Origin of the sequence: Alkalibacillus aidingensis (assembly GCF_014595945.1) — a bacterium.
Classification (GTDB): domain Bacteria; phylum Bacillota; class Bacilli; order Bacillales; family Alkalibacillaceae; genus Alkalibacillus; species Alkalibacillus aidingensis.
Genome location: NZ_JABXWU010000014.1, coordinates 1 through 53,424, shown reverse-complemented (window position 1 = coordinate 53,424; position 53,424 = coordinate 1). Strand labels below are relative to the sequence as shown.

At 39.0% G+C, this 53,424-nt stretch carries 53 protein-coding genes; 34 read left to right on the top strand and 19 right to left on the bottom strand.

All coding sequences use genetic code 11. The annotated features are described in order from the left end of the window. Positions 1-105: 105 nt before the first annotated feature. From HWQ49_RS14040 to HWQ49_RS14025, 4 genes are all read right to left on the bottom strand, one after another. Positions 106-999: a glycine betaine ABC transporter substrate-binding protein gene (locus tag HWQ49_RS14040; protein ID WP_188208267.1), complete on the bottom strand. Its 894-nt coding sequence runs from the start codon at positions 997-999 to the stop codon at positions 106-108. Between the two features lie 306 nt (positions 1,000-1,305). Beyond that, positions 1,306-2,220 carry a hypothetical protein gene (locus tag HWQ49_RS14035; protein ID WP_188208266.1) on the bottom strand — a complete coding sequence of 305 codons (915 nt, stop codon included), beginning with the start codon at positions 2,218-2,220 and terminating at the stop codon, positions 1,306-1,308. Then, complete coding sequence (locus HWQ49_RS14030) at positions 2,213-2,725, bottom strand: RNA polymerase sigma factor (RefSeq protein WP_188208265.1); 513 nt, start codon at positions 2,723-2,725, stop codon at positions 2,213-2,215. The genes HWQ49_RS14035 and HWQ49_RS14030 overlap by 8 nt, the downstream gene beginning before the upstream one ends. Positions 2,726-2,969: 244 nt before the next feature. Next, on the bottom strand, positions 2,970-3,500 hold the full coding sequence (locus HWQ49_RS14025) for a SurA N-terminal domain-containing protein (protein WP_188208264.1): 531 nt from the start codon (positions 3,498-3,500) through the stop codon (positions 2,970-2,972). A gap of 58 nt (positions 3,501-3,558) precedes the next feature. Between HWQ49_RS14025 and HWQ49_RS14020 the strand changes: the two genes are divergently transcribed. The 5 genes from HWQ49_RS14020 (at position 3,559) to HWQ49_RS14000 (ending at position 8,162) form a co-directional block, all read left to right on the top strand. Next, positions 3,559-3,852, top strand: coding sequence for a hypothetical protein (locus HWQ49_RS14020; RefSeq protein ID WP_188208263.1), 294 nt, complete (start codon positions 3,559-3,561; stop codon positions 3,850-3,852). A gap of 85 nt (positions 3,853-3,937) precedes the next feature. Further along, positions 3,938-4,930 carry an NERD domain-containing protein gene (locus HWQ49_RS14015; RefSeq protein WP_188208262.1) on the top strand — a complete coding sequence of 331 codons (993 nt, stop codon included), beginning with the start codon at positions 3,938-3,940 and terminating at the stop codon, positions 4,928-4,930. Positions 4,931-5,141: 211 nt separating this feature from the next. Further along, entirely contained in the window at positions 5,142-5,825 is a 684-nt protein-coding gene (locus tag HWQ49_RS14010) for an RluA family pseudouridine synthase (protein ID WP_223155202.1), read from the top strand. 444 nt (positions 5,826-6,269) lie between these two features. After that, complete coding sequence (locus HWQ49_RS14005; protein ID WP_188208260.1) at positions 6,270-7,724, top strand: SulP family inorganic anion transporter; 1,455 nt, start codon at positions 6,270-6,272, stop codon at positions 7,722-7,724. Between the two features lie 21 nt (positions 7,725-7,745). After that, positions 7,746-8,162 carry a universal stress protein gene (locus tag HWQ49_RS14000; protein ID WP_188208259.1) on the top strand — a complete coding sequence of 139 codons (417 nt, stop codon included), beginning with the start codon at positions 7,746-7,748 and terminating at the stop codon, positions 8,160-8,162. A gap of 300 nt (positions 8,163-8,462) precedes the next feature. Here the strand turns inward: HWQ49_RS14000 and HWQ49_RS14920 are convergent, their stop codons facing one another. Next, on the bottom strand, positions 8,463-8,741 hold the full coding sequence (locus HWQ49_RS14920) for a Mov34/MPN/PAD-1 family protein (protein WP_188208258.1): 279 nt from the start codon (positions 8,739-8,741) through the stop codon (positions 8,463-8,465). 9 nt (positions 8,742-8,750) lie between these two features. After that, positions 8,751-9,584, bottom strand: a complete 834-nt coding sequence (locus tag HWQ49_RS13990) for a hypothetical protein (RefSeq protein WP_188208257.1) — start codon at positions 9,582-9,584, stop codon at positions 8,751-8,753. A 151-nt stretch (positions 9,585-9,735) separates the two neighbouring features. On the opposite strand from HWQ49_RS13990, the gene HWQ49_RS13985 reads away from it, so the two are divergent. The 4 genes from HWQ49_RS13985 (at position 9,736) to HWQ49_RS13970 (ending at position 12,063) form a co-directional block, all read left to right on the top strand. Continuing rightward, entirely contained in the window at positions 9,736-10,275 is a 540-nt protein-coding gene (locus HWQ49_RS13985; protein WP_188208256.1) for a hypothetical protein, read from the top strand. A gap of 16 nt (positions 10,276-10,291) precedes the next feature. Next, entirely contained in the window at positions 10,292-10,528 is a 237-nt protein-coding gene (locus tag HWQ49_RS13980; RefSeq protein ID WP_188208255.1) for a hypothetical protein, read from the top strand. A 42-nt stretch (positions 10,529-10,570) separates the two neighbouring features. Then, positions 10,571-11,017 (top strand): VanZ family protein, encoded by a 447-nt coding sequence (locus tag HWQ49_RS13975; RefSeq protein ID WP_188208254.1) that lies wholly within the window; start codon positions 10,571-10,573, stop codon positions 11,015-11,017. Positions 11,018-11,199: 182 nt separating this feature from the next. Then, entirely contained in the window at positions 11,200-12,063 is an 864-nt protein-coding gene (locus tag HWQ49_RS13970) for an alpha/beta fold hydrolase (protein ID WP_188208253.1), read from the top strand. Positions 12,064-12,348: 285 nt separating this feature from the next. On the opposite strand, the gene HWQ49_RS13965 is transcribed toward HWQ49_RS13970, so the two are convergent. Beyond that, entirely contained in the window at positions 12,349-13,071 is a 723-nt protein-coding gene (locus HWQ49_RS13965; protein WP_188208252.1) for a 3-ketoacyl-ACP reductase, read from the bottom strand. Between the two features lie 171 nt (positions 13,072-13,242). Here HWQ49_RS13965 and HWQ49_RS13960 point away from each other — a divergent pair, with 171 nt between their 5' ends. Further along, positions 13,243-14,226: a ring-cleaving dioxygenase gene (locus HWQ49_RS13960; RefSeq protein ID WP_188208251.1), complete on the top strand. Its 984-nt coding sequence runs from the start codon at positions 13,243-13,245 to the stop codon at positions 14,224-14,226. A gap of 123 nt (positions 14,227-14,349) precedes the next feature. Here the strand turns inward: HWQ49_RS13960 and HWQ49_RS13955 are convergent, their stop codons facing one another. Next, positions 14,350-14,934: a hypothetical protein gene (locus HWQ49_RS13955; protein WP_188208250.1), complete on the bottom strand. Its 585-nt coding sequence runs from the start codon at positions 14,932-14,934 to the stop codon at positions 14,350-14,352. Positions 14,935-15,412: 478 nt separating this feature from the next. On the opposite strand from HWQ49_RS13955, the gene HWQ49_RS13950 reads away from it, so the two are divergent. The 6 genes from HWQ49_RS13950 to HWQ49_RS13925 all read left to right on the top strand — a co-directional run bounded on the left by HWQ49_RS13950 (position 15,413) and on the right by HWQ49_RS13925 (position 22,897). Continuing rightward, positions 15,413-16,087, top strand: a complete 675-nt coding sequence (locus HWQ49_RS13950; RefSeq protein ID WP_188208249.1) for a hypothetical protein — start codon at positions 15,413-15,415, stop codon at positions 16,085-16,087. A 122-nt stretch (positions 16,088-16,209) separates the two neighbouring features. Then, positions 16,210-17,760: a flotillin family protein gene (locus HWQ49_RS13945; protein WP_188208248.1), complete on the top strand. Its 1,551-nt coding sequence runs from the start codon at positions 16,210-16,212 to the stop codon at positions 17,758-17,760. A gap of 191 nt (positions 17,761-17,951) precedes the next feature. Next, positions 17,952-18,914: a peptidoglycan recognition protein family protein gene (locus tag HWQ49_RS13940; RefSeq protein WP_188208247.1), complete on the top strand. Its 963-nt coding sequence runs from the start codon at positions 17,952-17,954 to the stop codon at positions 18,912-18,914. 411 nt (positions 18,915-19,325) lie between these two features. Continuing rightward, on the top strand, positions 19,326-19,916 hold the full coding sequence (locus HWQ49_RS13935; protein WP_188208246.1) for a WxL domain-containing protein: 591 nt from the start codon (positions 19,326-19,328) through the stop codon (positions 19,914-19,916). Positions 19,917-19,991: 75 nt separating this feature from the next. Next, complete coding sequence (locus tag HWQ49_RS13930) at positions 19,992-21,008, top strand: DUF916 domain-containing protein (protein ID WP_188208245.1); 1,017 nt, start codon at positions 19,992-19,994, stop codon at positions 21,006-21,008. Between the two features lie 29 nt (positions 21,009-21,037). Next, positions 21,038-22,897: an S-layer homology domain-containing protein gene (locus HWQ49_RS13925; RefSeq protein ID WP_188208244.1), complete on the top strand. Its 1,860-nt coding sequence runs from the start codon at positions 21,038-21,040 to the stop codon at positions 22,895-22,897. A gap of 117 nt (positions 22,898-23,014) precedes the next feature. Here HWQ49_RS13925 and HWQ49_RS13920 read toward each other — a convergent pair whose 3' ends face one another. Genes HWQ49_RS13920 through HWQ49_RS13905 form a run of 4 tightly spaced genes read right to left on the bottom strand, consistent with a single transcriptional unit; the run spans position 23,015 to position 28,911 of the window. After that, positions 23,015-24,853: a S8 family peptidase gene (locus tag HWQ49_RS13920; RefSeq protein WP_188208243.1), complete on the bottom strand. Its 1,839-nt coding sequence runs from the start codon at positions 24,851-24,853 to the stop codon at positions 23,015-23,017. Then, positions 24,840-26,489: a glycosyl hydrolase family 18 protein gene (locus HWQ49_RS13915; protein WP_188208242.1), complete on the bottom strand. Its 1,650-nt coding sequence runs from the start codon at positions 26,487-26,489 to the stop codon at positions 24,840-24,842. Before HWQ49_RS13915 ends, HWQ49_RS13920 begins: the two co-directional genes overlap by 14 nt. Before the next feature lie 33 nt (positions 26,490-26,522). After that, positions 26,523-27,302: a hypothetical protein gene (locus tag HWQ49_RS13910; protein ID WP_188208241.1), complete on the bottom strand. Its 780-nt coding sequence runs from the start codon at positions 27,300-27,302 to the stop codon at positions 26,523-26,525. Between the two features lie 19 nt (positions 27,303-27,321). Further along, the gene (locus HWQ49_RS13905) at positions 27,322-28,911 is read right to left on the bottom strand and encodes a C40 family peptidase (RefSeq protein ID WP_188208240.1); all 1,590 of its coding nucleotides are present in this window, start codon (positions 28,909-28,911) and stop codon (positions 27,322-27,324) included. A gap of 327 nt (positions 28,912-29,238) precedes the next feature. Here HWQ49_RS13905 and HWQ49_RS13900 point away from each other — a divergent pair, with 327 nt between their 5' ends. From HWQ49_RS13900 to HWQ49_RS13890, 3 genes are all read left to right on the top strand, one after another. Further along, positions 29,239-30,408 (top strand): hypothetical protein, encoded by a 1,170-nt coding sequence (locus HWQ49_RS13900; protein WP_188208239.1) that lies wholly within the window; start codon positions 29,239-29,241, stop codon positions 30,406-30,408. Between the two features lie 320 nt (positions 30,409-30,728). Continuing rightward, on the top strand, positions 30,729-31,970 hold the full coding sequence (locus HWQ49_RS13895; RefSeq protein WP_188208238.1) for a metal-dependent hydrolase family protein: 1,242 nt from the start codon (positions 30,729-30,731) through the stop codon (positions 31,968-31,970). Positions 31,971-32,232: 262 nt separating this feature from the next. Beyond that, positions 32,233-33,342, top strand: coding sequence for an NAD(P)/FAD-dependent oxidoreductase (locus HWQ49_RS13890; protein WP_188208237.1), 1,110 nt, complete (start codon positions 32,233-32,235; stop codon positions 33,340-33,342). Positions 33,343-33,532: 190 nt separating this feature from the next. On the opposite strand, the gene HWQ49_RS13885 is transcribed toward HWQ49_RS13890, so the two are convergent. The 3 genes from HWQ49_RS13885 to HWQ49_RS13875 form a co-directional block, all read right to left on the bottom strand. After that, a complete protein-coding gene (locus HWQ49_RS13885) occupies positions 33,533-33,961 on the bottom strand; it encodes a PhoU family transcriptional regulator (RefSeq protein WP_188208236.1) in 429 nt (142 codons plus the stop codon). An 89-nt stretch (positions 33,962-34,050) separates the two neighbouring features. Then, positions 34,051-34,890, bottom strand: coding sequence for a hypothetical protein (locus HWQ49_RS13880; RefSeq protein WP_188208235.1), 840 nt, complete (start codon positions 34,888-34,890; stop codon positions 34,051-34,053). 176 nt (positions 34,891-35,066) lie between these two features. Then, the gene (locus HWQ49_RS13875) at positions 35,067-35,534 is read right to left on the bottom strand and encodes an NUDIX hydrolase (protein WP_188208234.1); all 468 of its coding nucleotides are present in this window, start codon (positions 35,532-35,534) and stop codon (positions 35,067-35,069) included. Between the two features lie 366 nt (positions 35,535-35,900). Here HWQ49_RS13875 and HWQ49_RS14790 point away from each other — a divergent pair, with 366 nt between their 5' ends. From HWQ49_RS14790 to HWQ49_RS13855, 4 genes are all read left to right on the top strand, one after another. Continuing rightward, positions 35,901-36,032, top strand: coding sequence for a hypothetical protein (locus HWQ49_RS14790; protein WP_262926664.1), 132 nt, complete (start codon positions 35,901-35,903; stop codon positions 36,030-36,032). 55 nt (positions 36,033-36,087) lie between these two features. Then, positions 36,088-36,282, top strand: coding sequence for a hypothetical protein (locus HWQ49_RS13870; protein WP_188208233.1), 195 nt, complete (start codon positions 36,088-36,090; stop codon positions 36,280-36,282). Positions 36,283-36,347: 65 nt separating this feature from the next. After that, a complete protein-coding gene (locus HWQ49_RS13865) occupies positions 36,348-36,563 on the top strand; it encodes a 5'-nucleotidase C-terminal domain-containing protein (RefSeq protein ID WP_188208232.1) in 216 nt (71 codons plus the stop codon). Between the two features lie 151 nt (positions 36,564-36,714). Then, on the top strand, positions 36,715-37,161 hold the full coding sequence (locus HWQ49_RS13855) for an S-layer homology domain-containing protein (RefSeq protein ID WP_188208231.1): 447 nt from the start codon (positions 36,715-36,717) through the stop codon (positions 37,159-37,161). Positions 37,162-37,523: 362 nt separating this feature from the next. On the opposite strand, the gene HWQ49_RS13850 is transcribed toward HWQ49_RS13855, so the two are convergent. Together HWQ49_RS13850 and HWQ49_RS13845 are read right to left on the bottom strand one after the other, a co-directional pair. Further along, the gene (locus HWQ49_RS13850; protein ID WP_188208230.1) at positions 37,524-38,567 is read right to left on the bottom strand and encodes an LLM class flavin-dependent oxidoreductase; all 1,044 of its coding nucleotides are present in this window, start codon (positions 38,565-38,567) and stop codon (positions 37,524-37,526) included. Positions 38,568-38,595: 28 nt separating this feature from the next. Next, positions 38,596-39,531 (bottom strand): ATP-grasp domain-containing protein, encoded by a 936-nt coding sequence (locus HWQ49_RS13845; RefSeq protein ID WP_188208229.1) that lies wholly within the window; start codon positions 39,529-39,531, stop codon positions 38,596-38,598. A gap of 268 nt (positions 39,532-39,799) precedes the next feature. Between HWQ49_RS13845 and HWQ49_RS13840 the strand changes: the two genes are divergently transcribed. From HWQ49_RS13840 to pseI, 10 genes are all read left to right on the top strand, one after another. Further along, a complete protein-coding gene (locus HWQ49_RS13840; RefSeq protein ID WP_188208228.1) occupies positions 39,800-41,080 on the top strand; it encodes a surface carbohydrate biosynthesis protein in 1,281 nt (426 codons plus the stop codon). A gap of 9 nt (positions 41,081-41,089) precedes the next feature. Beyond that, entirely contained in the window at positions 41,090-42,451 is a 1,362-nt protein-coding gene (locus HWQ49_RS13835; protein WP_188208227.1) for a glycosyltransferase family protein, read from the top strand. 153 nt (positions 42,452-42,604) lie between these two features. After that, positions 42,605-43,609 (top strand): SDR family NAD(P)-dependent oxidoreductase, encoded by a 1,005-nt coding sequence (locus HWQ49_RS13830; RefSeq protein ID WP_188208226.1) that lies wholly within the window; start codon positions 42,605-42,607, stop codon positions 43,607-43,609. Between the two features lie 15 nt (positions 43,610-43,624). After that, the gene (locus HWQ49_RS13825) at positions 43,625-45,055 is read left to right on the top strand and encodes a CDP-glycerol glycerophosphotransferase family protein (protein WP_188208225.1); all 1,431 of its coding nucleotides are present in this window, start codon (positions 43,625-43,627) and stop codon (positions 45,053-45,055) included. A 20-nt stretch (positions 45,056-45,075) separates the two neighbouring features. Next, complete coding sequence (locus HWQ49_RS13820) at positions 45,076-46,044, top strand: dTDP-glucose 4,6-dehydratase (RefSeq protein ID WP_188208224.1); 969 nt, start codon at positions 45,076-45,078, stop codon at positions 46,042-46,044. Then, positions 46,028-47,227 (top strand): UDP-4-amino-4,6-dideoxy-N-acetyl-beta-L-altrosamine transaminase, encoded by a 1,200-nt coding sequence (pseC, locus tag HWQ49_RS13815; protein ID WP_188208223.1) that lies wholly within the window; start codon positions 46,028-46,030, stop codon positions 47,225-47,227. The genes HWQ49_RS13820 and pseC overlap by 17 nt, the downstream gene beginning before the upstream one ends. A gap of 13 nt (positions 47,228-47,240) precedes the next feature. Then, positions 47,241-47,966 (top strand): cytidylyltransferase domain-containing protein, encoded by a 726-nt coding sequence (locus HWQ49_RS13810; RefSeq protein ID WP_188208268.1) that lies wholly within the window; start codon positions 47,241-47,243, stop codon positions 47,964-47,966. A gap of 14 nt (positions 47,967-47,980) precedes the next feature. Beyond that, entirely contained in the window at positions 47,981-49,039 is a 1,059-nt protein-coding gene (pseG, locus tag HWQ49_RS13805; protein ID WP_188208222.1) for a UDP-2,4-diacetamido-2,4,6-trideoxy-beta-L-altropyranose hydrolase, read from the top strand. Continuing rightward, positions 49,036-49,569 (top strand): UDP-4-amino-4,6-dideoxy-N-acetyl-beta-L-altrosamine N-acetyltransferase, encoded by a 534-nt coding sequence (gene pseH, locus HWQ49_RS13800; RefSeq protein WP_188208221.1) that lies wholly within the window; start codon positions 49,036-49,038, stop codon positions 49,567-49,569. The genes pseG and pseH overlap by 4 nt, the downstream gene beginning before the upstream one ends. A gap of 16 nt (positions 49,570-49,585) precedes the next feature. Continuing rightward, positions 49,586-50,626 carry a pseudaminic acid synthase gene (gene pseI / locus HWQ49_RS13795; protein ID WP_188208220.1) on the top strand — a complete coding sequence of 347 codons (1,041 nt, stop codon included), beginning with the start codon at positions 49,586-49,588 and terminating at the stop codon, positions 50,624-50,626. On the opposite strand, the gene sat is transcribed toward pseI, so the two are convergent. Next, on the bottom strand, positions 50,623-51,765 hold the full coding sequence (gene sat, locus HWQ49_RS13790) for a sulfate adenylyltransferase (RefSeq protein WP_188208219.1): 1,143 nt from the start codon (positions 51,763-51,765) through the stop codon (positions 50,623-50,625). The genes pseI and sat overlap by 4 nt on opposite strands. Positions 51,766-51,780: 15 nt before the next feature. Beyond that, positions 51,781-52,365 carry an adenylyl-sulfate kinase gene (gene cysC, locus HWQ49_RS13785; protein WP_188208218.1) on the bottom strand — a complete coding sequence of 195 codons (585 nt, stop codon included), beginning with the start codon at positions 52,363-52,365 and terminating at the stop codon, positions 51,781-51,783. Positions 52,366-52,594: 229 nt separating this feature from the next. On the opposite strand from cysC, the gene HWQ49_RS13780 reads away from it, so the two are divergent. Continuing rightward, positions 52,595-53,263 carry a sulfotransferase family 2 domain-containing protein gene (locus tag HWQ49_RS13780; RefSeq protein WP_188208217.1) on the top strand — a complete coding sequence of 223 codons (669 nt, stop codon included), beginning with the start codon at positions 52,595-52,597 and terminating at the stop codon, positions 53,261-53,263. Positions 53,264-53,424 lie beyond the last annotated feature (161 nt).

Sequence of the window (53,424 nt, the reverse complement as noted above, 5' to 3'; positions counted from 1 at the left end):
GAATCAGTATCGGGATCACCTTTTAGCTGCGTAGTTTTTTTAATACTGTCCACTTTTTGGGGTGCAGTTCATTGATAGGAGAGCATTTTTATTAGTATGATAAGTCTATTCTTTAGGTTCAAAATCATCAAGTGAATCAACATCCATATAAGTCGGTACAGCTAACCCAATTCTAGCGCCTTCATAGCTTGGTCCTAAATCTTCAAATTCACCTTCGTGGTTTTCGTATAAAGCACCATGAGTTGAAGGCATCCAAGGAGAAAGAGAAGCATCTACATCTCCACTTGAAATGGATTCAAACACAACAGCTGGATCAAGCGGAGTAAGTGTTGCATTGTAGCCGTGTTGGTCTAATACAATCTCTGCTATGTGGGCTGTAAACAGCTCTGTATCCCAAGGTGTTGAAGCTAGTTCGATTGATTGACCATCTGCCGGTTCAATTCCTTCAGTCCATTCTGCAACTGTTTCCTGATTTTCATCTACCCATAGCTGAGCTAACTCATCCATCTCTAAATCTTCTTCTTCAGCTTTTAGCATCGCTGCTTCGATGTCAGGAACCTCCCAATAGAAACGCTCAAGGATCGTATAAGCGTTAGGTAAGTCTTCTTTCAGACCGTTTCTGACAATGGTTGCCGCATGTTCTTCGCCTCCAAAGATACCTTTAGGATCCTCTAGGTATTTTAAATCCCATTTGGCAAACTTATAATGTGGCGACCAAGCTGTAATGATAATTGGTTCTTCGTTATTAATGGCTTGATCTAAAGCTGATAACATAGCTCCGGTTGATGAGGTATCTTGCTCCCAGCCATCAAGGTTCTCATAATCCTCTATCACTTGTTCATTTAGTTCCGTTTGGCCAGCACCCGGTTCAAGCCCGGTTATGGTATAATTCATTTCTTCGCTAAGACTTTGGCTTTGTTCCCCGTCCTGCCCGCAAGCAGCTATGATGAGGGATAAAGATAAACTAGCGATTACCCCCAACTTCTTCCAATTAAACATTAGTTATCTACTCCCTTTTGATTGCTACTATTTTTCTGTATGTAGCAATTTTATTAGTTAAGCTTGTAAAATAAACAACTGTTTAAAATGTTACGCTTTCTTTATGGATTACTCAAACCACAAATATGTGTATTACTTACAAATAGTAATTAAAGCTTATGATTAAATAACCTTTAGATGTTAAATCCTTATGAATTCTAGATCTACCTCCGTATAAGTTTAAAATAATCAAGATATTATGATTTTTTAAAAGAGTTTACGTAAAAAAACTTGCTGACTAACCATAGTCAGCAAGTTTTTTGGGAATTAAATCGTCCAACGATCTGTCACAATCGCGACGAGTTTCCATTCTTCTTGTTCGTTTTGTTCAAAAACGAGGTTGACGGAACTATAATCCATGGCAGCCTCTTCTTGATCATCTTCACCAGCATGGAAGTATTCAACCGTGTGAGCATCCGGGAAAAATTCATCGATATTGTTGATCATATTCCCACGGGCTTGATATTCATCAAATAACACTTCATCTGGAAAACGATAATCATTTAGGTAAATGTGTTCGTCATGATATTCAAGAGGTGTCAATTCGATAGGGTGACCACTACCGTCTTGTACGCCCCATTCATAAACGGTATCATCAGTGTTGAAGTTCGCAACTTCTTCTTTATCAAAAACTAAGTCATCCTCACTGACATTAACATATGGTGAAAAGAGGAGACCTTGGTCCTCATGAACAAACTCTGCAATTTCGTCGTAATTTTCCTCAGCTAGTTGCTCTATAATTACTTCTGACTTTTCGGTAACCACTCTGTCTGGATCTTGGTCAGACTCTGGAACCTCTTCAGCCTCTTCTTCGGCTTCATCATGATCTTCCGTCATCTCATCCTCACGTTCTTCACCTGCTTGTTCATCATCATCCGCAGCATTCGGTTGAGCATTATTATCTGCTCCTTCCTCCTGTTCAATTGGTCCATCTCCAGCCTCATCAGCTATATCATTACCTGTATAACTTAATGCAATAAACGCTACAATTACTACGGCAGCTACAGTTGTCACTCCAACAGCTATGCGTCGCATGAACATCCTCCTTTTGTCCTTCTGATCATATTTTTCAGCAGTCTTCATCAGTTCAGCATGCATGCTTTCAATGGTATCTTCATCCATTTTATATTTAGGAAAAGATTTCAATTCTTTCTCCAGCTTTTTATCATTAAAATCACTCATTTTGAAATCCTCCTTGGACTTTCCCAAGTGCTTTTAGGGCCCTAGAATAAGTAGTTCTTACTTTTTGGTTTGACCAATCTAATACTGACGCAGTCTCATTTATGGACAATTCCTTAATTGCACGCAAAATGAGCACTTCCCGATAGTTATTCTTAAGTGAGTTGATGGAATCGTAAAGTTCTCGCTTGGATTCATCATTACTTATGATTGATTCCGGAGTGTTGTGGTGTCCAAGCCCAATCGCATCTTCTAAAGCAACATTTTGGTCATGACCACGGCGTTTATTTTTGCGTATTTCGTCAATGGCCACATTGCGCGCAATGCTAAAGAGCCAGGTTTTTGGACTAGATCGACCATCGAATTTATCGAGCCCTTTAATGGCCTTAATAAAAACTTCTTGTACTAAATCTTCGACGTCTGTCCTACCGGTATAATAAATGAGAAAGTTGTATACGTCTTGGTTGTATTGGTAAAACCAGTCGGAAACGATTTCTTTTCTAGACATGTCTGATTGCCTCCGATTACTAAATTCACTACATTAGACGACAAGGTCACAGCTTTGTGTCAGTAGAATGATAATTTTTTATGTGAATCTCTTTTAGGATGTAGCGTGTTAATTTTATTGTATAAAAAAAGGAATTGGCTATAAAAGCAATTCCTAAATGGACTTAATGTTGTTGAGTGGCAATAATTTGGCTTGCATTAGTGTTTACCAATGGATTTAGGTTATACCTAGTTATAAGTGGTGGTTATAAGTAAACCTCAATATCATCAGCATGGACTTCCTTTAAATTTTGGATATGGTTACTTAATCGATCTTGGAATTCAAGAGAAGTGGTATCCTCTTCCTGAAAAGTTTCTTCAATATAATACAAAGCATGTTCACTTACGATATGGTTAATTTCCTGGCGTTGATATAAAATCTCTTCAATTTCCATCCCTAAACGCTCAGATTGATGCTCCCAAAATTCAGCATCTTCCTGCATCATATGTTCAACCATTCCACTATCTTGAAAATGCTCGAGTTGTTGGTCGACCTCATCTTGACTATAATCAAACCCCATTTCCTTTGCCTCATGGAGGAGTAACTCCCCGGTGATATGACGATCAAGCGCCTCTTCAAGTGAATCCTCTTCACCAAAATAATGACTAATCAAGACATCTTCAACAGTGATATCTTCGCCATAGACCTGAGCGATAACATCGTCAGTTTCATAATCTAAGTCCGATCCACAAGCCGACAATAGTACGAGTAGGGTGAAAATAGATAATTTTTTCATGAGTGAACTCCAAGTAAAAAATCTAGTTTAAGTGTAGCAATTGAATAGGGGAGAAGCAATGCTTGGTTTGATGTTGGGTGTTGGGAGTATGAGTTCTGCTCGACGCCGGATTGGGATTGGTGACGGACGGATGGGGTGTGCTGACAGTCGGATGAGAGGCGCTGACGGACGGATGAGGTGTGCTGACGGACGGATGAGAGGCGCTGACGGACGGATGGGGTGTGCTGACAGTCGGATGAGAGGCGCTGACGGACGGATGGGGTGTGCTGACAGTCGGATGAGAGGCGTTGACGGTGGGACAGAGGGTGCTGACGGACGGATTAAACGAACTGAGAGTCGAACACCTACCTGACAACACTTGAAAAGAACCGAACATATATTCCTGTTTATGGTATAATAGAGTTTATTCTGTATAATAAATTCTAGGAGTTGATTCAATGATTGTGAAAAATCATGAAATTCCCTTGAAACTACTTAAAGCTTCTGCAGCTCATCAAAGACTTTTTCAAAATCATCGAGAATTTCGAAGGATTGAAAATGACCTATACCGTGAGCGCTCAGGTTATGTTGGTGAGCTTAGAGTTGACTACCCATTGAGTAGACTTAATTTTACCCCTTTCATCTTACACGATTTACGTCTTCGCCTATTTCAAAATCACTTCCAAATGGATACTACATTAATTACCGATCGATTCATTCTAATTATCGAAGTGAAAAATTCAGCGGGCATCCTATCATTTAATTCATCATTCAACCAAATGATTCAAACATTGAATGGCCAAGTTAAAAATTATGATGATCCCCTAATTCAAGTTGAAGAACAGAAGCACCAACTTCGTCAAAGAATTGATTTTTTCAACGGTCCAAACCTTCCAATCGAAACCGTCGTCGTCATGGCAAACCCGAAAGCTATCCTTGATATTTCTGCAAATGACCAACCCCACCTTCAGAGAGTCATTCCAATTTCCCTTCTTACTAATAAAGTCCGAGAAATTTCCGATCAATTTAGCCAAAGGATTATTTCCCAACAAGAAACTTCTGAATTAGCTCATTATTTTAAAGATCACCATGAGTATGCAGGTTTTAAAATGGAAGACCACTATAATATTGATGTTGGTGATTTTCGAAAAGGGGTTTTCTGTCCGTACTGTGGTGCGCTCGGCATGAATAGGACTAAGCGACGTTGGGAATGCAGGAGATGTCATGGTCGTAATAAGGATGCTCACCTCAATGCATTCAAAGATCACTTCCTACTAATAAGCCCCGAAATTACCAACCGAGGATTACGAGATTTTCTTCAGATTAGTTCGCCGAGCACCTCTAAAATTCTACTCAATCAATCGAGCTTTGAAAAAATAGGTAAAACAAATACTCGTAAATATTTAATGAATTTCGATTATCAAAGTGATTTTGGTTATTTATTGAAGTGAACAAAGTATCTAACAATACTGCAGTGAGAGTTGGACAAGGGTGGTTGACAGTCGGACAAACGCCACCCACGGTCGGACGAGGGGACACATCTGAAGCTCCTTCAAAAATAGTTTGTGGAGATTGGGCATTATAATGTTGTTTTTTTTTGTAGTGAGTCACTATGTTATCATAGCCCCAAATGTGTTTTATTTAAATGAAGGGGAGTTAAAGTTGAGTGAGTTCAATATTATATATGAAGATAATCACTTATTAGTGGTGGATAAGCCGGTAAATGTGCCGGTGCAGGCGGATCGATCGAAGGATGAGGATCTTTTAGAGAAGTTGAAGAGGTTTATCAAGGTTCGTGATGAGAAGCCGGGGAATGTTTATTTAGGGTTGGTTCATAGGTTGGACCGGCCGGTTGGTGGTGTAATGGTGTTTGCGAAGACATCGAAGGCAGCAACACGACTATCAGATCAGGTACGGAGGAATGTGGTTCAAAAAGAGTATCTGGCAGTGACGCGTGGAATGCCTGATGAGCAGCAGGCCAGACTGAAAAACTACCTATATAAAGATAGGAAGAGAAATCAAGTGTTTGTAACTCGGAAAAATCAGAAGCAGGCGAAGAAGGCAGTTCTTGACTATGTAGTGTTAGGCCATGATCAAGGACTCACGCTAGTGAAAGTGAAACTACATACGGGGCGTTCCCACCAAATTCGCGTGCAACTAGCGAATATCGGGTGTCCACTTTATGGTGATCAGAAGTACGGGGCGAAGGTAAATAAGCCAGGTCAGCAGATCGCACTTTGGTCGCACAAGCTTGGAATTGAACATCCGACTTTAAAAGATGAACGGAACTTCACCTCAACGCCACCAAATGAACACCCGTGGTCAAGATGGGTGGATCTATTTTAAACTGAAAGTGAACACCCGTGGTCAAGATGGGTGGATCTATTTTAAACTGAAAGTGAACACCCGTGGTCACGATGGGTTGACCTATTTTAAACTGAAAATGAACACCCGTGTCCACGAAAAACCTATTTTAACTATATAAGAACACCTGTGGTCACTTCGCTAAGTGAGGGTTATATTAGAGTGAATGACGTGTTCGGTATGTGGTTAGGATTAGTCTTTATAATCTGAATAATTACACTTTTAATTATGGCGAAAAAATGTCTTTTATTTGAAATGTGGTTGAAAATAAAAGCATTATTGAGTAATTCAAAGCATTTGTCCAATGTACACGCTTCCATCAGATTAGGTGGTTGAAAAGCACTGTGATATCATTATTGTGTTTTGTGTGAAAAGCGATGTCTTCCACACACAACAAGTTAAACGATCATAGAAAGGAAGCCAAAAATGATATCAAGAATTAGACAAGAATGGTTTGGAAATGTGAGAGGTGATGTGCTTGCAGGAATTGTGGTTGCGTTAGCGTTAATTCCTGAAGCGATTGCGTTCTCCATTATTGCTGGTATTGACCCGATGGTTGGGCTTTATGCATCATTTTGTATTGCGGTGGTTATTGCTTTTATCGGTGGACGTCCTGGTATGATATCGGGTGCTACTGGTGCAATGGCTTTACTGATGATTACGCTTGTTGCAGATTACGGTTTACAGTATTTATTAGCAGCGACGATTTTAACTGGTATTTTACAAATATTATTCGGTGTTTTTAAATTAGCTGCGATTATGAAGTTTGTCCCACGTTCGGTGATGGTGGGATTTGTTAATGCGTTAGCAATTCTTATCTTAACGTCACAGTTTGAACATTTTCACGGTGAAAACTGGGTGATGTATGCATTAGTTGGTTTAACGTTAGCAATTATTTATATTCTTCCACGATTTGTAAAATCAGTTCCATCTCCATTGGTGGCAATTATCGTGATTACATCTGTGGTGATCTTTATGGGAATCGATGTACGTACAGTTGGGGATTTAGGTAATTTAACGCAACAGTTACCAATATTCTTAATTCCAGATATTCCACTTAACTTTGAGACATTACAAATTATTTTCCCATATGCATTAGCACTTTCTATTGTAGGTTTACTAGAGTCATTATTAACGGCTAATATTGTCGATGATATGACCGATACAGAAAGTGATAAGAATAAGGAAAGCAGAGGTCAAGGTTATGCCAACGTGACGGCTGGATTTTTCGGTGGTATGGCTGGTTGTGCGATGATCGGTCAGTCAGTTATTAATGTCAAATCTGGTGGTAATGGGCGTTTGTCATCACTGGTTGCCGGTGTCTTCTTAATGTTCTTAATCATTGCGCTCGGTGGTATCGTGGTTCAAATTCCAATGGCTGCACTAGCAGGGGTGATGATTATGGTTTCGATTGGGACGTTTGATTGGTCATCCGCCCGAAATCTTCATAAACTGCCGAAAACGGACGCTGCAGTGATGTTAACGACCGTGGGTACTGTTGTTTACACGCACGACCTATCTAAAGGCGTTCTAGCTGGAGTATTATTAAGTGCGATTTTCTTCGCTGCAAAGATTTCTAAAGTGAAAGTCACAGAGCAGATTGCTAACAACGAAATGAAAATGATTTACAAGGTTGAAGGTCAACTGTTCTTCGCTTCAGTTACGGATTTCCTTGATCAGATTGATTTTGAGCAAGGTCATTGGGAAGAAGTAGAAATTGATCTAACGCATGCGCACTTGTGGGATGACTCGGCTATAGGTGCATTAGATAAACTTGAAGGAAAATTCGAGCAAAATGGAACGGTAGTAAGTTATACTGGATTAAACGGTGAGAGTAAAGCTCTAAAACAAAAGATTGGTGGCTTGTCTTCAGGCCATTAATCATAGCTGAGGTGATTGATGATGTATAAAAGCATTTTACTTGCAAGTGATGGGTCCGATCACTCGTTGAGATCTGCTAATCACGCCATCCAACTAGCAAAATGTTCAGGTGGAAAAATCGATCTCGTTTACGTCGTTGATGGTGACACGTCTAAACAGGATGTCTTACATTATTCGAATAAATATGAGATTGCTAAGGCGAGACGAGCGAAAGTGAGTAGTGTTGAAGAACTATTAACAGAAGAAAACGTTGAATATGAGGTTCATATTCTTCATGGTGAGCCTGGCCCTACGATTGTAGAGTTTGCCAACAATCATGACTTTGATTGCGCGGTGGTAGGAAGTCGTGGGTTAAATAATCTACAGACGATGATTTTAGGTAGTGTAAGTCACAAAGTGGCCAAGCGTGTTGAATGCCCGGTGTTAATCGTTAAATAAGTTCAAAGTTAAAAAGAGGCAGTTCCTAAAGCCCTTTTTGAAATGAGTAAAACCAGTTGTGAATGATGATATTCACGACTGGTTTTATTTAGTAAGTATTCTGATTCATGCTCTTAGTTTGTTAAAAGTTTATTTTGTTAGCTCAACCCACTATTTGACTTACAACCTTTTAAGTTTCTTCGACCTTGAGTGGATATTCCCGGAAATGGTGTTTATTTAATAACTCAAACCCCTTTAAAACCGGCTGATCTTGGTTTAATGACAAGATTAACATGATCAGTTGACGATTAGGGTGGGTTACTAAATCGGTCTCTGAAGGAGTGCAGTCCGTATGTGGGTGAGAATGAAATTAGCTAATAGTTGTTCTTTCTGGTGCTTAATTTGGTCGATGACGTTAAGAAGATCATCAGGTTTAACTAGAAACCTTTTGCTAGATTTAAGTTGGTTATGTAGAATCCAGAAGTGCTCCGCTCGTTCAAATTTCCCTGATAATAGTCCACAGCATTCGTATGGGTAATGGACCTTAGCATGGTTGAGCAGGTCCTGGTAACACTTTTTAGAAATGAACAAAGTATTCATTTGGACAAATCATTTCCTTTTGAAAAATGGTGATTTAAAAAAGTTCTCAAATTTGGTTGATTGAGGTGTTTCAGGCTCCGTCTTTTGCTCGTTTAATGTGGATTGGCTGTTGTTGAGTGGAGCACGTGGATGCTGCTTTTGTCTATTAGTATATTTTTGTGCCTTGAATGCGCGATTGGTGTTATGCTTCATCGGTCGTTTTTCAACCTGTTTAGCTTTGTGCTTCATCTGCCGTGTGGTCTTAGGTTTTGGGTACTGTTTTTTCTGTGGTTTTATTGATTGAACCTCATTAGATTGATTAATAAGTTGTTGCAGTTGATGAAAGTCAGATGCTTGCTTGAGTTGGTTAGCAGGTTTATTTACCTTAGGTTCTGTGTTGGTACTAATCGAAGTGCTATCGTTATTGACTTGGTTTAAGTCTTGTATTGCTGATTGGGTGAAGGATTCTATGGACTGGCTATCTCCTGAGTCTGATTCTTTTACTTGGTTTGTTTGGATTTGATTTTTGACACCAGTCAGCTCCTTTTTGACATCTGCTAACATCTTAAGAATGTCATTGATCTCGCTTGAATAGTTCTTTGGTGCCTGTTGCTTAGGGGGTGAATCCTCTTTAGGTTGTCGCCCTTCTTGGTTAGGCTGTTTTTCCTGATGTTCTTGCAATACGTTCAAACCCCTTTCTAATCGTTCCATTTTATTTTTCAACTCATGGACTTCGCTTTTGAGAAAGAAGTAGTCTTGAAATCCGTCACGATCGTTCAATTCATGGAAAATTGACTCGTACATATCAATTCGCTCTTTTAATTCTTCTACGTCCTTCGTATTAAATAGTCGATATTTATGCAATGGTAGACCACCTCTTAAGTCCAAAGTTTCCTCATATAGGGATTAGACATGTCGTCACTCATAAACTTGATTATTTTTTCATAAATTGATCAGAGGAAAGATTTAGTTATGTGCTACTTATGGTTCATTTTATGAAAGGGTGGTTGGTCATATGAGCACTGAAGAGGGTAATCGACTATTTAGTCAAATGGATGAGTGGCGTAGAGAAAAAGAGACCTATATGGCTGATATAAAAAAACTGATTAATCAGCAGTTTCGCCAGTCAGATGGTGTGGTAAGTTATTTTTCTTATTCATTGAATTTAGCCGATGTCGGTGAACATATCATGATTGGATCCTATCACGTCTTAAATGTAGGCTCGTCAGCCATAACCAATCCATATATTTGTTTGAAGTTTTCTGAAGATCATCCTTTTCAGTTTTCTGGTAAGTATGTGACCCCGAACACGAGTAATCAGTTGAGGACAGCTGGTTCATGGGAACGAATTCATCAATCAGACGAAGAAATTTGGCTTAAGCCGTTAGGAGAGGCAACCATTAAACCGACTGAACAACTTTCATTTTCTAATTTTCAACTGAAGTGGAAGCAGGATCTGCCTATTCAAGCGAGTTTGCGTGGCTACACCTATTCGGATCAACAGAAAGAAGGAACACCTGCAGTCAATCAGTTTAATGTTTCTAAAGTCAATTAGGAAAAGGGGTAGAGCGATGTCTGATCAACAACAGGATCATTTATTAAAACGTTTGGTTGAACAACATTTAAGAGAACCAAGTGATGACCGTTCTTTAGACGCCTTGTTATTATATTTACTGAAACTAGAAGCGGGGAACCCTGGAAGTGCCGAACTTCAACATGCAGATGAATCGATTGTTGAGCGTTTGATTGCTGAAGAACGTGAAGATTTGGAGAAAATTTTAGCATGGTTAAAGGGAGAACAGGAATAATCAGCTGAATTTGGACATACCTCTTAGTATGGGGGGCATTATATGGATAAAGTTAAAATTAGGACAAACCATTTAGTCATATTTGCATTCATTTCATTTTCGGTCGTATTACTAAATGCAAGTTTTATTTCTATAAATGAAGGGTTAAATATGACTTATACGGGGGCGTCACACAACTTAATTCCTTTTGAAACGATCGTAACTTACCTATTAAATATAGATCATTATCCTTTTGCGGTCTGGTCGAGTTATATATTTGGAGACATTTTATTGTTTATGCCGTTAGGGATGTTGTTACCACTTTTGTTATCACAAGTAAAGCAGTTGAGGCAAGTGATCATGATCGCAGCCAGTCTAAGCTTACCTATAGAGATTATTCAAGTATTAATGGGAATCGGATTATTTAGTGTTGATCAAATTATTTTACACATAATTGGTGCAATGGTTGGCTTTCTATCGATTAGAATTGTTAAAAGAATAATGGAGTAAGTAAGCGCCTGTGTCGGAAAAGTGTTCATTCGATACGGGTGTTTTTGTCTTTGCTGGGAAATGTTTAATGATTATAATCGTATTAGGGAGACTAATTCAAGAGTAATGAATCAAGCTATGAGGGTGTGATTCATTTTAAGACGGCTTTCCATACTAAAGAAATAAAAGGGATGAGATGTTTTATGAAGCGTCGCGTGGAAAGGTTTACTTTTGAGGGTAAAACATTAGAATACTCGGTGATTGATGGTCCGGGGCCAGAGATTTTAGTGATGCACGGCGGCCATTCAAATTGTTATGAGGAGTTTGGTTATCAAGCTTTGGTTGATGCCGGGTATACCATTATCACGCCTTCTCGCGCCGGTTACGGAGGGACGGCAAAAGAGATTGGTGTAAGTTTATCTGAAGCATGCCGTTACTATGTGGAATTACTAAATAATCTGGGACTAGATAAAGTTCATCTAATCGCGATTTCAGCTGGGGGACCGAGTGGGATTTATTTGGCTTCTCACTACCCGGACCGTTTTAAATCATTGTCGTTACAAGCAGCAGTCTCCAAGCACTGGTTATCTTCAAGTGACCTCTTATATCGTGTCTCACAGGTGTTGTTTAGACCCTCAACGGGAGATGCAACATGGAAAACGGTCAACTACTTGAGTGAACGCTTTCCAGATAAAATTTTCAAGCGTGCCTTACCAATCTTAAGTACGCTTTCCTATGAACAGGTAATGGAAGAAGTATCTGATGATGGATTGGATCAGTTACGGGATGTGATTAAACATTTTAATGCCGGCCACGGATTTATGATTGATATTGAATTGGCTGAAACCTTAAAAGTATCGGATTTAGAGAAGGTGTCTTGTCCAACTTTAATTCTCCACAGCATATATGATAACGCCGTTTCTTTCGCCCATGCTGAACACTCACAACAGCATATTGAAAATTCCAAGTTGGTAACGTTGGACTGTTGGGGTCACGGTATTTGGATTGGGAAAAAAGGCGTAGAAGTCGACCAAGAGCAGGTGGCGTTTTTAAAGGAGTTTGAATGATGCGAAGTGGGTAAATAAGTGGTTCTTTATGGAGTCGGGGGGGTTATTAATGGCTGGAAAGGTTTATTGATGAATAGCGAGATTTATTGATGAATCGTGGATTTTATTGATAAATAGCGAGGTTAATTAATGAATTCAGCCTGATTAATGCTGAATCACGGTTCTTAAATAATGAATCCCAACGAATTAGTCATGAATACGAACGTATTATTGCTGAATAGCACCATTTATTGTGGAATAAAAAAACGCCATGCTAGGTTTGATCGAGCATGGCGATTTCTAAGTTTAAAATGGGTTGGTTGCCCATTGAAGTGATTGTTTAATAAAGATCCTTGGGTGGAGTTTAAGCTGGGCGACGATATACTCGGCGAGGTCTTCTGGCTGCATGAATTTATCTTCATTTCTCTCTTCCAATTGATCACCAAACACGAGTTCAGTCGCAACTAAGCTTGGATTCATCGTGAAGACGCGAATGTTGTGTGGACGTACCTCTTGCATGAGTGATTCTGTCATTCCTTGTAAAGCAAATTTTGACGCGCAGTAAGCGGATGATTCTGGTGTTCCTTTTAATCCACTACTCGATGAAATGTTGATGATATCCCCTTGATTTTTATCAATCAAATCGGGTAAGACCTCGCGTGTCACGTGGTAAGTTCCAAAGACATTGACCTCAAATGGCCGTTTCCATTCTTCAGGATCAGTCTCATGAAATTTCCCTTTTGAACCGACCCCTGCGTTATTAATTAAAATATCGGCTCTCCCCAGTTTGGATCGCAACTGATCAATCGATTGATTGACCCCATCTAAATCGGCAATATCAACTGGGGCAATTTCAGCTTTGACCCCGAGAGCTTTAACTTCTTCTGCAACTTTTTCAAGTTTACTTTCCGTACGAGCTAGCAGGCCAAGGTGTACGCCTTCTTTAGCTAGTTCTAATGCTGTTGCGCGACCAATCCCAGAACCGGCACCTGTTATGTAAGCAATTTTCCCCTTAATATCCTGTCCCATTCTCAACATCCTTTCAAATTGGGTTACCTTTAAGTTTAATTGTTTTCGAATGGGATAATCAAAGATCGTGCTTGAAATCTTGTGAATGTTGAACAAGCATAACTGACGTGAACGAGGGGAAATTTTGTTATACTTGAGTTGATTCAAAATCTATTGCTTGGAGGTTCGGACATGAAGCTTTTAAAAGGATTGCACCACATCACCGCCATCACAAGTAGCGCAGAGAAGAATTATGAGTTTTTCACATACACATTAGGCATGCGTCTAGTAAAAAAGACTGTTAACCAAGACGATATTCAGACGTATCATTTATTTTTCGCCGATGACAAAGGGAATGCTGGAACTGACATGACGTTTTTTGACTTTCCAGGTATCCCTAAAGGTCAGCACGGAACGAATGAAATCTATCGCTCTGGCTTTCGCGTACCTAGTGATGCAGCGTTAGATTATTGGGTGAAACGCTTTGATCGCTTAGAAGTCAAACATCAGGGTATTCAAGAGCAATTTGGAAAAAAAGTATTGCCGTTTGCTGATTTTGACGACCAACAGTATATGCTTGTATCGGATGAACATGACAAAGGAGTGGCACCAGGAATACCATGGCAGGACGGACCTATTCCGTTAGAATATGCGATCACTGGCTTAGGGCCACTACACATTCGCATTTCGGATTTAGATCATATGAAAAAGATTTTAGAGAAGGTTTACTCGTTTAGAGAAGTTGGCTCTGAAGGGTCTATGTATTTATATGAAGTGGGTGAAGGTGGAAACGGAGCTCAAGTGATTGTTGAACATAATAAGCTTTTACCACAAGCGCGTCAAGGGTATGGAACCGTGCATCATGCTGCTTTTCGCGTAGAAGACGAAGCAGAACTTAAAGAATGGCATGACTGGTATAGCCAAATCAATCTACCTAATTCAGGATTAGTTGATCGCTTCTATTTCCAATCCTTATACGCACGAGTTGCCCCACAAATCCTGTTTGAATTAGCAACAGATGGACCAGGCTTTATGGGTGATGAGCCTTATGAGACACTCGGTGAAAAGTTAGCATTGCCACCGTTTTTAGAAAATCAACGTGAACAAATCGAGCAGAAAGTACGCCACATTGATACAGTGAGAAGTACGAAAACATTTGAAAAAGAGTATGAATAATGAAAAGGTGCTAAGAGCTTAGACGGCTTTTAGCACCTTAAGACAATAAAGCAATCCGAAAATAAAGCGATTGATGGAATCGATCTACTTTTAGACTTATTGTTCTGAAATAAGCTAATTTTACTAGAACCAATCATTTAAGAGTTGATAGTAAAGATCATCCATGAATGGATCGTGGACTAACTCTTTTGTCATTTGATTAAATTTATCCACACTAATATCATTTCGTAAATGGCCTTCATTAGATTCTAACTGATTAATTAGTGGTTGTAAGAGTTGTTCTTCAACATCATTTAGGAAGCCATCTTCATTTTCGTCTATTACTCCATCCTCTAAGAATGCATCAACTTCCTCTTCTGAGTCTCCGTAGCGTATTAGAGCATTAATGGCCTTAAATTCATTCTGGGTATGGTCAATGTCGCTCAAGTAAGATGGAGTACTTTCGAGTAAATGTTCAATAATAACAAGGTGGCTACTAACAGCCATCATATATTTTTGTAGCTCATAGTCAACAGGTTCCTCTTCAAGAATATATTGGAGATTGTTTTGAACGTTATTTAATTCACTATAAAAATCAGCGAGATAATTATTGAAATATGTTTCTTCAGTTTGTAGCTTCTGATAATAGTTATAATTAACAATCAAACTTATTCCCAGACATACAATAAGCCCCCAGATTAACCCTTTTTTAATATGTTCTGACTTCAAAACGGTCACCCTCTCGTTTTATAACTTTATCTCTATCATCAATTAAAAATAATTTGAGTGGCAAACCCCTATGTAACCCTGAGAAGTTAGAGTTTTTTCGGAGTAAACTTTTCTATCATACATTTTCTGTTTGATCATGCCAAAGAAATTCTCCATTTCTAAATGATTGATTTGCAGGTCTTTTCACACATCTTCTGTTGATTGAAGTATAGTGGGTATTGCCAATTTTTCCCTTGATCTCATTTTAAATGATCTCTTTATTATTTTCTATAAGTAACCAAAAAGTTTGATTAAATTAACCCCTTTTTCCGTCTTTGTTCCGATTATAGAAATGAATGTAGGATTTAAAGGAGGAGTGTGTCATGTCTGGTTGGATTAAAAATCGTCAGTAATGGAAGTTTGATTTCATCTTAATCATTCTGGGCATATTACAGTGTAGGAATTTGCAAGACCAATCAAAGTAAAAAGGGCGTTTTTTATGGATACGATATTTTTCTTTTTAATGACGATTTTTTATCTTTGTTTGTTGTTATTTAGTTTGGGATTGGCTTATCGTCATGGTTGGTTAGTCACTTCGAATGTACTGTTGTTAGTCATTTTGGCGTTGGTATATGATAACGGGATTCAGGCTTTTGGTAAGTATATTGGAGAAGGTGACCTTTTAGAGACGTTAAATGAAATGAGATATTGGCTGCATGCGTTTATCACGCCTTTGTTAGTGTTGTTTGCTTGGGATACAGTTGAAAGAGTAGGGGTGCTCTGGGCTAAGAAGCCGGGTTATCAATTAGCTATTGTTTTTCTGACGATGGCCTTAATTATCGTAGAGCTTATGACTGAAGTTTGGGTGTTATCGTTAGAGCCGAATTGGCATATGGGAGTGTTGACTTATGACAGAGTCCAGGAGTCTGGTGAGATGCCTGTGATGATCATGGTGGTGACGGTTAGTTTGTTAATTGCTTCGATTATTGTTGGCCGTCTACAAACTTGGTTTTGGTATTTTATCGGTGTTTTTATAATGACGATTGGGATGTTGGTTGATCGCCCAGTGGAAACAGGTGCTTATGAAAATTTTCTTGAACTAATATTAATGACATCATTAGTCGCAACAAAAGCTTTTCAAGACTACCACTTAAGCCAAAAGGAAAACCATTAACCTTCGTAAAAAACATATTTTCTTCCAATAATAAATAGTCTTTATAAGGTGAATCTTTTAATGGGTAATATTATCAATTAAGGTTACCTTTTCTATATGACTTTAGTTTGGGGGGATATGTTATGAAGGTATTAGGTTTTTTGGCGATTCTCATTCCACTCTTAGTTGTGGCGATTATATTTGCGATCATTTGGTGGGTGTGGATGAAGTTTCGCTATAAAACAGCGAAATCTAATGAAGCATTAATTATTGCCGGTCCTCGTCTAGGTAATCCAGCGAAAGAGACGAATATTTTTACTGATGAAGAGGGGCGGTCAATGAAGATTATTCGCGGGGGTGGTCATCTTCTTAGAATGCACCAGACGGCGACACCTGTAGATTTGACGGCCTTCCAGTTAAAAATTACGACCCCAAGAGTATACACCAATGGGGGCGTACCGATTATTGCTGATGCAGTAGCGATGGTTAAGGTAGCTGATACGCTTAGAGGGATCGCGATCTATGCAGAACAATTTTTAGGGAAAAAACCTAAAGAAATTCAAGATGAGATTTCTGAGGTGCTGAATGCGAATTTACGAGCGATCCTATCGAAGATGACGGTTGAAGGCATTAACGAGGATCGAGAGGAGTTTAACCGTCAAGTAACCAAAGTCGCGCAACAACAGTTAGATGAGATGGGTTTTAAAATCACCTCATTAGGGCTGCAAGATTTGCGTGATGCAGATCCTGAGAATGGTTATTTAGAAAACTTAGGGAAGCCTCGAATTGCTCAGATTCGTAAAAAAGCTGAGTTAGCGGAATCAGATGCTGATAAAGAAACACGGATTCACCGAGCGACTAATGATCAAGAGGCGAAGGAAGAAGAGTTTGAACGCCAGTCCGACATTGCTGAAGCGAAGAAACAAAAAGATTTAAAAGACGCTGCGATTAAAGAAGAAACAGAGCGAGCCCGTGCGAAGTCTGAACAGTCTTATCAGTTAGAGAAGGCCCGTTTAGATAAGGAAGTGCAGGAACAAGAGCTGAAATTACATGCTCAGAAGAAAGAAGAACAGCTTCGATTACAGCATTTAGAACGAGAGCGTTTAGTTAAATTAGAAGAAGAGGAAGCGAAAGTACGTCGGGCAAAAGCTGACGCTGAATATTACGAGGTAACGAAGCAGGCTGAAGCTGAGGCGCGCCGTTCACAAATTGACGGAGAAACAAAAGCGCGTATTAAGCGTGAAGAAGGGCTAGCTGATGCGGAAGTGATACGTAAAAAAGGTGAGGCAGAAGCAGAGGCAAAACGTTTGTTAGCTGAAGCGATTTCCAAGCATGGTGAGGTCGTTATTGTTGAGAAATTAATTGACATGTTACCTGAGTATGCGAAGGAGATTTCGAAGCCGTTATCTAACATTGAGTCGGTTAAGGTGATTGATACAGGAGGAGGAAATGGTGTTTCGTCTTATGGTCAATCAATTACTAATACGATGACCCAGATTCAAGAACCATTAAAAGAATTAACGGGGCTTGATGTCAATCAGTTACTAACGGATTTGGTTAATCGAGGAAATACACATACAGTCGTGAAATCCGAACAGCAAAAGTCGAGTGATGAGTCTAAAGAAGTGGAGTTAGAAGGGTCTGCCGGAAAAAGTGAAGATGATAGTTCCTCAGAATCTTTTAATCATGATTAAGGCAGAATTACGTCAAGATTGGCTGTTACTAATGAATCAAAATCTTGTAATTTAGGTCGTTAGTATGGCACTTATTTTAAATAAATGAATTTTATATATATGAATTCTCCTTTTACCTTGGTGTTTAATGTTTAGATCACCATGGTAAAGTTTTTTTTGTGTCCATGTTTGAACCGACAGGAGGGATATAAGTGCCTGAAATAGAGGATTTAAGAGGTCAAACAATGGGTGGAGACCGTAAGCGTTCTGAGATTCACCACATTGCAAGACACCATAGTGCATCAAATGGTGGAGATGTTTGGACATTTGAGGAGTATTGGCGTGAGCAACGTGGCTGGGAAACAGGTGGTTATCATGAGATTATTTTACGTGATGGGACTGTTCAGCTGTGCTATGACCATGATGTGATTACGAATGGAGTGGCCAATCATAATAGCACGACGTATCATATTTGTGTAGTAGGTAATGGAGATTTTACCGAGGAACAAGAGCATGTGTTTGATGAGCGTGCTGAGTATAATTTAGATCGATTTGGCCTAAGCACAAGTGATTTACTAGGGCATAACGAGTTTAGTGGAACAAGTACAGGGTGCCCTGGAACTGATATGGATCAAGTGCGCAGCCGTCTAGATGGTGAATCAGAAGAATCAGATTCAGAAGGTTCCAGTGATTCCGATGAGTCAGGTAGCTCAGATGATTCAGGAGACGATTTGTTAAGAAGAGGTGATTCAGGTCCAGAAGTAGAAGAGTTGCAGAATGATTTAATGGAGGTTGGCGAGAGCCTACCAAGCTATGGAGCTGATGGAATCTTTGGTCAAGAGACGGAAGAAGCTGTGAGAAACTTTCAAAACCGTGCCGATATCCAAGTCGATGGAATCGTTGGACCTGAAACACGTGCAGCATTAGAAGAAGAGATGTCCGGCCAATCTGGATTACCAAGGGGAACTTACCGACAAGGTAGTCGAGGAGAAGCCGTTAGAAAAATTCAGCAAGCATTGGAGGACGTTAATTTCTCGCCAGGTCCAATTGACGGAATTTATGGACCACAAACAGAAGATGCAGTCAGACGATTTCAAGAAGTGCATGTCCCCCATGAAGTTGATGGCATTTACGGACCGAATACACGTGCGGCATTAGAAGACGAACTATCATAAAATCGAGTGGTCACTTACTCAAACGAGTAGGTGGCCATTTTTTCACGGATTGGGCGTGCATTCATACGGATTGGAGCAGCGTTTTCACGGATTGAGCGCACATTCATACGGATTGAATTGGTTGATTATATTACGCGTCTAATAGAAATGGAAAGAAACTACTAAATTGGTAAAATTTTTACATAGATTTAGAGTGGAAAATAGAGTATTATAAATCTTGCAGGCGGGAGACGCGCTTGCTAAAGCGAGCTAAAAGAGAAAATACCCTAGATAGATAATCAACTTCTCTCCAAATTCGTTATAGGTTTTATACTAGCCATTTCGTTTTGATCCGGGGGGATTTTTTATGGCTAAATATAGAAATCATAATTTTATAAATATTACAAATAACCGTATAGGGGGAAATATATAATGAAAAATATGTTTAAAAAGTCAGCAATGATTATTGCTGCAACAAGTATCGTATTTACAGGCTCAGTTACAGCTTTGGCGGCTGATACTAAGACTTCTGATATTAGCACAGAATTCCAAGGTGGAAGCTTAGAACTTTCAGGTGCACCGATCGTTGGTGGATTTGGTGATATTCAGCTTGATGGTACTAAGTTAGATAAGTTAAGTTCTTTAGAAGGTTTTACAATTACAGATGCTACAGGTACTGGTAGTGGCTGGACTGTTGAATTATCGGCAAGTCAATTTGAAAATGAGTTAGAGGGAAGACAGTTAACAAGTACTCTTAACTTACAAGGTGGAGTTCATTTAGAAGCAGGAGAAGGATCTTCTGATTTAGACACGATTTCGAAACCAGATGGTGTTGAAGCAATGAACTTCTTTGACGGTATTATTTTAAGTGCTGGAGTTAACGGTGGTATGGGTCAATATACAGTCTCATTTGACGAGGACGCCCTTAACCTAAAAGTAGATCCAAAAGATGCTTTTGCTGGAACATATAAATCAACAATTACTGTTGAGTTAACTTCTGGTCCACAGTCACAAGTTGAATAATTAATTAATGTTTATGCCATGTCTTAAGGACATGGCTTTTTTTATTTTGGGTAGGATAATTCATGAGGTGAAATTATGAAGTTTAGAGTTGTTATCGTTTTATTTTTTATTATACATTTAATACCCTACTCTGTTTTCTCAGATCCTGCTGAACAAACTCCCATTTCGTTAGAGGTTACCTATCCAGAGAATCAGGTCAAGGGTACAACTGGTTATTTTGATCTAATGGTTGACCCGGGTGATGAGCAAGTCCTTGAATTAGAAGTAACTAATAATTTAGAAAATGAAATAACCATTATGATGGAGAGTGCAAATGCTTATACGCACCCAAGTGGTGGTATAACTTATGGACAAGACATTCAAAGTCCCAACATGACACTTCTAGATGATGGGATTCGATTATCTGATTTTATGACTGTACCTCAGGAAGTACAACTGGATCCGTTATCAACAGAAACGGTTTCCTTTGAAATTAGTGTTCCTGAATTAGATGGCGGAACATTGTTAGGGGCGATCCGTGTGATTATACCTAGTCAAGAGGATGATGATTTTGAAGAGCTTGGTGAGGATGAGGCTCAATTTATTATTGATACTGAAACAGTTTATACGATCGCAACACAACTTAATTTGCCAGAAGAAGTAGATTCGAATTTAACTATAGGTGAAACTGATTTTACAACAGATACAGGAAACGTATATGTTGAATTAATTAATGATGCCCATAAACTGCAAGATGGTGTTCACGGTGAGTACTTTGTTTCTAATGAAAACGGTGAGGAGTTATTTGATGGTGAATTTGGCAGGCTTCTCATGGCACCAAAGTCGCAGGTGAGGCATGTTTTTCCGTGGGATTATGAAGCTATAGAAGAAGGTACTTATACGGTGGATATTCAGGCAACAGCAGATAACCAAGAGGAGCTATCAGTTACGAGAAACTTTACCATTGGTGGAGAAGATATTGAGGAATATGTTGAGAGAACTGACCATCCTGTTAATGTTCAACTCAATCAGGGCATGCCGGTTTGGGGCTGGATTCTCATTATTCTTCTTGCAGGTGGTGTGTTTTATTTCCTTGGGCGTAGAAGAGGTTAAATTCATAGATGAGAAAAGGGTGTTAATCGATGGTTAAGTCGTATCGAATTGAAGAAACCAATGAAGGTTTAGTCCTGGTTGTTTACTTAGACCCAGCTAATGAGGAATTTTCGGCAGAGTTTGGAACTCGACCAACCAAAAGACAAAAACAAAGCTTGCATCAAGAAGTCCAACAAATCAAACGTAAAAAGTACCGTGGAATGAAGATTGTCACAGCAAAGGTCATGCTAGGTACGGCACTTGTCATGACCATCCCACTTGATCGACATGAATCTGTTAGTGGAGAGGAAGTGTCAAAAAGTGAATTAGTTGAAGCGCAGTCGAATCTACCATTAAATTTACCTTTTACAGATGTTCAGAATCATTGGGCTCATGATGATATTTTATATGCAAATCAGAAGGGGTGGTTTCAAGGAAAAACGGCAACAAGTTTTGGTCCAAACCAAAGGATTACCAGGGCTGAAGCGGCAGCTGTATTGGTCCGAGTACTAGGACTTGAGCCGGTTGAGCCAGTAGGAAACTCTTTTTCGGATGTTGAGGAAGATTATTGGGCACATGAGGAAATCGAGATCGTTAAACAGCGCGGGATTTTCTCTGGAAAAGCGAATGGAACCTTTGGGCCAAAAGATTCACTAACTCGTGAGCAAATGGCGATTGTGATGAATAATGCTTTTAAGGATACGTATGATTCAAATCGTAGCGAGCAGCCGGTTTATTTTACTGATGTTTCATCAGGGATTACGGCCTATCCTGCAATTGTTGCGATGAAACAACAACAAATTTTTGAAGGGTTTAGTGATCACACATTTAAACCAAAGCAGTCGATTACTAGAGCACAGATGGCGACGATTTTAACGAGATCCTCTGAACGAGTTGATGAGGTGAAAGGAGAGGCAACGACCAATTCGACTCTCCGTATGGGTAGCGAAAGTACAGCCGTTACAAAACTACAAATTCAATTAAAACGATTGGGTTTCTTTGATCATAAAGCGACAGGACACTTTGGTGAGGTGACGGATCGAGCAGTTAAAGATTTTCAACGTCAACATGGGCTAACTGTTGATGGGGTTGTAGGTCCGAAGACTCACGATAAAATTAAAGAAGAAGTAGCCAAATCCTTTGAGGAACAACAGCCTCCTGCTCAGGTTGGTCCAACGACATACGTCGTTCAAAGTGGCGATACATTATCCGGTATTGCTCAGCGTTTCAATCTATCTGTTAATCAATTAAAGAGTTATAATGACCTCACTTCTGACACTATTCGTGTGGGGCAAACGTTATATCTAACAGAGAGAACGAATACGGTAACCTATACGACACACACAGTTCAGTCGGGAGATAATATTTGGAATATTAGTATACAATATGGAATCCCCCAAGCAGAGTTGTTAAAGGTTAATAATTTAACGACAAGCTCAGTATTAAAAGTTGGACAAAGTTTGAAAATTCCTGTCCACCATATACCTGTCCAAGAGCGAGTTAGTGAGCGTCGTGGTGAATACCTAGACTGGTGGACAGAGGCGCAATATCTTTATTCAATTGGAAAAACAGCAACTGTAACAGACTTTCAAACAGGAAAAACGTTTAAAATGAAGCGAACAGTTGGTGCTAACCATGCCGATGTGGAACCATTAACTGCTCGAGATACAGAAATTATTCGGGAAATTTGGGGTGGTTTCTCGTGGACGGAAAGGGCTGTCATTGTTGAAGTAGACGGACGAAAAATCGCTGCTTCCATGAGTGCCATGCCACACGATGTGCAATATATTACGGATAATAACTTCCCTGGTCATACTGATATTCATTTCAAAAATAGTACGCGCCACAAAGATGGAGCGATTAGTCCAGCTCATCAGAGTCAAATTAGAATTGCAGCTGGAGTTAAGTAATCAAGAAGAATGATTTAACCATAAAACTCATTTATCACTATTCATACAGAAGAGGCTGAGACAAAAGGTTTTTCTAAAGAAAAGCCAAAACACTTTTGTCCCAGCCTCTTATTCTGTTTATGCAGCGATATCTTCTTCTTCAAAGTAAGGCATGATTCTATTTAGCATAACAGCCATCTGAGCTCTAGTTAATGAGTTTGTCGGTGCAAAGGTAGTTTCATTAATTCCTCGAACGACTTCTAGGTTGTACATCGTGCTAATTTCTTGCACTGACCAACGATCATCCTCTATATCAGTAAACGGATTCGTAGTGTCCGTTGTTTCTGGTGATAATGCCCGATAAAGAATGACCACCATCTGTTCTCTGGTTAAATAGTTATTGGGATGGAATTTTTGATTAGCTCCACCAATCATTAACTCACTCTCAGCTACCAACTGAATTTCCTGGATTGCCCAGTGATCATTTGGAACATCCGTAAAGTCATTTGAATCTTCAACAGGCCCATCCAAATTTAAGATTCGAGAAAAAATAACCGCTGCTTGTGCGCGTGTTAAATTGTTTTGAGGTCTAAAATATTGATTGGCACCACCAATCATCCATTCTCGTTCGAAAGTTGCCAGGATATCAGGCTTAGCCCAATGTCCATGGACATCACGAAAGTAGTAAGGAGATTGTACGAGGCCAAAGCCATACCATGGATCGCGCCCTTCGTCTCCTAAATCAATACTATCCGTTTGTAAGATTCGGCGAATTTCGGCAAATGATTGGTTCGGATTGATTTGTTTTAACAAAGCAGCGACGCCTGCAACAAAAGGGGAAGCAGAACTTGTGCCATCCATTCGCACATAATGGTTATTTAAATACGTACTCAGAATGTCTACACCAGGTGCAGCAAGTTCAACCGTACTCCCAGTTGAGGAAAAGTCAGCTCGTTCTTGGTCTTGATCAATCGCACCAACCCCAATTGCATGATCGTATCGTGCAGGATAGCTTACATTATTTTCTATTCCTTCAGGGGTACCGTCATTACCGGCTGCTGCTATAATGACTATATCCTCACTAGCTGCTGCATTCACTAAGTTTTCGAAGATCGGTGAGTATCTTTCACTACCCAAGCTTAAATTAATGACGTCGACTCCCTGTTGAATCGACCAATCTACACCTGCAATGACATCCGACATGTAGCCATAACCGTCTTGATCCAGAACTTTGACGGCATAGATTTCACTTTCTGGAGCCACCCCAACAATACCTCGGTCATTGTCGCGTGCTCCGATAATTCCAGCCACATGTGTCCCATGTCCATTGTCATCACGATAACTATTAGTGTAATTCACCATCGACACCCCACCTGAAATCTCTAAATCCTCATGTGGTGAAATACCTGAATCAATAACAGCGACTTTGACACCTCTTCCAGTGAAATGACTTGATAAAGCAGCCGGTGACTGAACATCTTCTTGTGACCATTCCACGACTTGGACAGGACTGATTTCAACCACTTTATCGTATTCTACATGTGTAACGCGTGGGTCATTAGTCAGTTTACGTATTTCTTCTTTAGACATAAAGACCGTTGCCATATTCATCTCTTCATATATGTCATGGATATCGCTGTTATAGTCATTTAATACAGAATCAATCTTAACATCGTCCTGGACAACGAACATGATTTTTTCTAAAACCTCATCATCTTCAATGATTTGTAAGTCAGAATCCTCAACGTCATGTTCTAGAGGAGTCGTTGATTCGTTATCCGAAGTGGGAGCTTCTTGCGACTGATTTTGGTCTTCGTCTGTTTGATTCTCCTCATCAGGGTCGTCATCTTCAGTCGATAGATGTTGGAATAAATCTAAATCATCGTTTTGAGTTGGTTGTTGAGTTTCTTGATCCGTACAGGCAGATAGAAGTAAGATTAGCCCAACGATTAGGCTTACATGTCTAATCGTTACCATTTGTTATTGCCCCCTCAAAAGCATCTTCCATCCGTTCCATTAAAGCGGCCATTTGCGCTCTAGTGGAAAGTGTACCAGGGCGAAAGCTACCGTCTGGAAAACCACCAATGATATCCTGTCTATACAGAGCAACGATTGAGTCATAAGCCCAATGGTCACTTCTTAAATCGGAAAATGGATTACTGTCATCTTCTAATGGATACTCGAAAATATTATCCAAAATTTTTGCAAGCTCAGCTCTTGTTAAATAAGCATCAGGGTCGAATTCTGTGGTGGATTTCCCTTCTAAATATCCTAAATCTCTAGCAATTTCGATTTCTTCTTGTGCCCAGTGATCGTCTAGATCATTAAATTGGTAGGTGTCAGGTTCGTGCCCGAGTTGTTCAAGTGCACGAACGATCACAACCGCTCCTTGTGCACGAGTTAAGTTATTAGTCGGTGAAAACCTGGATGCTGATGTTCCTTTCATCCAACCTTTTTGATTCACTACGTCAATACTTGGAGCTGCCCAATAGTGAATGGGAACGTCTGTAAATACCTGTCTATTAAGGGCTTGTGTATAGTAATCCCACATACCAGGTGCTTCTAAGCTTAATGCCCATGAACCGGTTCCTTTAATGTTATATTCCTTTGGCAATCTTAGCTTTGACCTAATCGCTGGTTCGTTATCATACCAAATGACATAATCTCCTGGGGTTAATTTGGTACTACCTACGAAGGCACTTTCACCATCAGGTATCTGAAATCTGGCATATGTGGATTGTGTATCTTCATCAAATTTAATGCTTCCATTAAAATCATTAACGAGTGGTTCGATACGATTATGCGCTAATCCCATGCCATTAATCGGCCTTCCTTCGTCAGTTGGTCCGTCCAGTTTCCACATACGACCATAGAAAGGGAGCCCTGCTACAATTTTATCGCGTGGAACTCCTTGATTAATGGCGTATTGGATCGATCGTTCAAAAAATTGTAAACTGGATACTGGACCAACTGGGCTATCAGGTGATTCCCAACTTTCATCATAAGCCATGATCATTAAATAATCTGAGTACTTACTTAACTCTTTATAATCATAAATACCATGCCAACCAGTTTGCCAATTGTTTGGGTTCGCTGCAACGGCAACTGATACTTCTTTATGATCAGGAATATGTTCTCTAAGTAGTCGAATAAATTCATTATGCTCTTCGCGATACTCGTGATTGACCCCTTCAATATCTACATTGACCCCATCTAAGTTGTATCGTCTAATGGCATCAGCAATATCCTGTGCCAACTTCTCGCGATTTTCCAGCGCTTGTTTTCCGGCTGTAACATCCCAGTGATTGGCAAGAAATGGGACGACTTTAATGCCACGACTTTGCATCTCAGAAATAAAAGATGACTGAAGGCGCCATGTGATATCTAATTCACCTTCTCTTGTGACATCAAAATAGTTAGGGGAAACTACATGTAGTCCGTCTCGAGTTTTATCGACTTGGTTCACATAACTATTTAAGCCACCAAAGTAAATATAAGACATATTAAATAAACCATGTCTTTCATTGGTCTGACTTGAGACTTGTTGTTGATCTTGAATGGGAATGGTTGAAAGCAATAATATGACGATGATGATGAATGCTGTTTTTTTCATACGTCATTACTCCTTAAGAATCTTTATAGTCTGCTATTCCTCATAAGTTGCCGTAAAAATGTACGTACCATCTTCAACCTCAATGTCATATCTCAGATCAAAGAGGTGAAAGGTTGAGTTGCTAACATTGGATAGGTCTGCATTAGGCCCTACGCCAATTTCATGGAAAATAGGATCGACATCGTAAACTTCAAATTCAGGGTGAAGGATATAGACGATTTGACTCCAACCAGTTAACATGCCAAAGCGCTGAGCCTCACTACTCGGTTGTCCTACCATTTGTAATTGGTAGATGTAGTTATCATAAACGAATAGGTCTAAGAATAAATAGGGTGTTAACTGTGCCCGGTAGATGGTCTCACTTCGCTCAGAGACGTCTTCATAGTTGTGAATATATAACTCTGAAAATTGTTCATCTGAAACGGCATTCCACCTTTCATCAAAATCTTCAAATGGCAGTGCTTGTAGATTGGCGAAATCAATTTCTGTTCTTGGATCATCATCAATACGATGCTCTTCGTTCTCATCTGTTTCGATAGTTTCTTCTTCTGGAACTTGATCTTGATCATTATCAGGCTCAAGTCCAATATCATCTTGTAAATCTTCCTCATCATAATCTGGGGTAATTCCCTCATCGTCGTTTAAATCATTTAATTGATTTGGTTCTTGATTTTCCGGACCTTCTTGATTTTGATCGGTTGATAACCTCATATAAGGATGGTCAACCATATCATTTTGTTGCCCAGTTTCGTTAGCCGTACAAGCAGTCATTAATATGAAACATGCTGTGATGAATAGAAATTTGCCCTTCATCAATATCACACCTTTTCATCTAATAAAGTCGATTCGCACCGACGTAATACTGAGACCAGTAGGAGTTGTCCATTGAATATTCCCAAATACCTTTTGAAGATGTTGCTGAAACAAAGCTATTATCTCCTGTGTAGAAACCAACATGCGAAATCACACCCGGTTGGTTGACAGCAAAATAGACTAAGTCACCTGGTTGTAAGTTGTCCCGACTAATTTTCTCACCCATGTTGTAATAAGCACCTGAAGTAGAACGGGTCATATCAACACCATGCTTATTAAACATATAGTGAATATAACCTGAACAGTCAAAGCCAGACGGTGAAGATCCACCCCAAACATAAGGAACTCCCGTATACGTATCTAAATCATCGACAATTTTCTTTTTCACCAGTGCTCGTTTAATTTGATCTTGGGTGTTACCATCAACGACTCCTGTTGCCGATAAACCGTAATCACGTTGAAAGGACTTGACTGATTGCTCAGTCACTGATCCAAAATAGCCAGTCGATTGTTGGTTGAAGTATCCTAACGTGTTTAAATTCGATTGCAACGATCTAACTTGTTCGTTTTCAGCGCCTACTTGTAATGTGTCATTATTTGGTGTCTGTTTTGTAGGTGGTTGTTGTGGCGTTTGCTCATTATTCGCTGATGGAATCACAAGTTTTTGCCCTGGGAAAATAGTTGTTGATGCTAAATTATTAGCGTTTTTAAGTTGATCAACAGTGACGTTATGTTGTTTAGCGATGACTGATAACGAATCTCCTGATTTCACCGTGTATTCACTCATGTTGTTTGGTTGTTCACTGGTTGGTATCTTAAGTTCTTGCCCAATTCTAATCGTGTCTGAAGTTAAGTTGTTAGCGCTCTTAATATCTTGGACAGTGACGTTATAAGTTCTCGCGATAACAGATAACGAGTCACCCGAGACAACTGTATGTGTGACATTGCCAGTCGGCGCTTCTGTTTGATTTGAATTGGGTGTTGCATTAGTTTGTCCTGTGGGAATAGTTAGCGACTGTCCAATGAAAATTGCATCTCCTGATAAATTGTTGGCAGATTTGATCGCATCAACAGTTGTACCATGGTCTCTAGCAATAACGGATAAAGAATCCCCTGATTTAACCTGGTACGAAACGGTACTAGGTGCTGATGTATTAGAACCTGGGATTTGTAGAACTTGACCAACAAAAATCGTATCTGACGTTAGTCGGTTCAATTGTTTAATCGCATCGACAGTTGTGTTATTTTCCTTGGCTATATGACTTAATGTATCACCACTTTGGACGCGATGAACGTCTGTTGTAGACTGCTGTTGAACTTTTTGTTGGTCGGCCTCATGTGTTGTCGCTTGAGCAGGATCCTCGTTAGCCATTATGGCAAAAGACATAATTAAAGCAGAACCTAAAAACACTTTTGCACTGGTTACTTTCATATTAGGAAAATGCTCTTTGATAAAACTCTTAAAGCTATGACTTGTTTTTTCAGGCTTTTGGTTGACTGCATCTAGTTCTTTAGCGAATTCTGTGTAATTTTGATCTAAGAAAAAAACGATGGTATAGCCATCGCCAGCTTCATTTTTTTCTAATTTATAGCCCCGAATAAAATCCATTTTAACGACAACCTCCTTAATGATTAGCTTGCATAAATAATCCAACCGTATAAGAGCCAAATTTTGGATGCGATTTCATCTGTGTCGTTTTTATGTCAAAAATAGTGAACGATGGAGGATGTTATGATAAATTTTTTTGCTTCAATTTAAGCGTTTTCATTTGTGATTTTTGAAAGCGTTACCTTCCAATTAAGATGCTATGTTAACCGTTTTCATACATTTATTCGATTATTTTAATTAGTTAAAAAAGTTAGAAAATTGGTCTAGACAGTCATTAGGACCAGGTGTTATAGTTTATCTTAATTTCTTAAGAGGGAGGCGTTGGGCGTGGATCAACTAATTAGTAATCCATTAATAGCAACAACATTAATTTTCGCATTAATCGCATTCGGGGAGTGGCTGTCCATTAAGTCCAAAGCCCGTGTTCCTATGTTATTAACGGCGATGGCTGGATTTTTAGTTCTGTCTTGGACAGGAATTTTCCCGAGTGACATATTAGATAAGTCACAGTTTGCCGTATTAGGCTCGGTTCTAATCGGCCCGGCAATTGTACATATGGGGACATTAATCCCAATTTCGGTATTGAAGAGTCAGTATAAGGCAGTGATCATTGGGTTTGCCGGTATTTTAGTCGCTGGTGTTGTTGTCTTAACATTAGTGACAGTCGTATTTGGTTATGAGACAGCTGTTGCAGGTTTAGGCCCACTAAGTGGGGGCGTTGTCGCTTTACTTATTACATCAGAAAAATTAACGGAAATTGGCTTAACTGCAATTGTTGTCATTCCAGCTTTGATCGTCGCATTCCAAGGGGTCGTCGGCATGCCATTAGCACTTAACTTCATGCGAGGCTATGCCGTGATTATGAAAAAAGAGATTGATGATGGAACCTTTGTCCCGATGGCCAAAATAGATCGTGATTTAGTGAAGGAGAAAGCACAAACAGCTGTGCAAAAGAGTACCACGATTCGATTATTTTGGGTGTTTATTGGTGGGGCTATTGGTGTTGGCTTAGGTGAGTTAACACCAGTTCATTATAGTATTTGGTGCTTAGCAATCGGTATTATTGGATTACGAGTGGGCTTTTATCAACACGAATCATTGGCCAAAGCTAATTCATTTACCTTAACCATGATCGGAATCATTTTTGTCGTCATTGGTACGATGGCTGATGTGACACCCCAACAAGTACTGGAGCACTTACCTGCGATCTTACTAATTTTAATCATCGGTACAGCTGGTATAGCTATTGGTGGTTTTGTTGCTTCTAAGCTTGTTAAGTGGCATCCGTATAAAGGAATGCCCGTTGCATTAACGGCATTGTTTGGTTTCCCAGGTGATTATATTCTTTGTGAAGAAGTAAGCCGTAGTGTCGCACGCAATGAAAAGGAAGAGAAGTTGATTTTTAATGAATTAATTTCACCGATGCTGATTGGTGGTTTTACGACGGTGACGGTTGCGTCAGTTGTGATTGCCGGAATTTTGGTACAAACACTTTAATTTTTACGCTCTGTTAAAGTCCGTTGTTGTTATGGTGATTCGCTTTCGGTGGACGCTTTCCACGGGCACGGCTTCAGCTAACTTGGGAAGAAAAGCGTTTCCAAGTGGATCTTCAGCTCGTGCTGTTCCCGCGATGGATAGGACGTTCAAGTGTCGGTGATGCCACAGGACGTGGCGTTTTCACCGACCAGGAGTCGCCACCTTCGCTCTTCACCATACAACAACTAAGAACTATTCCTTGAATTATCAACAATAAAATTTAACAGAGCCAATTTTTTTAAGATAAACCATGTTGAAAATAGGTAGAGGAGGAATCTTTAATGGGAAAAACTTTGATTAAAAACGCTTTAGTGATTGATGGAACTGGGGAAGAACCTAAACAGAATCAAGTGGTGGTCGTTGAAGGTGAAAAAATCGTTTATGTTAGGGAAGGATCAGGATACCAAGTAACGGGTGATGAGCAGGTGGTGGATGCTGAAGGTGGCACCGTGTTACCGGGAATGATTGATACGCACGTGCATATGATGATGGAATATTCGCCTTTATCCCAGCGCTTAACGACACCATTTTCTTACATGTATTATCAAGCAGAAAAATATTTAGAAAACACGCTTCAAGCTGGTGTGACGTCAGTTCGCGATGCATTAGGAACAGATTTAGGGGTGAAAAAGGCTGTGGAAGATGGATTGATCTCAGGTCCACGCTTGCAGCTAAGTATTAATGCGTTAACGATTACCGGTGGGCACGGTGATGGCACCCAGCTATCTGGAGATGTGATGGATATTTTACCTTCTGGACATCGCGGTATGCCAGACGGACGCTGTGATGGTGTTTCAGAAGTTCGGAAAAAAACACGTGAAATGCTACGAGCTGGGGCTGAAGTTATAAAAGTTCATGCAACAGGTGGTGTACTAAGTCCGACCGATCATCCTGAGTTCACACAGTTTTCTTATGATGAACTAAGCGCAATCGTTGAAGAAGGTAAGTTCCGTAAAGGTGTTAAAGTCATGGCCCACGCACAAGGTGCAGAAGGAATTAAAAATGCGGTGCGAGCAGGTATTCATTCGATTGAACACGGAATTTTTATCGATGATGAAGCGGTTGAATTGATGTTAGAGAACGGGACTTATTTAGTACCCACATTGTTGGCACCAGTATCCGTTTTAGAAACAGCAGATGAAAAAGGCATGCCACAATCAGCTGTGGATAAATCCAAAGAAGTCATCGAACAACATCGCGTGAGTTTCAAGAAAGCTTATGATGCCGGTGTGAAAATTGCTATGGGAACTGACGCAGGGGTAATGAAACACGGGACCAACTTACGTGAACTTGCATTAATGAGAGATGCTGGCATGGAAGCGATGGACACGATTGTCGCATCAACTAAGACTGCTGCTGAATGTATGGGCTGGGAAGATCAAGTCGGTACTTTAGAGGAAGGTAAGTTAGCTGATTTGATTATTGTAAAAGGTAATCCGTTAGATGATCTAGAGTCATTAGCGGATAATGATAACATCCAATATGTGATGAAAGATGGACAGGTAGAGAAGGATATTATTTAATAAGGAAAATTAGGAAGCTGTCTCCTTGGTGGGAGACAGCTTTTTCATGGGGGTTAGTCTGTGTGAAGGGCGAAACGTAAGAGAGAAGTGCCTCAAAGCTGTTTTCCTGCCTCGAAATGACCCTAAAGCATGAGCAAAATATCCAATAGAAGCTACTCTAGTAACTATTTATCGCGTTCACGCTGACGCCACTTCCCCGAGCTAGAAGAAACTGTTAAAATAATCATCAAAAGAGTTCTTTCAATAAAAGGAGATATTCATTTTGACACAATATATCGTCATTGGCGCAGGAATTTTAGGAGCTTCAACGGCCTACCATTTAGCAAAAGCCGGACAGCAGGTTTTATTAATTGATAAAAAAGATCAAGGAGAAGCAACTCGCGCGACTGCAGGAATCATTAGTCCATGGTTGTCACAAAAGCGAAATGCTAAACTATATGAAGTGGTTAAACAGGGTGCGAAATATTACCCTGAACTAGTTGATGAACTAAAGAAGATTGGTGAAACTGAAACGACTTATGCTCAAGTTGGTTCGCTTCATTTGCAGAAAAATGAAAACAAGATTGATAAAATGGTAGCTGATGTGGTAAGCCGACGTGAGTCAGCTCCGGAAATTGGAGAAGTTACGAAGCTCTCTGATCAAGAGGTGGAGCAGGCTACACCAGTTATGTCTGACCGGATGGGAGCAGTTCGAATTGGTGGTGGCGCCCGAGTGAATGGAGGAGTATTCTGTAATGCATTAATCAGAGCAGCTCAACATCATGGGGCAGAAGTGATTGAAGGAGAGGCACAATTAGAGAAGAGTCAGCCTACAGCAGTTACGGTTAATGGCACGACTTATACAGGTAAGAAAATCATTATGACAACAGGCGCTTGGGCCGAAAAGCTTCTTAAAGATGTTGGTGTTACTTTTCCAGTTGAGTCGAAAAAAACGCAAATTTTATATTTACACATGCCTGATGAAAAAACTGCTGATTGGCCAGTGGTAATGCTTCCGAATAATAAATATATTGTTGGTTTTGAGGATGGTGTGATCGCTGTTGGAGCGGAGCACGAGCCAAACGAAGATTTTCAGCCTACCGTGAAATCCAGAAGTATCCACGATATTTTAAAAATAGTCTTTAAATTTGCACCAGGTCTAACGGAATCCAACTTTATTGAATCTCGCGTTGGCTTTAGACCAGCCACAGAGCATCTGCATCCTGTTTTTGGGGAACTACCAGATCGTCCTGACATTTTTATTGCTAATGGACTTGGTGCATCAGGAATTACTAGTGGCCCATTTTTGGGTGCTGAAATAGCTAACCTTTTATTAGGTGATAACATGGAGTTGAATCCAAATGATTATGACTTTGGTTCAGGAGTTAGTTAGGAAAGTCATTATGAACCTTCCCAACTCCTCAAAGTCTATGAAGTTATTTTTTTTGAAATTCTCATACTTTAAATCAGAATGTCATAATTTCTTAAATGGTTAGAAGGAGCCCAGATTTTTCTGGGCGTTTTTAATAGTAATATTTAATTTTTCTTTTTCAACTAAAGCTCCAGTTAGTGCAATATAAAATTTAATTACTTACTGCTTCTTCTGTTGCTGTTCCATCAGGGTTCAATGAAAACTGCCATACTTTTCCGTCATTACCTTTATAAAAATATGAATACCTAAAAGTTTCGTCATCATTAAAATTAATATATAGTTGATATTTTACATTATCACTTTTAATTTCTTCATGTGATACTGCTTCTAACCTTGGATCATATTCATAATTATCTTTAACACCGTCATAAAACCAAATGTCTGAACTATCCACATTTCCCGAAATATACTCTTCACCAAAAATATCCTTAACTTCTTCTTTGTTTAGACCAATTTCAGCTTTATTTTCTACAAACTCTTTATCAATATCAGGAATCGAGTACACATTTGACTCTGAGTTGTTATTAGCACAACCAGCTATTATTACGATTAATAAAATACCTAAAATAATTCTTTTCATTTATACAAGCTCCAATAAGTTTAATTTAACTATCCTCCCCGTTAGCGCCATAACAGACGATACGGTTCTTGAACTAACGCCCCAATTAGTTAGTTAAATAAATTTTGATAAATATTACGTATGTAATTTGGTATATCTTCTTCTTGAATCCATGCAATCTTCAAAAATGTTTCTCCGTGTTCTAATAAAACTCTTACAATTTCCCAACCAGCAAAATATACTTCTCTATCAGTATTTGTGGAACCAGCACCAAATGTAAACTTAATAATTGTTTCTGATGAAGAATCTTTTAAATACGGCAAGATCCCTTCTAAAATTTCTTTTCGTTTTAACTGACAGGAATCGAGCCACCCTTCTTTATGTTCAATATAATCTTGATCTGGTTTTCCTGGCACCATATATTTACTTACTTGTGTCGCTAAACCTTCTTGTATAATTGTTGAAGCAATTGTCCTTTCCCACGCTTGTGTTAAGTTTGCGGTCTTTAAATGTACAATATGTGTTATTTCATGGTATAGAGTAATACTAGAAATTTCACTTTCTATTGGAAGGCATAACGCTATCCGTCCTTCGTCATATGGAGCAACAAATGGATTGTTTTCAAATCCACCTACAAAGTAAATTATCATCATATTAATTGGTTGTTCATATCCCAATAAAGACTTTATTTCCGATAAATATTGTTCAATTGCATTACTGTCAGGTTGCCAATCCTTTATATAATCAATGTTCTCTCTGTACTTAACCCAATTTTCATCTAGTATCTTTCTTGCCATCTTTTTACCTTCATCACCTGGTGGGACTGCTGCGAAATTATAATGTTTCTGCCATAACTCCCATCGTTCTTCACAATCAACGCCTTCACGGTTAGCCCTTTGATAAAATTCTAAAAATTTAGGTGCTAAATTGACTACTTCAATATGGTCCATTTCTATTCCTCCTAAAACTTATATTAAGTATTTTCTTAATCCAATTAATCGAGTTAACTACTTAACCATATAGTGTTAACATAAAATTCTAACAATTTATCAAGCAAAATAAATAGACGACAAATTGGTTGGTCGCCTTGTACAACTATTGTCCCCGTCAATACAATAAGAGTTATCTATTTAATTACTGGTATTGATACACCATTTACCCAGTCCAATATAAATGGAGACTGATGTTCGTTTATATTTTTCGGTATTTCGTTTTTATGTAAAAAACATAAATTTTTACTCTCGCTGTTCGCTTTCAGTTTTCCATAAAAATCAGTTGCCCAAAATATAATTTGAATACTAAAAACTTTATCTCCATTTGCATATTGAGCAAATCCATTTTTTCCAGAATAAATACCAAACAATTCAATTTGGTTTAAAGAAAGATTAGTTTCTTCCATTACTTCTCTTTTAACTGTCTCTTCAAAGGTTTCACCAATTTCTAATATACCACCTGGAATTCCCCAAATATCATAGTCAGTTCTTCTATGTAAAAGAATTCTCCCAAAATTGTCTTCAATAATTGCACCACAACCAACCGTTAATAAAGTCTCATCTCCAATCATTTCTCGCATCGTTTTGATATAATCATTCATAAATACACTCCTAAAATTGTGATATATCTTTGTTCTTTATAACAAAAAGAAACTCTTGTTATTCAACTCTTCTGCCCGTTATTTAAATAAGCCTGTTCTGTTTCTCTCTATGTATTTTAACATAAAATTCCAAAAAAACCTTTCAAAAACAGGAACAACTCATTATTAGTATCACAAATGACATTTAAAATAACATAGCATTTAACATACTCCCATTTAGTGTGTTATTTATTGTTTTCTCTCCTACAACTGACCCCGTTAGGAAAAGAGTGGATCCTCCTTTTTTTGTAACCATAAACACCAACCAGACCTATTAAAAGTATGTGATATTTGTTGTGAAAATACATAAAAAAGGGGAGAGTAAATGTGAAAATTCTTTTTACTAAGAAATGGATTTTGATGGTCATGTCATTATCTCTCATTCTACCTTTTGGTAGTGTGAATGCTGCACAAGGTGATGATTATGTATCTGTACAGCTATTAAGCAATTGGTTTTGATGTTGGGACACTTGGTAATCATGAGTTTGATGAAGGTGTTGACGAGTTATTACGCATGATCGATGGTGGCGAGCATGAAAATGGGACTGAAGGCTATGATGGTATGGATTTCCCAATGGTTGCTGCCAATGTTCAGTATAAGGATACAGAAGATTTAATTTTAGATCCTTATTATGTAGAAGAGATTGTGGGTCAACAAGAAGTAGCTGAGCTTAAGAACGAAATAGTTGGAGAAGCAAATTTGACTTAGAGGGTGGATATCCTGAACGTGGTGAGATTGGTGATAACGCTTTAGGAAATTTAATTGCTGACGGTATGAAAGAGGAAATGGATGCTGATTTTGCTCTTATGAATGGTGGAGGAATACGTGCTGACATTAACGAAGGTGACATTACGTATGGTGATGTTTTCACGGTACAACCATTTGGCAATGTATTAAATAAGGTAGATATTAAAGGTTCAGGTTTAGAAGAAGTATTGAATAATCAAATTTCAAAGGAACATGGACCTGATTATAGTTGGTGGGTTTAGCTATACTTGGTAGGATACAACGCAAGAAGTAGTCGGTATTTTCTTACCAGACGGTTCTAAAATTGACCCTGATGAAACTTACACTGTCGTTGTAAACAACTATATGTACGGTGGTGGTGATGATAGTTTCATCGGACAGGTATCAGAAAATATGGAAGTCGGCGCAGTTGATTTAGATGCAACTGTAGATTTCATTAAATCATTTGATGAACCTATTGAATATGAAGCAGAAGGTCGTATTTCTGAAGTGGAATATGGAGTAGAATTTCCTTTTGAAGATGTACCGGCTTCTGATCAAGCTTATAGCAAAATAGAAACACTTGCAGATGAAGGAGTATTTGATGGACTCTTTGGAAATAGTTTTGACAAACATGAACAAATAACAAGTGGTGAATTTATTCAAGCTTTAGTTAATCTATTAGATATTGATAGTAATGAAGCAAATCCATTTGATGATGTAGACGGTGATGTCCAAGCAGCGGTTAATGCCGCTTATGTGGCTGGAATAACTAACGGAACAACAGATTCAACGTTTGAGCCAGACAAGACATTAAATCGAAAAGAAATGGCTGTTATTGTCGTTCGTGCTTATGAGTAGGTAGCTGATGAGGAGTTAGATGCTTCTGAGGAGAAGGTATTTGAAGATACTTCAAACTTTGGTGATTGGGCTAAAGAAGACATTCTAAAAGGTCATGCATTAGGATTATATCAAGGCTTTCATGAAGGAGCTTTTAAAGGACATGTTAAAACAGACTGTATTCAAACAGCTAATGTATTGTATGACCTATTTCAAGAATTAAATAATTAATAGATTAAGGTGCTACTTTCGGGTGGCACCTTTTATTTGTGTTGTCAGGTTTTTGGAAGACCCATCGCTAGTAAGGTCTAAAATAAATATTGCACCCAAAAATGTTTTGTGAGGTTCAGCCATTTTTGGGTGCAATAGATTTTTACCTTTCACTAATTAGTAACGCGCATTTTTTCTACTAAAGGCATGACATCTTTAGAGAAGCGTTCCATTTCTTCTAATTGCGGTGACATTTGTAATAATAGCAAGTCTAGACCTGCATTTTCATAAGCGATAATTTTTTCCGCAATCTGTTCAGGGGTGCCGATTAAGTTTGGACGTAGTCCGCGGTTCGATACGGAATAATCATATAATGTTAATTTTTGTTCTAGCTTCGATTTTGACGTGAAATCTTTCATACCTGCATATCCTTCAGCGTCTTTCACATTGGTTATTCGATCTAGTTCAGCTTGTGCTTCTTCTTCAGTATCACGGCAAATCACATAAGCAGCCATTCCGAATGATGAGAATGGATCTTTTCCAGAAGCTTTTCTTCGGTCTTTCATGTCATTTATTTTTTCGTTAATTTCTTCAACAGAGCCTCCGTGCATAACGTAGGCGTTACAATAGTTACTAATCATAGACTTACCACGTGGACTCTCTCCACCTGCATATAATACCGGATTCGGTTTTTGGACAGGTTTAGGGGCTAATTTTGCATCTTTTATTTGATAGTATTTACCGTCGTAACTGAAACTTTCTTCTGACCACATACCTTTTACGACATCGAGGAATTCTTCCGTTCTCTCATAACGCTCATCATGAGCAGTAAACTCTGCACCGTATTGTTTAGCTTCTTCCTCCCACCAAGCTGAAACCACATTTAAAGTAAATCTTCCATTGCTGATATGGTCAATGTTAGAAGCCATTTTGGCCGTCACAGCTGGGTTATGGAAAGTTGGGCGAACGGCTGCCATGATTTCAATCTTTTCTGTTACAGAAGCTAAGGCAGCTGCAGTTGACCAAGCTTCAAGCCCGTCAGCTTTCATTCCCTTGATATCATTTAAATATAACTCTGCAATCAAAGTCGTATCATATCCCCATTGTTCAGCAGATTGGATCACTCTTTTTGCGTAATCAAATGTTGGTGGCATCTGTTCATCCTCGACATTACGAAGCCATCCTCCAAAAATAGGTAACCAAAATCCATATCTCATGTAATCGATCTCCTTTTCTTTATCTCTCTTATATTGTGACTAACTGAATTTTATTAGCTAGAGCTTTGGCAACTTGCTTCATTCCATAAAGGCCTACCTTAGCTTCTGCTTCAGCATTGTAGTTGGTATTAGTATTAATGTCGTAAGTAAAAAGTTCACCTTCTTGGTTTCTGATAAATTCTATTCCAGCAAAATGAATATCATGCTCCTGTAAGAAGGACTCGTATTGATCAATAATCGAGTGGTTAAAGCCACTCAAAATTTTAAACTTTTCTTTCGTGTTTTCTGTTGTCATACAGAAATCTCCATCGATTGTACAAGCATCTGCTGGACATAGTTCAAATCCTTCAGAAGTATCTACATGAACGGCATAAAAGAACTTTCCGTCAATAAACTCACATCTAGTAATAGTAGAGTCGCTTGATTCAATATATTGCTGAAGCAACGTAATTCCGTCTACTGGAACTTCAAATTCAGGACTATTGACATAATTCTCTAATGCTTCAACACTATGAAATAGCTGAACACCAAGTCCTTTTCCAGCACGATTGTGTTTGGTGATAAATGGTTGATCCATCTTCTTAGCAGCCCTTAAAAGTTGATCTTTCCCAACTGTTACAATTGTTTTCGGTGTTCTTATACCATGAGCTTCTAAAGCACTGTATTGACGAGCTTTATTGACTTCTAAGTCGAGGGCGTGATTCCCGTTAAGTACCGTACGCCCATGTCCCTCTAGCCAAGCCAGAACAGCAGATGTTAATTCAGGTGCATAACGGTGTCCTCTGGTATGGGAGGAGGCACTCATTCGGTTATAAAATACTCCTTCGGGTGGAACCTCTGAAAGATCAATGGTTCCTTCGTTTACAAACCAATCCTCATAAGGAACTCCCAATTCCTCTAATGCATCGAACAAAGGCTTTGTCCATTCTTCATTTTCGTGTAGTACAAATATTTTTGGTTCCATAACTACCCTACCTTTAGTTTATAAAATTGATAATTCCGATCTATTTACTAGTATATATAATTATCATTATATTTAAAATCATTTTGCTAGATGTTAAGAATTTTTATATTTCATTTTGATTATTAAACGATTAAGATTAAATACTTATGTATTTTTGTGGTAAGTGACGATCATATCCCCTAACTTCTCTCATCTTAAAAAACCTTACACTAAGCACCCAATCACCTAATCTTGTCCTCTTCATATAATGGTAAAAGGGGGGAGAAGAATGGTTGATTCACAAGGTTCCTCACTAGGCCCGTGGTTATATTTGCCAGTGGAGGTGAAAGTGAGGGAGTTGGATGCTAAGCTTTTGCTGGCTTACCATGCGATTAATGAAGGGTTTCGTGTGGTACTTGGCGAACATGTAGCAGTTGAACGTGTGGCAAAGGAAGGTCCCCCGGGGATTTTTTTCTCGAAGGGTTATCCTGATCCATATAAATCACGAGTTTTCAAACTAGTCAAAAGAGTTGGACATCGTCTAGTTGAATTAGATGAAGAGGGGTTAATTATTCCGAATCGTAAAGGGTACATTGAGAGTCGTATGAATCAGGAATTTGTTGATCAATTAGATCACATCTATTGCTGGGGAAGGCACCAACAGGGGGTAATCACTGATGCTTACCCACACGTCAAGACAAAAACTTTTTTAACAGGTAATCCACGCTTTGATCTGTTAAAGGAGAAGTACCGAAGATTGTATCATCCACGGGTTCATAAAATACGCGAAGAATACGGTGATTTCCTCTTAATTAATACTCGTTTTGCGGTTTACAATCAGGTGAGAAGACAGCAAAAACATGATGATTCGGATCTCTATCGATATATGAAGAAACTATTTTCTTCGTTTATTGAACTGATTGATTATTTAAGTTCGCAAAATCCTTATCAAATGATTGTGATTAGGCCACATCCAGCTGAAAACGTAGAAGTGTATAAACGACATTTCAATGAGCAACCGAATATCACAATAGCTCCTTATGGAAACGTTGTTGATTGGATTTTGGCTTCTAAGTTGATGATTCATAACAATTGCACAACCGGCATTGAAGCAGGTTTGTTAGGTAAACCAGCGATATCTTATAAACCCATTTCTCCTTCAGACTTCGATGACCCATTGCCGAGTGACTTTAGTATTCAAGCAACTACCTTAAAAGACGTTCAAGAAACTGTGGCAAATATTCAAGAGAATCCTAATCATCCATCATTAACGATAAGACAGCTGAATTTACTTAACTATCATGTGAGTGGTTGGACGGCAACGGATGCCTATCAGCATCTAATTAATTCTTTAAAAGAAATTCCTATAAAAAACAATTCCACATTAGACCTTTCGTCTACTAAGAGAAAACGCCGGAAAAATAGAAATGCTAAATATCGATTTCCCCGTTTAACCGAACGTGAGATACGTCATTTTTTTAATAAGCTGGAGCAAATTGAAGGTAAACAGAGCCGTATCAACACTCATGCCATAGATCGTAACGTATTTATACTCACGTCTAAAGGGTGATGAATGAGCATGATCTCATATGTGCAAAATTATTGGAATCTATACGTCGACTTTCTGGAGCGCTTCCGATCGGTAGAATATCATGGCACTCCAATTGTTTTATGTAGTCATTTTTATCAATTGATTAAAGACAATCAGACCGTTGAGCAATTTTCACAAAATAAACCATCGTCCAAACAGTTGGAACCTGTCCAAACACGGTTTAATCGATTATTACCACCTGGCTATAGTCAACAATCCCATACCAAAAGTCCAATCGTCTTTCATGATCAATTATTACGTATACCATTTAAGTTACTAAAAAAGCATTATCACAAGCGAGATTTAATCATTTTAAGGAATCAAACGAATCCAAAAACATCAACTCCCTTTCAAATTGAACAGCTTAATGAATTTGAAAAAACGACTCAAATAAAGCCTTATCAAAGGCAGCTCAAGCAATTATTCAATAAACAAACCTATCACCCTGTATTTAGTGACACGACTTTTCAACAAAATCTTCTAAATGAGTTATCAAAGATTATTCCAACGCTCCAGGCAGCCGAGAATTTTATGAAGCATATATCAGTTTCTGGTTTTGTGCTTGGAAGTACTAATCATTTAGAAGGGCGGGCACTTGCGTTAGTTGCCAGACAACATGGGATTCCCACGATATGCATGCAACATGGAATTATTGCATCGCCACTCGGTTATTTACCGAAATTAGCCGATTTCTTAGCGGTTTATGGAAATTATGAGAGAAACCTCTATCTGAATTCAGGTGTGCCGTCAGAAAATATCAAAGTCATTGGTCATCCGCGTTTTGATGAAATTAACCATCCACCTCAAACTAATAGACGAACATTTAACCGGAAGCTTAGGATTCATCCTAAACAAAAAAACATCCTAATCATCAGTCACCATGAGCAATTTAACGATCTGGAATCTATTATGCGCGAACTTAACAATCAACCCGTTAACATCATCATCAAGCCACGCACTCATGTCAAAAAACTACGAACTTATTCAAAGCGTTATTCAAATGTCTATTTGGCAAAAGGCATCCAGTTATATGATCTTATTCGTTACGCTGATATAGTTGTTAGTTATGAATCAACGGTTGCTTTAGAAGCAATGATTGCAAGTAAGCCTGTTTTTATTTGGAAGCAGAACAGTCCTAATCCCATTGACTATTTTCAAGATCTTGACCCTTTTTTCTATCAAGAATCTCACAAGCTGGTAAACAATCTCAAATATTTCCTCGGAAATATTCGACAAACCTCAACATTAACAAGTCTAGAATCGTTTTTAACTAAGCAGGGTATTCAATTAAGACACTCCTCTATGCTGCTCCTTAAGAATCTCATTGATTGTGAACTCCTCTCCCAATAACCCCAATTCTCTCGTAAATTTCTTATTCTTAACACTTATGTCTATACACTCTCTACTTATATAGAATATAGATGTGATATATTGACTTATTTTATAAGAGTTGATCTAAGTAATGTGATAGGAACACTCATAGATAATGAGAGGAAGTTTGCAATGTTTAAGGATAAAAAAATATTAGTTATCGGTGGTACAGGAGCAATTGGTGATCGATTAGTGAACCGTTTATTACGTGAAGAACCCGAAGTTATTAGAGTATTTAGCCGTGACGAATATAAACAATATCTATTACAAAATGAGATCAACCATTATGATAACCTGAGCTATTTAATCGGTGATATAAGAGATTACCAACGTCTATCTAGTGCGATGCAAGATATCGATTATGTTTTTCATTTAGCGGCAATGAAGCACGTTCCATCATGTGAGTATAATCCGTATGAAGCGGTGCAAACGAATGTTCACGGAACTTATAACGTCATTCAAGCTGCAATGGCACAAGGGGTAGAGAAAGTTCTGTTTACTAGCTCGGATAAGGCGGTTTCGCCAACCAATACGTATGGTGCTACTAAACTGACAGCTGAAAGGCTCATATCTTCAACTGAGTATAGTAAAGGGGAGGTCAAAACCATTTTTGCTAGTGTTCGCTTTGGTAATGTCTTAGGTTCAAGGGGGTCTGTTGTTCCTCTATTCCAAAGACAGATTCACACTCAGCGAAAAATTACCGTCACTGACCTTAACATGACTCGGTTTATGATGACTCTGAATCAGGCGACAGAATTAATGATGGAAGCCTTACAGAAAGCTGAAGGTGGGGAAGTCTTCGTTTTAAAAATGCCGGTTATTTTATTAAAAGATTTAGCGGAGGTTGTGATTGATGAAACTTGTCAAAAGCATCAATTAAACCACGAAGACATTCAAATTGAAGAAATTGGCTTAAGACCTGGAGAGAAGATGTATGAAGAGTTAATGACCTATGACGAATCGACTATGGCATGGGAGTTAGAGGAGATGTATATCATCCCTGGTCATCAACAATCGGGTCTGTGGAATCTTGGAGCGAACCGTACGGATCACGGAACCTATAGTTCGAATCGAGTAACGCCTATTTCTGTTGAAGAGGTACGACAATTGTTATTGAGTGAACAATTAATTGATTGAGGATTAGGTGATGATATGGGGAATCAATTGAGTCATTATGAAAAGAATTACTGGTCATTGTATCTTGAGTTTTTGAAGATGTTTGAAAACCTTCAGTATGGAGGCTTTTCTCTTTCTTATTTATGTCATTTCGGAAGTTTAATTAGACGTAATCAACCACTATTAAATTCGCTTAAACAACCTGGTTTTTATAAGACGCTTCATCATCAAGTAACGGATGATACAGACATTCAAATGGTGTTTAATGAATTTGTTAAAAAGCATAGTCGCCGTCAACTTAGACCTGCTAAAGGCGGAAAGGTAGTCCTGTACGATGTTTACAATTTACTAAGAATTCCAAACGAAATTTTAAGATCTCAGTTTAAACCGTCAAGGTCACTGATCATGATGGAACGCCATTATAAACGAAACCCGCGACACACTAGGTTCCCAACGGAGTTTTTTGACCAATATTCGGCACGATCCAAGTCTATGAGACATCGAATAAAGAAGGTTAAAAATCAGGCACAACAATTGATGGAGAAGTACTCAAATCATTCACTAGTCCAAAACGAACACTTTCAGAAAAATTTCCTTCAGCAAATAGAAAAAATTATTAACCGAATGGTTGAAGCCAGAAATCTATTTAGTAAAGTAACGACTGCATGTGTGATCGTACCTTCAACCCATTACCCGGAAAGTCGTACACTTGTGATGGTCGCAGCAGAAAAGGGGATTCCTACCATCTGTTTACAGCATGGAATCTTCTCTAGTGGGTTTGGGTATTTACCAAAGGTTGCCTATATCGACGGGGTCTATGGACATTTTGAAGAGCAGTGGTATCAGGATAAAGGCGTTAATAGCAGTGAACTTAAAACAGAAATCATCGGACACCCAAGGTTTGACTTAATCTTTAAAAAGCCGACCAAAACAAAGAAATCATTTCAAGACAAAGTAGGGATTGAACCGTATAAAAAAACGATTCTACTTGCTGTGAGAGGGAGACAGAACCTAAACAAATGGCGTCAGTTTTTAAGAGCCATTACCAAAAATGAACCATATAATATCATACTTCGGGATTTCCCGAATGTTCACGATCACCCATTGTTAAAGGAATTTTCGAATTTAAAATCGACTAAGGGGTTTCACTTACATGATGTGATTCACCATGTTGATGCCGTAGTGACTTATTCTTCAACAGTCGGACTTGAATCGATGATTGCAGGAAAACCAGTATTCATTTTCAATCAGTCCTTCCCTGGGTACACGGGATATTACGACATGTTGGATGAACTCGTACAGGAAGATCCGATTAAATTAGCTAAGTTGGTCGATAAGTATTTTGAAGATGAACGCCTACGAGAAAGGGTTAAGCAAAAGCGAGAACAATTTTTAGCACATGCTTACCCGAAGCAAGAGGGAACCGCTGGACGACGACTGACTCAATTAATCAAACGATTGAGTTAAATTTTAAAGGAGGGTTGAACATGAATGTTTTAGTGACAGGTGGAGCCGGTTTTATCGGTCGTTGGGTAGTCCAACGATTATTAAATGAGGGCCATTATGTTTGGGTGATCGATGATTTGTCAAATGGTCGAGTCGAAAATATTAGGGGATTAATGAGTTATAGTAATTTAATGGAATTTATCCAAGGTGATATGAAGGATCGACAACTAATCAAAGATCTATTCTCTTCAACACGGTTTGACGTTTGTTATCACTTAGCAGCTAGTATTAATGTTCAAGATAGCATTGATGATCCCCAAACGACTTTTATGAACGATACAGTTGGGACATTTTACGTGTTAGAAGCTTGTAAGAAATACCATGTAAAGCTAGTGTTTATGAGTACGTGTATGGTATATGATCAGGCTGTGCAAGCTAATGGAATTCGTGAGACAGACCCAACGAAACCTGCTTCCCCTTATGCAGGAGCTAAAATCGCTGCTGAAAATATGGTGTTGTCCTATTACCATGCTTACGGCTTACCAACTGTTGTTTTGCGTCCGTTTAATACGTATGGGCCCTTCCAGAAAACAAATGGGGAGGGTGGAGTCGTCGCTATTTTCCTTAACAATAAATTAGAGGAGCGTCCACTACAAATTTACGGCAATGGAACGCAGACACGAGATTTACTTTATGTAGAGGATTGTGCCCGATTTGTCGTTGAGGCAGGTTTTTCCGATCTATCCAATGGTGAAATTATCAATGCTGGATTAGGTGAGGATATTAGCGTTAATGAACTTGCCGAATTGATCGCCAATGAACAAGTGCCGATTGAACATGTTGAACACATTCATCTACAAAGTGAAATTGCCAAACTTACTTGTAATTATGATAAGGCCAAACAGCTAATCGGATGGGAGCCAAAGATTAGTCTTCAAGAGGGGATTCGTCGCACGGAAAACTGGATTAAACGATACAGGCAAGGGGATCACTATGAAGAAATTATCTAAACTTGCCATCCACGGTGGTCAACCTGTAAGAAAAACATTTTTACCTTATGGAAAACAGTGGGTGAGTGACGATGATGTTGAAGCGGTGGTTGAAACGCTAACTAGTGACTTTTTAACGACGGGTCCTAAAATTGATCAATTTGAAGAAGAACTTGCCAAGTACGTAGGGGCTAAGTATGGTGTTGCTTTTGCTAATGGGACAGCAGCTTTACACGCAGCTTGTTTTGCCGCAGGAGTAGGTGAGGGGGATGAAGTCATAACAACGCCTATGACGTTTGCAGCAACAGCCAATAGTATTTTATATCAACGAGCGACACCCGTGTTTAGTGATACTAATCCAGATACTTGGAATATGGACCTCCAAAAGGTTCGGTCATTAATAACGGACCAAACGAAAGCGATTCTGCCCGTCGATTATATGGGGAATCCTTGTAATTATCAAGAGCTGTTAAAAATTGCTCAGGATCATGACCTAACGATTATTGAAGATGCAGCGCACGCTTTAGGTGCGACTGATCACGGTCGGAAGGTTGGTTCAATCAGTGATCTGACAATGTTTAGCTTTCATCCGGTCAAGCAAATAACGACGGGTGAAGGTGGTATCGTAACGACTAACCGTCAAGATTATTATGAAAAACTCATCCAATTTAGAACACATGGTATGACCCGAGATTCTAGTAAACTATTAGAAAATCACGGACCGTGGTATTACGAAATGCAATTTTTAGGCTTCAATTATCGCATGACAGACTTACAAGCAGCTCTTGGAATAAGTCAGTTAAAAAAGCTAGATTCATTCATTCAAAGGCGAAAGCAGATTGCTAAAAAATATCATGAAGCCTTTCAACTACTATCTCCAATTCAAACCTCGAATCTACCAAACGGGTGTGATTCGAGTTGGCATTTATATGTGATTCGTTTAAAACTAGAAGAATTAACGACTGATCGGAAGACGATATTTACCGCTTTACAACACGAAAACATTGGGGTGAATGTTCACTACATTCCCGTTTATTATCAACCTTACTACCAACACCTTGGATATAAAAAAGGCATTTGTCCAAACGTAGAGCAATTATACGAAGAAATCATCACGTTACCCTTGTTCCCAGCGATGTCAAATGAGGATGTTGAAAATGTGATTACTGCAATTCAAAAGGTGATTGAGCATTATGCAAAGTAAAGAGGGGGATGGTATGCGAGTGACAGCTATTATTCAAGCACGTATGAGTTCAACTCGGTTACCTGGGAAGGTGCTTAAAGCAGTGTTAAACCGGCCTTTGTTGCACTATCAGCTGGATCGATTGCAAAGAGCTAGTATGCTTGATGAAGTGGTAGTGGCGACAACTGAAAATTCCACAGATGATGCTATCGTTGATTTTTGTCAACAAGTTGATATTCCTGTCTATCGAGGGTCTAAGGAGGATGTTTTATCACGTTATGTGGAAGCGGCTAGGTTTTTTAATGCTGATGTCATCGTACGACTCACTTCTGATTGTCCGGTGATCGACCCGGTTATTGTTGACCGAATCGTACAGTGTTTTCGCAGTTCTAAATCTGATTACGTTTCCAATACGATGATTCGCACCTATCCACGGGGAATGGACACAGAAGTTTTAAATCAGAGCACATTAGAAACACTACACCAGAAGGCAACGACACCAACTGATCGAGAGCATGTGACATCGTATATGTTGAAGCACTTAAATGAATTCGATGTCGAGCAGGTGAAGCACAAAGAAGACCTTAGTCATTACCGTTGGACAGTCGATACTCCAGAAGACTTCGAGTTAATTAAACGGATAATTGAACACATTTACCCGACAAATTCCCATTTCACTATGGAAGATATATTAGATCTTCTAAAAGAACACCCGTCGTGGGTGAACATCAACGCTCATATTGAACAAAAAAGGACATGAAAGAGTGATCAACCATGAATATTTTCATTCGCGTGGATGGCTCGATTGAAATAGGCTTAGGTCATGTGATGCGTTGTCTTACCTTAGCTTATGAGCTCACTCAACAAGGTGCACAGGTTTCATTTATTTGTAAAGAACTTGAAGGGAATCCTACTCATTTATTTTCGAGTCAAGGGTATAACGTCCATTCTTTTCGAAAAGATGAGACAGATAGGCGGTTTAATTGGAAAGAGGATGCTGAATTAACTAAAGAAATTTTACGAAGAAGTGGTACGGTTGATTGTCTCATTATTGACCATTATGAAATTGATCAAAAGTGGCAAAACCTGATTAAGCCATATGTCAAACGTATGATGGTAATCGATGACCTGGCCAATCGCAGACATCATTGTGACTTATTACTAGATTATCAAATTCATCCAGAATACAACAAACGTTATCAATCTCTTATTCCTGAGTACACCACCACGCTGTTAGGACCTACGTACCTAATTCTTCGCAACGAATTTAAAAAGGAAAGGGAAAAGATATTATCTAGAGGTAGCGAAATCAATAGAATACTCATCTCTTTTGGTGGAACGGACCCAACAGGAGAAACGATAAAAACTCTTCAGGCGCTAGAACGTTTAAATGATCCAGATTTAATGGTCGATGTGGTGATCGGAAAGCAAAACCCCAATCGACCACAAATTCAAAAGTGGTGTCAAGACCACCTTCAGGCGAATGTTCATTGCCAAATAGATTATATGGCTCAGTTAATCGCACAAGCAGACTTGGCCATTGGTGCAGGAGGAAGTTCAAGTTATGAGCGTGGCTATTTAGGTCTGCCATCGATCGTCATTAAAACCGCTAGCAATCAATCGGAGCTTATTAGTGTGTTTAATCAGCTTGGGTTGATTGAATATTTAGGAACGAGTGAAAAAGTCAGTGAGAATCAGATAGTACGATCGATCGAAAAGTTAATCAACGACCCACAACAAGTTAGAACCATGTCTAAGCTTGCTCTCTCGACTTTTCCCAAGGTTCCTAATGTTAATCCAGCCATTCCGCTTATATTGGGGGGAGAACCGTGAGTTTATCAGATTATCATTTGATCGATTTAACTGAAAAACATTTAGATCGTGTGCTAACCTGGCGCAATTCCAAGCACGTACGCCAAGCAATGTATACGGATCACTTTATTACTCCAGAAGAGCATCGCCAGTGGTTTGAACGTGTCAAACAAGACGACCACAAGTTAGTATGGTTATTCACTTATCGAGATGAACCAATTGGTCTAGTTAACTTGACTAGTTTGGATCGTCAACATAGGCGTTGCTATTGGGGTTTTTATATGGGCGAATTAAAGGCTCCACGTGGTGCGGGAACGGCGATGGGAATCTTAGCGATTGATAAGATATTCCAAGAACAAAAGCTCCATAAAATTTGTGCAGAAGTCATTGAAATGAATCAAAAAAGTTTGAATTACCACCAAAAGCTAGGGTTTCATATCGAGGGACGCCTGAAAGACCATATTATCAAAAATCATCAATATCACGATGTATTAACATTGGCTTTATTTGCTGATTACTGGCAAGAAGTAAAAACGGAATTACGACAATGATACGGGGGGATTTATCATGAATATTGGTGGAAGAGAAATTGGAGAACAGCAAGAACCGATGATTGTTGCTGAAATGTCTGGAAATCACAATCAATCACTTGAGCGTGCTCTAGAAATGGTAGAAGTGGCGTCGCAAGCAGGAGTAGATGCAGTTAAACTGCAAACGTATACGGCAGATACGATGACGCTTGACCTTCAGCACGATGATTTTGTCATTGATGATGCTAAAAGCCTCTGGAAGAATCAGTCACTATACGATTTGTATCATGAAGCTTATACACCGTGGGAATGGCATCAAGCCATCTTTGACCGTTGTAAAGAATTAGGGTTAATTGGCTTTAGCTCGCCATTTGATGAATCAGCGGTTGATTTTTTAGAAAGCTTTGATGTTCCGTGCTATAAGATTGCTTCTTTTGAATGTACCGATCTTCCTTTAATTAAAAAAGTCGCTAAGACAAGAAAACCCATAATTATTTCAACCGGAATGGCGACGGTAGCAGAAATTGCAGAAGCCGTTGAAACAGCTAGGGAAGCGGGGTGCAACGATTTAATTCTTCTTAAATGCACGAGTACGTACCCAGCTTCACCAGAGAATACTAATATCCAAACAATTCCTCATATGAAAAAGATGTTCGACTGTCAGGTTGGCTTATCTGATCATACTTTAGGAACTGGAGTTGCGATTGCTAGCGTTGCTTTAGGTGCATCGTTTATTGAAAAACATTTTACCTTATCACGTGCAGAAGGGGGCGTCGATTCTGCTTTCTCAATGGAACCAGATGAATTAAAAAACTTAGTCGATGAAACGAAATGTGCATGGCAAGGGTTAGGAACCGTCCATTATGGGCCAACGGATGCCGAAAAGGATTCGACTAAATTACGCCGCTCACTTTATGTAACAAAGGATTTACAAGCTGGAGATCGTTTATCTAAAGAAAACATGCGCGTGATTCGCCCAGGGTATGGCTTACCTCCTAAATACTATGATCGATTACTTGGAAAAGAAGTAAACAAAGAAATAAAAAAAGGAACCCCAATTTCTTGGGATCACTTTTAATTAGAGGATGTTCTTAACCCCTTCATTAAAGTAGAAGCGACTTCTCTTCGGCTGAATTCAGCCGGAGGCATTTTCCCTTCTCTTAACATCTCTCTTACTTTTGTGCCAGATAATTGTACTCGCTCTTTGTTGTGTGGACAGGTCTTAGTTGTCGCTGTCGTCTGACAAGCTTGACAGTAAAAGGCGTGTTCAAAGAACAAGGGTCGAATGCCGATTTCTCTTTCTGGAAACTCTTTAAAAATAGTTTGAGCGTCATAGGTGCCATAATAGTCTTTAACACCAGCATGATCACGACCGACAATGAAGTGGGTGCAGCCATAATTTTTTCGAACTAACGCGTGGAAAATAGCTTCCCTTGGCCCTGCATAACGCATAGATGCTGGAAAGACCCCAAGTAATACTCGCTCATACGGATAATATTGATTAAGCAGTACTTTATAGCTTTCCATACGAACTTCTGCTGGGATGTCATCTGATTTTGTTTCACCGATTAGAGGATGAATCAAAAGTCCGTCGGTTATTTCTAAGGCACACTTTTGGATATACTCATGAGCACGATGGATCGGGTTCCTAGTTTGAAAGCCAACAATGGTTTTCCACCCTTTTTTTACAAAAAGCTCACGTGATTCACGTGGGCTATAATAAAAGGGAGAAAATGCTTCTTTCACGTGGATCCCCTTCACCAATGTAATAGGCCCAGCTAGATATACTTCAGGCCGTTTATTTAACTTGAAAACTCCAGGATGGTTAAGGTCTTTCGTTTGGTAAACCTTTTGGGCCTCTAATTGCTTATCAGGTCTAAATTTTTCGTGAAGGTGAAGAACAGCATATACGTTCTTCTGAAAAGTTAACTTAACGGGATCGCCAACAGTAAGTAAATCAGCTGCTTGCTCACTAACTGGTAACGTAATAGGAAGCGGCCAAATAATCCCGTTGTCCAATCGCATATGATGAAGGACTGAGTCGTAATCTTGGCTGCCTAGAAAGCCATTCAACGGACTATAAGCCCCATTTGAAATGAGCTGTAAATCATTTAACGCCATTAAATCGATCTCTACCTCTTGCTTAATCGAATGGTAATCATAACGATCATTAAACGCATGAACTAATTTTCCTCCGTGTGGCTCTTGTTGAGTCAATGTAATTCCTCCTTATTAAAATAGATTCTGTTCAATATAGTGAAGAATTTGATTAACTGATTCGTCTACTGACTGTTCAGTAGTATCAACTATGATTTCAGGTTCTTCTGGCTCTTCGTAAGGTTGAGAGATTCCGGTAAATTCCTCTATTTCACCAGAACGGGCCTTTGGATATAAGCCTTTTGGATCTCGCTTTTCACATTCTTCTAATGAACATTTAACATAAACTTCAATGAAATCGCCTTGATCAAATAAAGATCGAGCTAATTCACGATCCTGTTTATATGGGGAAATAGTTGCTGTAATAGTCACTAATCCTGCATCAGTGAAAAGCCGCGCACACTCTGCAATCCTTCTAATATTCTCATGACGGTCTTCAGCACTAAAGCCTAAATCCTGATTTAATCTATTTCTTACTACGTCCCCATCTAAAAGGAACGTGTGAACATGTTGGGAAAATAATTTTTCTTCTAAATATTTAGCAATAGTTGATTTTCCTGCACCTGATAGCCCTGTTAACCATATAACCAAACTTTTATGACCCTTTAATTCTTGACGCTTTGTTTTGGATAATGAATGTTCATGGTTATGATCAATCATCTAGATCCCCTCCTAGTTGCCTATCTTTTTAGCTAGCAAATAAGTTCTTATACTATATAATATGAACGAACTAATAGACTGGTTAGAGAATAAGCTGAAAATAGACAAAAATAGTCTTCATCCCTATGGCAATCAACCTTTTTTAAAATTCTTCTCCTTTGTCCTATACAAATTTCTATTAGGCTACTTATAATACAGTAGTTTAAATTAGAGAAGGAGCGGTGATGATATGATAATTTTTGATCAGCAAACCATTGATGAGAAAAATCCGATTGTCTTTGTGCATATCCCTAAAACGGGTGGTCAAACGATGTGGGATTTGTTAGGAAGGCAAAAGGAAAGGATACATGTTTGGCATAACAAGTATTTTAAGGTGCTTAACGAACCAGCAAGATATATAACGATATTACGTGATCCTGTTGATCGGGTCATATCAACTTACTACTATATTAGAAGCTATGAACGAGATCCGTTAAACCATCCGGTTAGTCAAATGAGCCTTGAGAGGTTTGTGGCATATATGAAGGATGATGGTATTGAGAATAAACGCTTCAAACGTAAAGAAGATGTACGAAATATTCGTTACCGAACCGTGAACTTAGCCACTCGTTATTTGTCAGGCGGAGATCCTAACGATATCCAAAAGGCTAAGGAAAATATCGCGAATCACTTTACTTTTATCGGTTTTACTGACTTATATAATGAATCGTTATCTTTCATGGAAAAGGAGTTTAATTGGGATTTTTCTATGGTTAAAAAGCGTAATACGACTAAAAATCGTGCGTCCTTAAATAATATTTCGCAGCCTTTAATCAACACGATAAAGGAATTGAATGAACATGATTTAGATCTTTACCATTCTACTCGTACTCAATTTTTAGATAGGTTAAGTTATTGAAAATGATTGAAGATAAAATAGGGTAGTTTTTAAAAAAGAGACTGGCTGCAGGGTTGAGCCAGTCTCTTATAATAGATTTAACCATTATTAGGAAAGATGGTCGGGCACTGTGGTGGTCTAGTTGGTGCTGGGCATGGTTGCACAGGTAGTAAGTCTCTTGG

Excerpts from the sequence above, each read along its gene's own strand:
- HWQ49_RS13960 (WP_188208251.1), top strand. The coding sequence starts at position 13,243 with ATGAAGCTTTTAAAAGGATTGCACCACATCACCGCCATCACAAGTAGC.
- HWQ49_RS13820 (WP_188208224.1), top strand. The coding sequence starts at position 45,076 with ATGAATGTTTTAGTGACAGGTGGAGCCGGTTTTATCGGTCGTTGGGTA.
- HWQ49_RS13965 (WP_188208252.1), bottom strand. The coding sequence starts at position 13,071 with ATGGGACAGGATATTAAGGGGAAAATTGCTTACATAACAGGTGCCGGT.
- HWQ49_RS14020 (WP_188208263.1), top strand. The coding sequence starts at position 3,559 with ATGCTTGGTTTGATGTTGGGTGTTGGGAGTATGAGTTCTGCTCGACGC.
- HWQ49_RS13895 (WP_188208238.1), top strand. The coding sequence starts at position 30,729 with ATGGGAAAAACTTTGATTAAAAACGCTTTAGTGATTGATGGAACTGGG.
- HWQ49_RS13855 (WP_188208231.1), top strand. The coding sequence starts at position 36,715 with ATGGAAGTCGGCGCAGTTGATTTAGATGCAACTGTAGATTTCATTAAA.
- HWQ49_RS13945 (WP_188208248.1), top strand. The coding sequence starts at position 16,210 with ATGAAGGTATTAGGTTTTTTGGCGATTCTCATTCCACTCTTAGTTGTG.
- HWQ49_RS13810 (WP_188208268.1), top strand. The coding sequence starts at position 47,241 with ATGCGAGTGACAGCTATTATTCAAGCACGTATGAGTTCAACTCGGTTA.
- pseI (WP_188208220.1), top strand. The coding sequence starts at position 49,586 with ATGAATATTGGTGGAAGAGAAATTGGAGAACAGCAAGAACCGATGATT.
- HWQ49_RS14040 (WP_188208267.1), bottom strand. The coding sequence starts at position 999 with ATGTTTAATTGGAAGAAGTTGGGGGTAATCGCTAGTTTATCTTTATCC.
- HWQ49_RS13835 (WP_188208227.1), top strand. The coding sequence starts at position 41,090 with ATGATCTCATATGTGCAAAATTATTGGAATCTATACGTCGACTTTCTG.
- HWQ49_RS13975 (WP_188208254.1), top strand. The coding sequence starts at position 10,571 with ATGGATAAAGTTAAAATTAGGACAAACCATTTAGTCATATTTGCATTC.
- HWQ49_RS13980 (WP_188208255.1), top strand. The coding sequence starts at position 10,292 with ATGTCTGATCAACAACAGGATCATTTATTAAAACGTTTGGTTGAACAA.
- pseG (WP_188208222.1), top strand. The coding sequence starts at position 47,981 with ATGAATATTTTCATTCGCGTGGATGGCTCGATTGAAATAGGCTTAGGT.
- HWQ49_RS14005 (WP_188208260.1), top strand. The coding sequence starts at position 6,270 with ATGATATCAAGAATTAGACAAGAATGGTTTGGAAATGTGAGAGGTGAT.
- HWQ49_RS13840 (WP_188208228.1), top strand. The coding sequence starts at position 39,800 with ATGGTTGATTCACAAGGTTCCTCACTAGGCCCGTGGTTATATTTGCCA.
- HWQ49_RS14025 (WP_188208264.1), bottom strand. The coding sequence starts at position 3,500 with ATGAAAAAATTATCTATTTTCACCCTACTCGTACTATTGTCGGCTTGT.
- HWQ49_RS13885 (WP_188208236.1), bottom strand. The coding sequence starts at position 33,961 with ATGAAAAGAATTATTTTAGGTATTTTATTAATCGTAATAATAGCTGGT.
- HWQ49_RS13870 (WP_188208233.1), top strand. The coding sequence starts at position 36,088 with ATGATCGATGGTGGCGAGCATGAAAATGGGACTGAAGGCTATGATGGT.
- HWQ49_RS14000 (WP_188208259.1), top strand. The coding sequence starts at position 7,746 with ATGTATAAAAGCATTTTACTTGCAAGTGATGGGTCCGATCACTCGTTG.
- HWQ49_RS13875 (WP_188208234.1), bottom strand. The coding sequence starts at position 35,534 with ATGAATGATTATATCAAAACGATGCGAGAAATGATTGGAGATGAGACT.
- HWQ49_RS13920 (WP_188208243.1), bottom strand. The coding sequence starts at position 24,853 with ATGGTAACGATTAGACATGTAAGCCTAATCGTTGGGCTAATCTTACTT.
- HWQ49_RS13985 (WP_188208256.1), top strand. The coding sequence starts at position 9,736 with ATGAGCACTGAAGAGGGTAATCGACTATTTAGTCAAATGGATGAGTGG.
- HWQ49_RS13915 (WP_188208242.1), bottom strand. The coding sequence starts at position 26,489 with ATGAAAAAAACAGCATTCATCATCATCGTCATATTATTGCTTTCAACC.
- HWQ49_RS14920 (WP_188208258.1), bottom strand. The coding sequence starts at position 8,741 with ATGAATACTTTGTTCATTTCTAAAAAGTGTTACCAGGACCTGCTCAAC.
- HWQ49_RS13930 (WP_188208245.1), top strand. The coding sequence starts at position 19,992 with ATGAAGTTTAGAGTTGTTATCGTTTTATTTTTTATTATACATTTAATA.
- HWQ49_RS13910 (WP_188208241.1), bottom strand. The coding sequence starts at position 27,302 with ATGAAGGGCAAATTTCTATTCATCACAGCATGTTTCATATTAATGACT.
- cysC (WP_188208218.1), bottom strand. The coding sequence starts at position 52,365 with ATGATTGATCATAACCATGAACATTCATTATCCAAAACAAAGCGTCAA.
- HWQ49_RS13880 (WP_188208235.1), bottom strand. The coding sequence starts at position 34,890 with ATGGACCATATTGAAGTAGTCAATTTAGCACCTAAATTTTTAGAATTT.
- HWQ49_RS14030 (WP_188208265.1), bottom strand. The coding sequence starts at position 2,725 with ATGTCTAGAAAAGAAATCGTTTCCGACTGGTTTTACCAATACAACCAA.
- HWQ49_RS14015 (WP_188208262.1), top strand. The coding sequence starts at position 3,938 with ATGATTGTGAAAAATCATGAAATTCCCTTGAAACTACTTAAAGCTTCT.
- HWQ49_RS14035 (WP_188208266.1), bottom strand. The coding sequence starts at position 2,220 with ATGAGTGATTTTAATGATAAAAAGCTGGAGAAAGAATTGAAATCTTTT.
- HWQ49_RS13950 (WP_188208249.1), top strand. The coding sequence starts at position 15,413 with ATGGATACGATATTTTTCTTTTTAATGACGATTTTTTATCTTTGTTTG.
- HWQ49_RS13830 (WP_188208226.1), top strand. The coding sequence starts at position 42,605 with ATGTTTAAGGATAAAAAAATATTAGTTATCGGTGGTACAGGAGCAATT.
- HWQ49_RS13780 (WP_188208217.1), top strand. The coding sequence starts at position 52,595 with ATGATAATTTTTGATCAGCAAACCATTGATGAGAAAAATCCGATTGTC.
- HWQ49_RS13935 (WP_188208246.1), top strand. The coding sequence starts at position 19,326 with ATGAAAAATATGTTTAAAAAGTCAGCAATGATTATTGCTGCAACAAGT.
- HWQ49_RS13925 (WP_188208244.1), top strand. The coding sequence starts at position 21,038 with ATGGTTAAGTCGTATCGAATTGAAGAAACCAATGAAGGTTTAGTCCTG.
- HWQ49_RS13850 (WP_188208230.1), bottom strand. The coding sequence starts at position 38,567 with ATGAGATATGGATTTTGGTTACCTATTTTTGGAGGATGGCTTCGTAAT.
- HWQ49_RS13905 (WP_188208240.1), bottom strand. The coding sequence starts at position 28,911 with ATGGATTTTATTCGGGGCTATAAATTAGAAAAAAATGAAGCTGGCGAT.
- HWQ49_RS13845 (WP_188208229.1), bottom strand. The coding sequence starts at position 39,531 with ATGGAACCAAAAATATTTGTACTACACGAAAATGAAGAATGGACAAAG.
- HWQ49_RS13970 (WP_188208253.1), top strand. The coding sequence starts at position 11,200 with ATGAAGCGTCGCGTGGAAAGGTTTACTTTTGAGGGTAAAACATTAGAA.
- HWQ49_RS13865 (WP_188208232.1), top strand. The coding sequence starts at position 36,348 with ATGAAAGAGGAAATGGATGCTGATTTTGCTCTTATGAATGGTGGAGGA.
- pseC (WP_188208223.1), top strand. The coding sequence starts at position 46,028 with ATGAAGAAATTATCTAAACTTGCCATCCACGGTGGTCAACCTGTAAGA.
- HWQ49_RS13825 (WP_188208225.1), top strand. The coding sequence starts at position 43,625 with ATGGGGAATCAATTGAGTCATTATGAAAAGAATTACTGGTCATTGTAT.